The organism is Pseudomonas aphyarum, from assembly GCF_028657055.1.
GTDB lineage: Bacteria > Pseudomonadota > Gammaproteobacteria > Pseudomonadales > Pseudomonadaceae > Aquipseudomonas > Aquipseudomonas aphyarum.
Genome location: NZ_JAMDGS010000007.1, coordinates 57,672 through 115,342, shown reverse-complemented (window position 1 = coordinate 115,342; position 57,671 = coordinate 57,672). Strand labels below are relative to the sequence as shown.

Genomic DNA, 57,671 nt, shown 5'->3' with positions numbered 1-57,671 from the left:
CGTCGCGCAGTTGGCGCTGCGCTTCACCGTCGTACACGTCCAGTTGTGGAGCAACCACATAGGCCACCAGTTGCGCGCCACCCTCGGCCTCGACGGCCAGCACCGCCGCCTCGCTGATGCCCGGTTGCGCCAGCAGCCGCGCTTCGATTTCGCCGAGCTCGATACGGAAACCACGGATTTTCACCTGATGGTCGATCCGGCCCATGTACTCCAACTCGCCGTCCTCGCGCTGGCGAATCAGGTCGCCAGTGCGGTAGAGACGCTCACCGTTGCGGGCGAACGGATTGGGCACGAACTTCTCGGCGGTCATCGCCGCTTTGCCCAGGTAGCCACGCGTGACGCCGGCACCCGACAGGTACAACTCGGCTGACACGCCGTGCGGCACCGCTTGCAGATCGGCATCGAGCAGGTGGCTGGCGGAGTGATCCAGCGCGCGGCCGATCCGTGCCTGACCACCGGCGATGCGGCGGGTCCAGGTCGAGTAAGTGGTGTCTTCCGACGGGCCGTACAGGTCGTAGACATGCTCGACCGTCGACTGCTGATAAAGCGCGTCCACCAGCCCTTGCTTGAGCGGTTCGCCCGCCAGGTTGATGATCCGCACACCCGGCGGAATCTGCCCGGCGCGCTGCAACGCGTTGATCGCCGACGGCACGGTGTTGATCAGGCGCACCTGATCCCGGGCCGGCAGTTGCGGCAGTTCCAGCGCGTTGCGGGCGATGATCAGCGAGCCGCCGTTGGCCAGGGTCACAAACAACTCCCACACCGACAGGTCGAAGCACACCGAGGTCGAGGCCAGCACGCCTAGAATGTCTTCACGGCGGTAGACCTTCGCCGACCAGTCGATCAGCGCCATGACGTTGCGATGGGCAATCGCCACGCCTTTCGGCTTGCCGGTGGAACCGGAGGTGTAGATCACGTAGGCGAGGTTGTCCGGAGTCACGGCGGTTTGCGGTGCCTGAGCCGAATAGCCATCCAGCGCGATCTGATCCAGCAACAACACTTGAGTCTCGGACGGCACGGTCAACGTGGCAGCCAGTTCCTGCTCAGTCAGCAACACTCGCGCACGGCTGTCTTCGAGCATGTAGGCCACGCGGTCGGCCGGGTAATCCGGGTCCAGCGGCACGTAGGCGCCGCCAGCCTTGAGCACCGCCAGCAGTGCAATCAGCAACTGCTCGGAACGCGGCAACGCCACGCCCACCCGCACTTCCGGGCCGACGCCGAGCTCGATCAACTTGTGCGCCAGACGGTTGGCCCGGGCGTCCAGTTCGGCATAGGTCAGCTGCGTGTCGGCGAAGGTCACGGCCCGTGCATCCGGGGTCGCGGCGACCTGACGGGCGATGCGCTGGTGGATGCACAGTTCGGTGACGAAATCGGTGTGAACCGGGGCCGTCTCGATCAGGTGCAATTGGCTGAGCGAACGCTCGCCCGCCTCGGTCATCTGCTCAAGCAAACGCTGCAAATGCGCGCCCAGTTGCGCCACACCGACGTCGGCAAAACGGTCGCGCTGATAGCTGAAGTGCACCGACAGCTCGGCGCCCAGATGCACCAGCAGGGTCAATGGGTAGTTGGTCTGCTCGTGATTCTCCACCGGACCGAATCGCAGGCCCTGCGGCGCGCCTTGCTCCAGCGCTTCGGCAATCGGGTAGTTCTCGAACACCATCAGGCTGTCGAACAGCGCGTCACCGCCCTGCCCGGCCCAGCGCTGAATCTGCGCCAGCGGCGTGTGCTCGAACTCGCGCAGCGCCAGGTTCTGCGCCTGCACGCCTTGCAACCAGCTGGCCAGGCTCTGCTGCGCTTGTGGCGCGGCGATCACCGGCAAGGTGTTGATGAACAGACCGACCTGCTGCTCGGCCCCCGGCAGATCCGCCGGACGTCCGGCGACGGTGGCGCCGAACGCCACGCAATCCTTGCCGGTATAGCGCTGCAACAGCAGCAGCCACGCGGCTTGCACCAGGGTGTTGACGGTGACTTTCGAGGCCCGGGCAAACTCGCCCAGACGCTGGGTCAGACCGGCATCGAGCACCTGGAAATGATCGCCGTAACCGACGCTCGGCAGACCGGCACTCGGCCGCGCGATGGCATCCGCCAGACGCGTCGGCTCCTGCAGATTGCCCAGCGCCGCCAGCCAGTAGGCTTCGGCGGTCGCGGCGTCCTGACGCTGCAGCCAGGCGATGTAATCGCGGTAGCGCCCGGTCGGACGCGGCACCGCTTCGCCGCTGTAATGCTGCAACACTTCGCCGAGCAACTGCGCGCTGCTCCAGCCGTCCATCAGGATGTGATGGTTGGTGTAGATCAGGTGATGACGATCCGCAGCCGTGCGCACCAACACCAGACGCAGCAAGGGTGCACGGGTCAGATCCAGGCCTTGGGCACGTTCTTCGTCGGCAAGTTTTTTCAGCGCGGCATCGAGGTCGGTCTGACCGTTCCAGTCGAGTACCCGGAACGGCACCTCAAGCTGACGCTGCACCACTTGCACCGGTTGCTCCAGATCGCCCTGCCAGACGAAACCGGTGCGCAGGATGTCATGGGCATCCACCACCGCTTGCCACGCGGCGCGGAAACGCTGCGGGTCGACGCCATCGACGTCCAGACGCATCTGGTTGATGTAGTCGCCGTTGCCGTGTTCGAGCAGGGTGTGGAACAACATGCCCTGCTGCATCGGCGAAAGCGGGTAGATGTCATCGATGGTCTGCGGCTGCGGCGCCAGTACGTCGAGCTGGGCCTGGGTCAGGCTCGCCAGCGGGAAGTCCGACGGGGTCACGCCACGGTTGGCGCTGTCGCAGCAATGGGCGATCAGCGCGGTCAGTTCTTGCAGATAATCGTCGGCCAGACGCTGGATGGTCGCCGGTTCGAACATCTCGCGGCTGAAGGTCCAGCTCAGGTCCAGCTCACCGTTGAACACCTTGCCGTCGAGGGCCAGCGGGCTGCCCAGCGGGCCTTGCATGTTGACCTCTTCGCCACCGGATTCGCTGGTCGGCACGAACAGCGCTTCATCGCCGGCATCGAAACTGCCGTCGAACTGGCCCAGATAGTTGAAGGTCAGGCGCGGTGTCGGCAGCGCTTGCAGGGTGGCCCGGGCGTGGTCGTCGCCCAGGTGCGCGAGGGCACCGAAGCCGATGCCTTTGTTCGGGATCGCCCGCAGCTGTTCCTTGATCTGTTTCAGCGAGGCGCCGAGGTCGGCGGTCGGGGTCAGTTTTGCCGGGAACAGGCTGGTGAACCAGCCCACGGTGCGGGTCAGGTCGACGTGATCGAACAGGTCTTCACGACCGTGCCCTTCCAGTTGCACCAGCACATTGTCGTCGCCGGTCCAGCGCACCATCACCCGCGCCAGCGCGGTCAGCAGCAGGTCGTTGACCTGGGTGCGGTAGGCCGCCGGGGCCTCTTGCAGCAGTTGGCGGGTCAGGGTCTTGTCCAGCGGCGTGCGGATCGCCAGTGCCTGGCAATGTTGCTGACCACCCTGCGGGTTGTCGCACGGCAACGCGTTCGACGCGCCTTGCAGCTGTTGCTGCCAGAAGCCCAGTTCGGCTTGCAGCGGCGCGCTGCCGGCGTAGTCCTGCAACGCTTCGGTCCAGGCTTTCACGGCGCTGGTCTTGGCCGGCAGCTGCACGGCCGCTCCCGACTGGATCTGCCGGTAAGCGCTTTGCAGGTCTTCGAACAGAATCCGCCACGACACGCCATCCACCACCAGGTGGTGAACCACCAGCAGCAGGCGCTGGCTGCCATCGGCCAGATTCGCCAGCACCGCGCGGATCAGCGAACCGCCGCTCAGTTGCAGGCTGCGCTGGGCCTGATTGCCCAGCACTTCGAGTGCCGCCAGATCGGCGACCTCGACTTGCCACAGCACGGTTTCACCGGCCTGGGTTTCAACGTCGCGGTACTGCGCCGCCCAGCCCTGCGTTTGCTCGGCAAAGTCCAGGCGCAGGCTGTCGTGATGCACGACCAGCGCGTCCAGTGCCTGCTCCAGAACAGAAGCATCCAGCGGCTGAGCGGTCTTGAGCATCACCGACTGGTTCCAGTGATGACGGTCGGGAATCGGCTGGGCGAAGAACCACTGATGAATCGGCAGCAGCGCGGTTTCACCGGTCACCGGTTGCTGATCGATCTGCTGCACCGGCTCGCCGGTCTGCACCACATTGGCCAGCGCCTGAATGGTCTGGTGCTGGAACAAGTCTTTCGGCGTAAATCGCAGCCCGGCCTGACGGGCACGGCTGACCACCTGGATCGAGATGATCGAATCGCCGCCCAGTTCGAAGAAGTTGTCGGTCAGGCCGACGCGTTCCAGCTTCAGCACGTCCTGCCAGATCGTTGCCAGTTGCTGCTCCAGCGCGCTTTGTGGCGCCACGTAAGACTGCTGCAATTGACTGACATCAGGCTTGGGCAGGTTCTTGCGATCGAGTTTGCCGTTCGGCGTCAGCGGCATGCGCTCAAGGGTCAGCACGTAGGCCGGGACCATGTGCGCCGGCAAGCTGGCCTTGAGTTGCGCCCGCAGTTGCTCGGCGAAATCCGCCTGTTGCGAATCACCGACCACGTACGCCACCAGCCGTTTGCTGCCGGCGCTTTCCTGGGCCACGACCACCGCTTCGCGCACGCCGTCGAGGGCCTGCAGGCTGGCTTCGATTTCACCCAGCTCGATTCGGAACCCACGGATCTTCACCTGATTGTCGATGCGCTCCAGGTAGTCGAAAGTGCCGTCGGCACGCTGGCGCACCAGGTCGCCGGTGCGGTACAGCACGCCACCGGTTGTGCTGAACGGATCCGCGACAAAACGCTCGGCGGTCATCGCCGGACGATTCAGGTAACCACGGGCCACGCCGCTGCCACCGAGGTACAGCTCGCCGACCATGCCTTGCGGCAGCAGGTTCAGATCGGCGTCGAGCACGTAGGCGCTGCGGTCGCCGATGCGGCTGCCGATCGGCGCATAGGCGGCGCCGCACGGCACATCGCGACCGGCCTTCCAGATCAGCGGCGTGACCACGGTTTCGGTCGGGCCGTAGCCGTTGATGATGTATTCCGGGTTCAGCGCGCGTTTGACCCGTTCGAAACTCGCATTCGGCACCGCATCACCGCCGAAGCAGTAGATGCGCACCTTCGGCGGATTGCCCACGCGTTCGGCGTGTTCGGCCAGTTGTTGCAGGTACACCGGCGGGAACGCGACCACGGTTACGCCGTGCTCGATCATCGCGTTGTAGGTCTGCTCCGGCGTCCACAGGCTGTCGTCGCGGATCAGCAGCGAGCCGCCGTGAGTCAGGCTGGTCAGCCAGCGTTCATGGGCGCCGTCGAAGGCGAACGACATGAAGTGGAATTCGCAATCGCTGTCGCGCATTTCATAGCGTTCACCGATGGCCAGGCAGTGCATCGCCAGCGGCCCATGGGTAACGCTGACGCCTTTCGGATTGCCGGTGGAACCGGAGGTGTAGATCACGTAGGCCAGATTGTCCGGATCGATCGTCACCACCGGCGACTGCGCCGAATGGCCGCTGAGGTCGAGGCGATCCAGTTCCAGCACACTCATGGCGTCGTCGATCGGCAATTGTGCCGACACGCGGGAATCGGTCAGCAACAGCGCCAGCCCGGAATCCTGCATCAGGTACGCCAGGCGCTCGCGCGGGTAGCTGGTGTCGAGCGGCACATAGGCGCCGCCGGCCTTGAGCACCGCCAGCAAGGCAACGATCAGGCCTTCGCCGCGCGGCATCGCCACGCCGACCCGCACTTCGGCGCGCACGCCACGGGCCACCAGTTCATGGGCCAGACGGTTGGCCCGGGCATCCAGTTCGCCGTAGCTGTAATGCTTGCCATCGAAAATGACCGCGGTGCGATCCGGTTGCTGCGCGGCCAAGCGGGCATAGCGCTGGTGCACGGCGATATCGGTCGGGTACGCCTGCGGATGGTTCTGCGCCTGTTGCCGCGCATGTTCGTCGGCTGTGGCCAGGGCTATTTCACCGAGACGACGTTCGGCGGATTCAGCGAACTGTTCCAAAAGATGCAGCAACTGCGCGCTCAGACGCTCGACGGTGGCGACGCTGAAATGCGCCTGGTCGAAGCTCATGTGCAGCGCCAGGGTTTCGCCCAGCGTCACGCCGAGGGTCAGCGGATAGTGGGTCTGATCCTGGTTGGCGACTTCGCCGAACACCACGCCCTGGGCGGTGCCGTGTTGCAGCGCTTCGGAAATCGGGAAGTTCTCGAACACCAGCAGCGTGTCGAACAGCGACTCGCCGCCCTGCCCGGCCCAGCGCTGAATGCTCGCCAGCGGCGTGTGTTCGAACTCGCGCAGCGACAGGTTCTGCGCCTGCACCGCCGCCAGCCACGCGGCCACGGTCTGGTCGGGACGACTGCCGGCGATCACCGGCAAGGTGTTGATGAACAGACCGACCTGCTGCTCGATGCCCACCAGTTCCGCCGGACGCCCGGCCACGGTGGTGCCGAACGCCACGCAGGCGCTGCCGGTGTAGCGCTGCAACAGCAACAGCCACGCGGCTTGCACCAGTGTGTTGACGGTGACTTTCTGCTCACGGGCAAACGCATTCAAGCGACGGGTGCGCGAAGCATCGAGGTCGTAATGCTTGAGCAGATGACCGACTTCACTGCGCACCTCGCCACCGCCGGCAGCGGCTTGCGCCAGCACGGTCGGCTCATGGAAATCTGCCAGTTGTTGCAGCCAGAACGCTTCGCTGACCGCCGCGTCCTGACGTTGCAGCCACTGGATGTAATCCGAGTAACGGCTGACCGGACGCGGCGGTTGCTGGCCGGCATAACGCTGCAGGACTTCGCCGAGCATCTGTGCGCTGCTCCAGCCGTCCATCAGGATGTGGTGATTGGTGAAGATCAGGTGATGACGCTTGTCGCTGAGGCGGATCAGGGTCACGCGCAGCAGCCCAGCCTGGGTCAGGTCGAAACCTTCGGCCAGATCGGCGGCGGTGAAATCCTTGAGGGCCTGGGCGATGTCGCTGCGCTCGCGCCAGTCGAGCAGCGTGTACGGCAGCGCCAGTTGGCGATGGATGATTTGCAGTTGTTCCTGCAATTCGCCCTGCCAGATAAAGCCGCTGCGCAGGATGTCGTGGGCATCCATGGTCGCCTGCCACGCCGCGCGGAAACGCTCGGGATCGAGGCCGTCGACATCGACGCACAACTGGTTGATGTAAGTGCCGGTGCCCTGTTCGTACAAGGTGTGGAACAGCATGCCCTGCTGCATCGGCGACAGCGGATAGATGTCTTCGATGCCGGCGGCCGGCACCGGGATCGCGTCCAGTTGTGCCTGATCGATGTGCGCCAGCGGGAAGTCCGACGGGGTCACGCCCATCGAGTTCGCGTCGCAGCAATGGCTGATCAGCCCTTGCAGTTCACGCTCGTAATCTTCGGCCAGACGGGCGATGGTCGCCTCGTTGAACTGCTCGCGGCTGAAGGTCCAGCGCAGGTCGAGTTCGCCGTCGTAGACCTGGCCTTCGACGCCCAGCCAGTTGTCCAGCGGCGCGTCGAGGCTTTGCTCCAGCCCGGCGCTTTCACCGGCCGGACTGAACAGCGCACCGTCCTCGGCATCGAAGCTGCCGTCGAACTGGCCGAGGTAGTTGAAGGTGATGCGCGGCATCGCCAACGCCTTGAGGCTGGCCTGGATGGACGCGTCGCTCAGATGGCGCAGCACGCCGAAACCGATGCCCTTGTTCGGGATCGCCCGCAGTTGTTCCTTGATCTGCTTGATCGCCGCCGCGACGGAATCCGCCGGGGTCAGGCGCACCGGGAACAGACTGGTGAACCAGCCGACGGTGCGGGTCAGGTCGACGTCGTCGAACAGGTCTTCGCGGCCGTGGCCTTCCAGCTGAATCAGGGTGTCGGCGTGGCCGGTCCAGCGGCTGATGACTCGCGCCAGTGCTGTCAGCAGCAGATCGTTCACCTGGGTGCGATACGCCGCTGGCGCCTGTTGCAGCAATTGCTGAGTGAAGGTCTTGTCGAGGCGGCTGTGCAGCACCAACGCGTGACGGCTTTGCAGACTGCCTTGTGGGTTGTCGCACGGCAGATCCAGTGCCGCGCCGTCGAGTTGTTGCTTCCAGAATCCGAGTTCAGCCTGCAGCGCTTCGGTCGCGGCATAGGCTTGCAGATGCTCACCCCAGGCCTTGTAGGCGCTGGTTTTCGCCGGCAGCTTGATGGCGGTTTTTTGCGCAGCCTGTTGATAAGCCAGTTGCAGGTCTTCCAGCAGAATCCGCCACGAAACTCCGTCCACCACCAGGTGATGCACCGCCAGCAACAGACGCTGACTGCCATCGGCGACGGTCGCCAGCACCGCGCGCAGCAGCGGGCCGTTTTGCAGGCTCAGGCTTTGCTGGGCCTTGGCGTACAGCGCTTGCAGTTCGCTGTCGGCCAACTTGTCGGCGGTCCACAACAGTTCCGGATCGTGAACAATCGGCGCGACTTCGGCACGCCAGCTTTCGGCGCTTTCGACGAAGCGCGAACGCAGGCCGTCGTGATGCGCGATCAACGCGTTCAGCGCTTGCAGCAGTGCTTCGGCGTTCAGGGTTTGATGGCTGCGCAGCAGCACCGCCTGGTTCCAGTGGTGACGCTGGGGAATCGGCTCTTCGAAGAACACTTGCTGGATCGGCAGCAACGGCAGCTCGCCGGTGACCGGGCCCTGATCGATGCTCACGCCCCCGCTGCCCTGCTGCGCCACGCTGGCCAGACCTTGCACGGTCTGGTGCTGGAACAGGTCGCGGGGGCTGAAATGAATCCCGGCCTGACGCGAGCGGCTGACCACCTGAATCGAGATGATCGAGTCGCCGCCCAGCTCGAAGAAGTTATCGGTGAGGCCGACCTGTTCGAGCTTGAGCACATCCTGCCAGATGCCGGCGATTTTCTGCTCCAGCTCGCTGCGCGGCGCGACGAACGCCTGCTGCATCTGGCTGGCGTCCGGCGCCGGCAAGGCCTTGCGGTCCAGTTTGCCGTTCGGGCTCAGGGGCAGTTCGGCGAGGAACAACAACTGCGTCGGCACCATGTAGTCCGGCAGGCTGTCCTTGAGCTGCGCCTTGATCGCTTCCCGCGCCGCGCCTTGTTCGTCGGCGGACGCCGCGACCACGGACGCATCCTTCGGCACCACGTAAGCCACCAGTTGCAGGCTGCTGCCGCCCTGCACCGCCAGCACCACGGCTTCGCTGACGTCGTTCAGTTCCAGCAGGCGCGCTTCGACTTCGCCCAGCTCGATACGGAAACCACGGATCTTCACTTGATGGTCAACGCGGCCGACGTATTCGATCTGGCCGAGGGCGTTGTAACGCGCCAGGTCGCCGGTGCGGTACAGACGCGCCCCGCTGGTGGAAAACGGATCGGGAATGAAACGTTCGGCAGTCAGATCGGCACGCTGGAAGTAACCGCGCGCCAGCAATTCACCACCGATCAGCAGTTCACCGACCACACCGACCGGTGTCGGCTGGCCGTCGGCATCCAGCAGATAAGTGTGACGGCCCGGCAACGGCTGACCGATCGGCAGGGTCAGCGGCAACGGCTGACGACCGAACACGTAGTCGCTGCAATCGAGGGTGGTGGCGGTGACGGTGGCTTCGGTCGGGCCGTAGGTGTTGAGCAATTTGACGTGTTCGAGCCCGGCCTGACGCCAGGCCTGCACGCCTTCCGGCGGCATCGCTTCACCGCCGCTGTGCACCTGACGCAGCGCCGCGTAATCACGCGGGCCGGCGGCGGCGAATTCCTTGGCGATCATGTTCCAGTAAGCGGTGGTCAGGTCCATGACCGTGATGCCTTGCTCGACGATCTGACGGTACAGGGTTTCGCTGTCCCACACTTCGTTGCCGCGCAGCACCACCGAAGCGCCGCAGGTCAGCGGGCCGAACAGCTGCTCGCCGAAGGCATCGAAGTTGAACGTCGCGAATTGCAGCGCGCAGTCGGCAGCGCTCAGGCCGTAGTAATGCTGCGAGGCGAATGCGTGTTTGCTCAGCGCACCGTGGCTGATGCCGACGCCTTTCGGGCGCCCGGTGGAGCCCGAGGTGAACATCACGTAGGCCAAGTTATCGGCCCACACGGCACGTTGCGGGTTGCTTTCATCGGTGCAGGCCCAGACATCGGCCTGATCCAGACACAGACTCCGGACGTTCTGCGGCACCGGCAATCGGTCGAGCAAATGGCTTTGGGTCAGCAGCAAACGGCTGCCGCTGTCTTCGATCATGCACAGCAGGCGATCACGAGGATATTGCGGGTCCAGCGGCACATAAGCGCCGCCGGCCTTGAGCACGGCGAGAATCGCGACGATCAGTTCCAGTCCACGATCCACCGCCACGCCCACCAACACGTCCGAGCCGACGCCTTGCGCCAGCAGCGTGCGCGCCAGGCGATTGGCCCGGGCGTTGAGCTGGGCATAGGTCAGGCGCTGGCCGTCGAAAATCAGCGCGACGGCATCCGGTGTCAGCTCGGCCTGGGCTTCGAACAGTTGATGCACCGGGCGCTCGCTCGGCCACTGGGTGTCGTGGCGACCCCACTTCTGAGTCAGTTGTTCCAGCTCGGCCGTTTCCAGCAGCGCGATGTCACCGACGCGCTGCTGCGGATCGCTGACGAGGCTGCGCAGCAAGTTCGTCCAGTGGCGCGCCATGCGTTCGATGGTTTCGGGCTCGAACAGATCCGTGGCGTAGGTGAACGCCGCGTGCAGTTGCCCGCCCTTCTCGTAGGTATCCAGACTCAGGTCGAATTGGGTGCTGCGGCTTTCCCACTCGATGACGCCCAGCTCCAGACCGCTGCCGACCTTGAGCGTGGTGACATCAGCGACTTCCGGCTGGTGGTTGTACATCACCTGGAACAGCGGGTTGTAGCTGAGGCTGCGTTCCAGCTTCAGCGCCTCTACCAGACGCTCGAATGGCAAGTCCTGATGGGCCTGGGCGCCGAGGGCGGTTTCCTTGAGGTCACGCAGCAGATCGGCGATCGAGGTCTGGCCGTCCAGTTCGACACGCAGCACTTGAGTGTTGACGAAGAAGCCGATGAGCCCTTCGATTTCCCGGCGGTTGCGGTTGGCGATCGGCACACCGACGCGCAGGTCGGTCTGCCCGGTGTAGCGGTGCAGCAGAATATTGAAGGTGCCGAGCAACAGCATGAACAGCGTCACCCCGTGCTGACGGGCGATACCGCGCAATTGCTCGACCAGCGCCGCGTCCACTACGCTTTCCAGACGCTGGCCCTGATTGCTCGGCAGCACCGGGCGCGGGCGATCCACCGGCAACTCCAGCACCGGGTGTTCGTCGCCCATCTGCGCCAGCCAGTAGTCGAGTTGACGTTGTTGCTCGCCGGCCTCCAGCCAGCGGCGCTGCCACAGGGCGTAGTCGCTGTATTGCACCGCCAGCGGCGGCAGTTCGGCAGCGCGGCCCTGATCGTGGGCGTCATAGAAGCGGCAGAACTCGTCGATCAGCACGTTCATCGACCAGCCATCGGAGACGATATGGTGCAGGGTCAGCAGCAGCACATGTTCCTGCTCGGCCAGTTGCAACAGGCGCACCCGCAGCAGCGGGCCGTTGGCCAGGTCGAACGGCAGCAGCGATTGCTCCTGCGCGGCGGCGGCCACACGGGTTTCACGTTCGGCGGCGGGCAAATCGCTGAGGTCGATGCGCTGGATGTCCAGCGGTTGTTGCAGCGGCACTTGCAGCAGGCTGTCGTCGGGCTGCTGCTGGAACACCGTGCGCAGGGTTTCGTGACGTTCGATCAGGCTGGCGAAGGCTTGCTCCAGCGCGGCCTGATTCAGGCGACCGGTCAGGCGCACCGCCGCCGGCAGGTTGTAGGCGCCGCTCTGCGGGTCCAGATGCCAGAGGAACCACATGCGTTGCTGGGCATAAGACAGCGCCTGCCGATCCTCGGCCTCGACGCCTGCGGGAATCGGGAACCGGGAAAAATCCACCCCTTCTTTCGCCAGGGCAGCCAGGAACATCTGGCGCTTTTCCAGGGGCAACCCGATAAACCGGCGAGCGAGTTTCAAGGAGTCTTCTGCATTCATTTCTTGGCATCCGGATCAGTAGGCAGGCAGCACAAAGGCACGTCGTCCCTATAAAACGAATGCAGACCGGAAAAATTAGCGATTGAGAAGAAGTGTCAGAGGTGCAGCTGCAAGCTCGAAGCGGCAAGCCACAAGAGGAAGCGACTGCGGGCAGAGAGCCTGCAGCCGCCAATTGAAACTCAGGCGCTGACGGCCAGCGAATGCCGACGGTGATGCACCTCAAGTTGATCCTTGATCACCTTGAGCACCCGGGCTTCGTGTTCATGAATGAAGAAGTGCCCGCCGGCCAGCATGTCCACCGAGAAACTGCCCGAGGTTTCCTTGCTCCAGCCGATCAATTGCTCGGTGGTGGCCTTGTCGGCCTTGCCGCCGAGCACATGCACCGGGCATTTGAGCAGCGGGCGCTGCAACGGCTGGAACTTGCCACAGAGCAGGAAATCCGCGCGCAGGATCGGCAGGGTCAGGCTCATCAACTCTTCGTTGGCCAGCACTTCCTCGCTGGTGCCGTTGAGCGTGCGCAGCTGATCGATCAGCTCGGCGTCGGTCTTCGGGTCGGCAAAACCGCGGTCGTAATCGGCGCGCATGGTCGGCGCAGCGGTGCCCGAGGCGAACAGCGCCACCGGTTCCGGGCAGCCCAGCGCCCGCAGTGCATGGGCGATTTCGCAAGCCACCAGCGCGCCCAGGCTGTGGCCGAACAACGCATAAGGGGTCTTGAGTGTCGGGCGCAATTCCCTGGCCAGTTGCATCGCCAGTACCCGCATGTCGGTGTGCAACGGTTCGTCGAACCGGGCGCCGCGCCCCGGCAGCTCCACCGGTTGCAGTTGCAGCCATTGCGGCAGCTTTGGCCGCCAGCGGCTGTAGACCATGGCACTGGCGCCGGAGTACGGCAGGCACAGCAGGGTCAACTTGGTCACCACGCTTCCCTCGAAAAAATGTCTCTTCAAGAGGGTACGGATCAACGACCCGGAGAATTAGTCGGCGGTGGCTAAATTTCCCCTACAAACCCTCGTTAACCGTTCAGGCCAAAACAACAACGAGGATTCACCGTGGACCTGCAGACCATTCTGGGCAAGCTGTTCGCCAATGCCGGTGCCGTCGGCATCGAAGGCGTTTTCCAATTCGTGCTGGGTCCACAGCTGGCGTGCTGGTCCGAGGTCAAGGCCAGCACCCGTACCGAGGCCGGTCGACACCCGAACCCGGATGTGACCATTGAAGTGGCGCCGAACGATTTCGCCGGGATCATGGGCGGCACCGCCAACGTCGAAGAACTGTTCGCCAGCGGTCGGCTGAAGATCGGCGGCAACATGGGCCTGGCGACGATGCTGCCGCAGATCATCGACCACGCGCGCTACGGTGGTGCGCCGGCGCAAAAGGTCGACATGAACAAGCGCTACCCGACGCCGCCGCGCCCCAGTGAAGCCATCACCGCCGCACGACCGGCGCAGACCGTCGTCGAGCGGCGGCCGCGCAGTGAGCTATCACTTCAGGAGTTCAAGGAACGCTACCTGCCCTTCGGCACGCCGGTGGTCATCAGCAATGCCTTGCACGACTGGCCGCTGTTCAAGCTCAGCCGCGAAGAGTCGCTGGTGCATTTCGCCGAACTGCAAGGCATCACCCGCCACGGCGACTACGTGAAAAAAACCTTCTCCACCGAACGGGATTTCCGCTCCACCTCGATGGCCGATTTCATCGCCTCGCTGGAGAGCCCGGCGGTCAAGGGTGCGGACGGCGAGCCACCGGCGTACATGGGCAACAACATCCTGCCGGCCGCGCTGATGCAGCAGATCAAATACCCGCCCTACTTCGATGGCTCGCTGTTCATCCCGCCACGGATCTGGATCGGCCCCAAGGGCACGCTGACGCCGCTGCACCGCGACGACTCCGACAACCTGTTCGCCCAGGTCTGGGGCCAGAAGAAATTCACCCTCGCGGCTCCCCACCACCGCGAAGCGCTGGGCACCTGGTCCACCGCGCCCGAGGGTGGCCTGGATGGCTGCGATTTCAACCCGGATGCGCCGGACTATGAGCGCTTCCCCGCCGCGCGCGACGTGACCTTCCTGCGCGTGACCCTGGAGGCCGGCGATCTGCTGTTCCTGCCCGAAGGCTGGTTCCATCAGGTGGAGTCGGTGTCGACTTCGCTGTCGGTCAACTTCTGGGTGAACTCGGGCCGGGGCTGGTAACCGGCATTATTTGAGGTGACGAAAGCTCTGCACCGCAGAGCCCAGCACCACCGCCCCGGCGGCAATCGCCAGCCAGAAGCCGCTGCGCGCGCCGAACGCATCCACCAGTGCGCCGGAACCGGCGGCGCCGATGGCCACGCCGATGCTCAAACCCGTCACCAGCCAGGTCAGGCCTTCGGTGAGCTTGGCCGGCGGCACGATGCGCTCGATCAACGCCATCGCCACGATCAGGGTCGGCGAGAAGAACAGCCCGGCAATGAACACCGCGACGGCCAACCCGAAGATGTTGCTCGCCAGCAACAACGGCAGCGTAGTCACCGCCGTCGCCAGACCGCCGTAGAGAAACAGCCGCGGCAACGGCAGCTTCGAGCGCATCGCGCCGAAGGCAATGCCGGCCAGACAGGAACCGATGGCATACACCGACAACACGATGCTCGCCGCCGCCGGCTGGCCCTGCTGCTGGGCGAACGCGACGCTGACCACATCCACCACGCCGACAATCACGCCCATGGCGAGCATCAACGCCAGCAGCCATTGGACGTCGGTCGAACGAATGATCGAACCCTGATGCTGCGATTCGTGCGGATGCACCGGCGGCTCGGTGCTGCGCTGGGCGACGAACGCCGTGACGCCGATCGCCAGCATCAACAACGCCGCCAGTGGCCCGGCCTCGGGAAATACGCCGACGCACAAGCCCACCGACAGCGGCGGGCCGACGATGAAGCAGACTTCGTCGAGCACCGACTCCAGCGCATAAGCGGTCTGCAACTGCGGCTGGCCGCGATAGATTTCGGTCCAGCGCGCCCGCGCCATCGCCGACATGCTCGGCATGCAACCGGCCAGTGCGGCGCAGACAAACAGGGTCCAGGTCGGCGCCTGCAAACGGGTGCACAGCAGCAACATCAGCAGCGCGCCCCCGCCAATCAGCGCCGCCACCGGCAGCACTCGCCCCTGGCCGAAACGGTCCACCAGCCGTGACACCTGCGGCGCGCAAAACGCCGTAGCCAGCGCGAACGTCGCCGCCACCCCGCCCGCCAACGCGTAGCCGCCGGTCAATTGCGAGAGCATGGTGATCACGCCGATGCCGGTCATGGAAATCGGCATGCGCGCGATCATCGCGGCAATCACAAAAGCCCGGGCGCCGGGGGCGTTGAACAGTTCGCGGTAAGGGTTTGCCATCGGATGCAGCCTCATCAGGGGCGGCCAAGTTGCCACAAAGCCTGACGGCCGGGGAAGCGCGCAATTGTTGGTGGAATGTGAAGTCCCCAATGCGCGCAGGGCCAATCGCTGCCGAATAAAGCTGTCGATGATTTCATGTACGCAGATGAACTCTCGCCGCCGCCCATCAGTCAGCTAAATAAGTCCTCAACCCAAGGCGCGACCCTGCATGCAGATTTCCCTCGCCCGCCAAGTGGCACTGGTCACCGGCGCCAGTTCCGGCATCGGCCACGGCGCTGCCAAAGCCCTGGCCGCCGCCGGTGCCTCCGTTGTCATCAACTACAACCGCCAGGCCGAGCCCGCCGAAGCGCTGGCCCGGCAAATCATTGCCGACGGTGGTCAGGCCATCGCCATCGGCGCCGACGTTTCGAAGGAGGAAGACGTGGAGAGACTGTTCCAGCAAACCCTCGACACCTTCGGCACGCTGGACATTCTGGTAGCCAACTCCGGCCTGCAAAAAGACGCGGCGGCTGTGGATATGTCGCTGGCCGACTGGAACGCGGTGATCGGCGTCAACCTCACCGGTCAGTTCCTCTGCGCCCGCGCCGCGCTGCGGATCTTCAACCGCCAGGGCGTGCGCGAAGGCGTGTCCCGGGCCGCCGGCAAAATCATCCACATGAGTTCGGTGCACCAGCGCATTCCCTGGGCCGGGCACGTCAATTACGCAGCGTCCAAGGGCGGCGTCGATCAGTTGATGCAGACCCTGGCCCAGGAAGTCAGCCACCAGCGCATCCGCATCAACGGCATCGCACCGGGGGCGATCCGCACGGCGATCAATAAAGACGCCACCGAAGGCGACGCGGGCCAAGCCCTGCTCAAACTCATCCCTTACGGGCGCATCGGCGATGTCGAGGACGTGGCCAACGCGGTGGTGTTTCTCGCCTCCGACGCCTCGGACTACATCGTCGGCACCACCCTGTTCATCGACGGCGGCATGAGCCTCTATCCGGAGTTCCGTGGCAATGGCTGAGCATCATCCCGAACGACAAAGCCCCATCGACGCCCACGGCATCATCGGCGACATGCGCAGCGCCGCGCTGGTCAATGACAAGGGCAGCGTGGATTTCTTCTGCTGGCCGGAGTTCGACAGCCCGTCGATCTTCTGTTCGCTGCTTGATACCCCCGACGCGGGGATTTTCCAGCTCGCGCCGGATCTGCCCGATGCCCGGCGCGAACAGATTTACCTGCCAGACACCAACGTCCTGCAAACCCGCTGGCTCAGTGACCACGCCGTGGTGGAAATCACCGACCTGCTGCCGATTGGCGACAACGACGATGCCCTGCCGCTGTTGATGCGCCGGGTGCGGGTGGTCAGCGGGCAGGCGACGTTTCACCTGCGCTGCGCGGTTCGGCATGACTATGCCCGCGCTGAAACCCGTGCCGCAATCGACAAGAACGATGTACTGTTCAACGCCAGCGGGCAGCCGACGCTTCGACTGGCCTCGGATCAAAGCTTGAGCGTCGATCAGGATGCAGCGGTCGGGCAATTCACCCTCAAACAGGATCAGACGGCGGCATTCATGCTCGGCGCCAGCGACGATCCGCGCTTCGCCGAAGGCGCCGCGCAACTGTGCATCGAGCGCACGCTGAAGTTCTGGCGCGACTGGATCGGCCAGTCCAACTATCGCGGTCGCTGGCGCGAAATGGTCAACCGCTCGGCCCTGGCCCTGAAGCTCCTGACCTCGCGCCAGCACGGCGCAATCCTCGCCGCCGCCACGTTCGGCCTGCCAGAAACACCCGGCGGCGAACGCAACTGGGACTATCGCTACACCTGGATCCGCGACGCCTCGTTCACCGTCTACGCCTTCATGCGCCTGGGCTTTGTCGACGAAGCCAACGGCTACATGCGCTGGCTGCGCGGGCGGGTCAGCGATTGCAGCGGCCAGTCGATGAAACTGAACATCCTCTACGCCATCGACGGCCGCCAGGAACTGCCGGAAACCGAACTCACGCATTTGTCCGGGCATGGCGGCGCAAAACCGGTGCGCATCGGCAATGGTGCTTACGACCAGATTCAACTGGATATCTTCGGCGAACTGATGGACGCCGTTTATCTGGTCAACAAGTACGGCGACGCGATTTCCCACGAAGGCTGGAAACATGTGATGGAAGTGGTCGATCAGGTCTGTGAGACCTGGCAGACCAAGGACGTAGGCATCTGGGAAATGCGCGGTGAGCAACATCACTTTCTGCATTCGCGCTTGATGTGCTGGGTAGCGCTGGACCGGGCAATCCGCCTGGCCTCGAAACGCTCGCTGCCGGCACCCTTCGCCCGCTGGGACCAGACCCGTCAGGCAATCCACGCCGACATCTGGGACAACTTCTGGAATGAAGAACGCGGACATTTTGTGCAGTACCAAGGCGGCACGGCGCTGGATGGCTCGATGTTGCTGATGCCGTTGGTGCGTTTCGTCAGCGCCAAGGATCCGAAATGGCTGGCGACGCTGGAAGCCATCGAGAAGCACCTGGTCCGCGACGGGATGGTTTACCGCTATCGCAACGATGACAGCGGCATCGACGGACTGTCCGGCACCGAAGGCGCCTTTGCCGCGTGCTCGTTCTGGTATGTGGAATGTCTCGCACGCGCCGGGCAAGTCGAAAAGGCTCATTTGGAATTCGAGCAACTGCTGCGTTATGCCAATCCGTTGGGGCTGTACGCGGAGGAATTCGACAACCGTGGCCGGCATCTGGGCAACACGCCACAGGCGTTGACGCATCTGGCGCTGATCAGTGCTGCGAGTTTTCTCGATCGCAAGTTGAGTGGGGAGAAGAATTACTGGCAGCCGTAGTCATCCTTCTTCGCCAGAGCCTGTAAGAAAGATCTCAACTTCAATCGCCGCTTGTAGGAAGGCTACCTACGAGCGGCAAACACCCCCGAGCCTTGCGGTTGAAGGGCTGGCCCACACAATCGATTCCTTTCGATACAACTTGTTGATGGCAGGCCCTACAAAAACCTGCCAACCCCATGTAACGCTTGGGCCGCGACTCGCACTTACACCCCGAAATACCTTGTTGCCAGCTGTTACATCCCCCCCTACCATCCACCGCAACGGGCACAGCGGAGCTGTCCAATAAAAACCCGATTCAAGGAACCAGAATGAGCCAACGCATCCACCGCCAGATCGACACCCCACTGCGCACGGGCCTCAAGCGCGACGAACTGTGGGAGGCCGCCGACAAGGGCCTGATCAAATGCTGGGAAATCGGCCGCCAGCGCGCCACCCGCTTCCCCGACCTCGCCCAACGCTGCAGCGCCGATGAACTGCCGGTGCTGGGCTGGAAAGGTGGGGTCAGTCGCAGCCTGAAGAAGAATGAAAAGTACGGATCGCTGAAATACCTCGCCCAGTGGCAGGGGTTGCGGGGGGAAGACCTGGATATTGATCTGGGTGCCGAACGGGTCATGACCTGCTCGCGGACGAAAATGGTGGTGACGTTTACGCCGGATCGCAGCAAGTATTTCAATCAGGTGGCGGAAGCTGAAGCGACATAAGCTGACATCCAACCAAAAAAATAAACCTTTTAACGAAGTCATGAATACAATGAACGCAGAAACAATTGGATGGATTATCGGCAGCACGGGGCTTGCCACTATTGGCATAGCATTCATGATTAAAACACTAATAACCTCAGGCATAAAAAAAGCCGTAGAACTAAATTTCAACAAACATCTTGAGAACTACAGAGCAACCCTCAGTCAAGAACTGGAAAGCCTAAAATCCACACTCAAGAATTCCGAAGTATTTTTTGTTCGCCAACTTGAAGCACTGAGCCAACTAAGAAGTCTGTACCGCAAGATCCTCCCTGAGAGAGATTACCCGGATATGGAATGGCCAGAGGCACTTGAAAAAATAGCCGACTCGTACAAACAACATTCAACTCATATCAATGACTATATGAGCGCCTACGATGCCCTTCTCCCCGTAGACGTGCGAGAACAGCTTGAACGCGCAGCATATGCGATCAGCGAAATACGATTTCAGTTTGATTACAACTCGAAAACCCTCGACGCTACCGCAAATAGCGAAGCACTGGAAAATGCTGAGCTATATTTCGAACTCATTAAGAAAAGTATTGATTCATTTCAAGAATGCATCGAGCTTCAACTGGGAAATCGAAAAGTTTCCACATCACCTGCAAAGACCAAAAAGGAAATTGCATGACAATTTTTTTAGCTTCAAACACTGGCGGCCACAACGAAAGGATTACCCTTTTTGGAAGAACGGAGAAAGAAACCGACCTATCACATCCGATGCTATTAAAAATAAAAGAATCGATCAGTCCAATCGACAATATCGAGTTGCGTTCCATAACCAACGTCTCGGGAGACTCCCTTCCTTTCTCCCTTTATGAAGAGCTAAAATCCAACACACTCTGGGGCTATCCTTGGAGATTGTTCGATATCAACGGTGAGAAAATTTGCGAAAAATTTCCTACAGCTGACATTCGATATTTCAAAAACCTCAATAACGACAATCAATGGATACAGGCAGCCATCAATAAAGCTCTTGAAATTTCCGACCTCCATACCAAAATAACTCCACCCAGCAGTAGCTAGAAAAAACATCATCAATTCCAGGAATTTTCTAGCTTGCCTCACCCGTATAGTTTCAGGGTTCATTCCAATTAAAATCACTAACCTTAATTCGCCAAGATAGCTCTACATCTGGAGCCCCTCGTGAGCAATTTTAAGACCATTGAAACCAAAACTCTTTCTATCGCCTTCGAGCAATATGGTCCGGACAATGGTGTGGCCGTGATTTTGCTCCACGGCTTCCCCTACTCCCCCCGCGCCTACGACGAAATCGCCCCGCCCCTCGCTGCCAAGGGTTATCGGGTAATCGTGCCGTACCTGCGCGGTTACGGGCCGACCCGTTTCAACAGCCCGGAAACACTGCGTTCCGGCCAGCAAGCGGCGCTGGCGCAGGATCTGCTGGAGCTGATGGATGCGCTGGGTTTCGAACAAGCGACGTTGTGCGGTTACGACTGGGGCGGTCGGGCGGCGTGCATTGTGGCGGCGCTGTTTCCCGAGCGCGTGCGCGGGTTGGTGACGGGCGATGGCTACAACCTGCAAGACATTCCGAATTCGATTCAGCCGCTGGATCCGCAGAGCGAGCATCGCTACTGGTATCAGTACTACTTCCACACGCCCCGTGGCGTTGAGGGGCTGACGCAAAACCGGCGGGCGCTGTGCGAGTTGCTGTGGCAGTTGTGGTCACCGACCTGGGCGCGGAACGCCGAGCGTTATCCGCTGAGTGCATCGGCGTTCGATAACCCGGATTTCGTCGATGTGGTGATTCACTCTTATCGCCATCGCTTCATGTATGCGCCGGGCGATCCGGCGCTGGAGTGGATGGAGCAGGCGCTGGAGAAACAACCGGCGATCGGCGTTCCGACGATATCGCTATGCGGTGCGGACGATGGCGTCGGCCCGGCGCCGGCAGAGGATGAAGATGCCCATCACTTCACCGGGTTTTACGAGCGGCGGGTGCTATCCGGCGTTGGGCATAACATTCCGGAAGAAGCGCCGGGCGTGACGCTCAAGGCATTACTGGATCTGCTCCAGCGCTGACCGAAAACCGCTCCCGATAAGCCTGCGGCGTCACCCCCATGGCCCGCAGGAAACTACGTCTCAAGGTTTCTTCACTGCCGAATCCACAATTGGCCGCAACCCGTTTGATCGGCAGTCCGGTATCGCTCAGCAGCCGGCGCGCCGTTTCAACGCGGATCAGTTCGATGGCCCGGGCCGGGGTCTGGCCGGTATCGGCGCGGTAGTGGCGCACGAAGCTGCGTTCGCTCATGCCGGCCTGTTCGGCGAGGGTCGGGATGCCCAGATCGCAGGTCAGATGCTCGGCGATCCACGCGTGCAAATCGTCGAAGCGGTTACCCTGTTTTTGCAGCGACAGCGTCACGCTGAATTGCGACTGCCCGCCCGGTCGTTTGAGGAACACCACCAGTTGCCGGGCGACGTCCAGGGCCATGTCGCGACCGAGGTCGTCTTCGACCATGGCCAGCGCCAGGTCGATGCCGGCGGTGACGCCCGCCGAGGTCCAGACCGGGCCGTCGTTGATGAAGATCGGATTGGGCTCGACCTGCAAACGCGGGTGTTGCTGCGCCAGTTGTTCGCAGCGGGTCCAGTGGGTGACGACCCGGCGACCGTCGAGCCAGCCGCTGGCGGCCAGCAGAAAGGCGCCGGTGCAGACCGAGGCCACGCGCCGGCAGCCGTTCGCGTGCTCACGCACCCAACTCACCAACCCGGCGTCCTCGGCAGCGGCGTAAACACCCCAACCGCCGGCGATGATCAGGGTGTCGCTGGGCTGTTTCGGGAGCGGTTCGGCCAGCATCGCCAACCCGGCGGACGAGTTGACCGCCCCGCCGCCGCTGGCGATGACCGTTGGCGCGTACGGCGCAGGCAAACCCTGCTGGCGGGCGATGTCGTTGGCCGAGGCGAAGACTTGCAACGGCCCGGTGACATCGAGCAACTGCACATTGGCGAACGCGAGGACGTGGATGGTTTTCGGCATTTGGCGTAATTCGTGGGCTGATTGGCGTATGCGCCAAAACCTACGCGCCTACAGTGAAGCCGTCTACCCCCCCTTTTCACGGAGAAGAACCATGGCGTTGCAGATCGGTTTTCTGTTGTTTCCCCAGGTGCAGCAACTCGACCTGACCGGCCCGTATGACGTGCTGGCCTCGTTGCCGGACGTGCAGGTGCATCTGGTCTGGAAGGATCTGGTACCGGTCACCGCCAGCACCGGGTTGGTGCTGAAACCGACCACCACCTTCGAGGACTGCCCGGATCTGGACGTGATCTGCGTACCCGGCGGCGCCGGGGTCGGGCCGCTGATGGAAGACGAGCAGACGCTGGCGTTCATCAAGGCGCAAGCCGCGCAGGCGCGTTACGTGACGTCGGTGTGCACCGGTTCGCTGGTGCTTGGGGCGGCAGGTCTGTTGCAGGGTAAACGGGCGACCACGCACTGGGCTTATCACGATCTGCTGCCGACGCTGGGCGCAATTGCGGTGAAGGATCGGGTGGTGCGTGACGGCAATCTCTTTACAGGGGGCGGCATTACTGCGGGGATCGATTTCGCGCTGACGCTGGCGCAAGAACTGGTCGGTGTCGATACGGCGCAACTGGTGCAGTTGCAACTGGAATATGCGCCGGCGCCGCCGTTTGATTCGGGTAGTCCGGAGACGGCGCCGATTGCTGTTGTTGAAGAAGCCCGCAAGCGTGCAGCGCCTTCGCTGAAGTTGCGCACTGAAATTACCGAGCGTGCGGCGGCGAAACTCAACCTGCGCTGACATTTCAGCCTTACGCAAATCCCTGTGGGAGCTGGCTTGCCAGCGATAGCGGTGAGTCAGTCAATGAAGATGTCGACTGTGCAGACGCCATCGCTGGCAAGCCAGCTCCCACAGTTTTTGTATTAGCCACAGCTTTTTGTGTCAGCCACAGGTTTGCTTGTTGTCCCGGTTTCTCGCCTCACCTTCACTTGTCCCCTCGCCCCCACCCGTGTAGAAAGCCTGTCCACAAATCGTGCACAAGGACTTTCCATGACAGCTCTGCCATGGCTCTATCTCGGGCTTCTCAGCCTTGGTTACGGATTGGCGCTGAGTTTCGGCCAGCTCGGCTGGCTGGCGCTGATCTCCATTGCACTGCTGGTTTTCGCCGGTTACGCCGTGCGCCAGCAAACCGTGCCGGTCGGGCGTTATCTCGGCCATGGCCTGTTTATCGTGCTGGCTCTGGCGCTGGCCCTGCACTGGCTGCCGGGCTTCTATAACGGCCGGGTCATCGAGCCGCAGCGTTTCACCGACAACGCCGTGCCGTTCTCGATGTACCTGAATCTCGACAAACCGCTGATTGGTTTCTGGCTGCTACTGGTCTGCCCGTGGATCGTCGCGCGGCGTTCGTTGCGCCTGACGGTGTACGCCACAGCGCTGGCACTGACGCTGAGCGTGATTCTGGCGTTGGGCGGCGCGGTGTTGCTAGGCATGATCACCTGGGCGCCGAAATGGCCGGATCAGGCGTGGCTGTGGGTGCTGAACAATCTGCTGCTGGTGACGCTGGTCGAAGAAGCGCTGTTTCGCGGCTATATCCAGGGCGGCCTGAGCCGGCGTTTCAAACACCTGCCCTACGGCGAAAACCTCGCGCTGCTGCTGGCGTCCCTGCTGTTCGGCCTGGTGCATGTGGGCGCCGGCTGGCAATGGGTGTTGCTGGCGAGCCTGGCGGGTGTCGGCTATGGTCTGGCCTACCGTTTTGGCGGGCTCGGTGCGGCGATCGCCACGCACTTTGGCCTGAACCTGCTGCATTTCGGTCTGCTCACCTATCCGATGCTCGCGGGTTGAAGCAAGGGCCGTTTTGCGACGCCGTACATATAAATGAAAAAAAATTTCAATAAATGGCCGACCCCGCCGACAACCTTTCAAAGCCTTGCGGATTGAAAAACCATGCGTAATAACCAGCCCATTACACAACGCGAACGGACTTTCCCGGCTCAGCAACGGTTGATTTCCACAACCGACGCCAAGGGCGTGATCACCTACTGCAACGACGCTTTCGTCGAAATCAGCGGGTTTTCGCGTGAGGAACTGATCCGTGCGCCGCACAACCTGGTTCGTCACCCCGACGTCCCGGCTGCGGTGTTTTCGCACATGTGGGGCACACTGAAACAAGGCTTGCCATGGATGGGCATTGTCAAGAATCGCTGCAAGACCGGTGATCATTACTGGGTGAACGCCTATGTAACGCCGGTGTTCGATGGCAGTCAGGTGGTCGGTTACGAGTCGGTACGGGTCAAGCCGTCCGCCGAACAGATCCGCCGTGCCGAAGCGCTCTACCAACGCATCAACCAGGGCAAGTCGGCGATTCCTTCGAGCGACAAATGGCTGCCGATCGTGCAGGACTGGCTGCCGTTCATTCTGGTCAGCCAGTTGAGCTTCATGATCGGCGCCACCCTCAACTCGCAGTGGGGCTTCGCCCTCGCCGCCGGTCTCTCGGTGCCGCTGGGCCTGTTGGGTCTGCAATGGCAACAACGCGGGCTCAAGCGCCTGCTGCGTCTGGCCGAGCAGACCACGTCCGACCCGTTGATCGCGCAGATGTACACCGACAGCCGTGGCCCACAGGCCCGTCTGGAGATGTCGATCCTCAGCCAGGAAGCCCGCCTGAAAACCTGCCTGACCCGTCTGCAGGACACCGCCGAGCACCTGACCGATCAGGCCAAACAGTCCGACGCCCTGGCGCACAACAGCTCCAGCGGTCTGGAACGTCAGCGCGTGGAAACCGAACAGGTCGCCACCGCCGTCAACCAGATGGCCGCCACCACGCAAGAAGTGGCGAGCCATGTCCAGCGCACCGCCGACGCCACCCAGGAAGCCAACCGCCTGACCGGCCGCGGCCGCGACATCGCTGGCGAAACCCGCGAAGCCATCCAGCGTCTGTCCGTAGTCGTGGGTGAAACCGGCCTGACCGTCACCCAACTGGCCAAGGACAGCGACGAAATCGGCGGCGTGGTCGACGTGATCAAAGGCATCGCCGACCAGACCAATCTGCTCGCCCTCAACGCCGCGATCGAAGCAGCCCGCGCCGGCGAGATGGGCCGTGGTTTTGCCGTAGTCGCCGACGAAGTCCGCCAACTGGCGCAACGCACCAGCGAATCCACAGGCCAGATCCACGCCCTGATCGCCAAGTTGCAACAGACCGCATCCAGCGCCGTACAAACCATGGAAGCCGGCCATCGCCAGGCGGAAGAAGGTGTAGCGCGGGTTCTGGAAGCGGATCAGGCCTTGGTCGGCATCAGCGAAGCAGTGGCCAACATCACCGACATGACCACCCAGATCGCCGCCGCGACCGAAGAGCAAAGTGCCGTGGCTGAAGAAATCAGCCGCAACATCAGCAACATCTCGGAACTGGCGGACCAGACCTCGGAACAGGCGCATAACTCGGCGTTGCTGAGTGAAGAGCTGACCAAGACTGCCAACACGCAGTATTCGTTGGTGGAGCGGTTTAACCGCTGATTGTTCTGGCAATAAAGAAACCCCGGACAGCGAAAGCTTCCGGGGTTTTTATTGCCAGTCTGAAATGGACGTAGCCAGCACCGCCCTCTTCGTGGGCAAGCCCACTCCCACAGGGTTTCGCATTGGCCACAAGATCTCGCAACACCACCATCCTTGTGGGAGCGGGCTTGCCCGCGAAGAGGCCCGGTCTGCTGGCGAAAATCTCATGCGAAAAGCGCGGACAGTGCCTACAACTGAATCGGAACCAACTGACTGGCAGGCGATGAAGCCCGGCTCTACTTTGTCGTCCAAACCTACTCACACGGGCTAGCCAGCATGAATACATTCCCTACGCAGAATCCGATGATCAGGACTGACAAACCTGTGAGAAAGGAAGTCCGAGAAGAACTGACATTCCTTGATGTGCGGCGAGCGGCACGTGATGGGCAGAAAGCGTTCGATAAATTTGTGATCACTGGCAGGCTGTGACCTTTTGATATCGATGAAAAAACCGGAAGCCAAACGCTTCCGGTTTTTTGTTCCGCTTACTCCTTCGGCACGAGGTTATCGAGCGCCTGATTCACCGCCAACTCACCCAACATCACCACTTGCGCAATGCCCAACAGGGTCTTGCGGTTCGGCCCTTCCAGCAGGCCGGCAAAGTCACCGAGCATGACCGTGGCTGACGCGAGGGATTCGCAGGCATTGGCCAGCAAGGACTCCGTGTCGGTTTGCGGGTTGGCCATGAACATGTCGTTTGGGGTGTAGGGCGTGGCCATGATCCGGGCTGCCGGGGTCAGGTAATAGTCAAGGGCGCGTTCGGCCGCGTCGTGGAGTTTTCTTGAATCGGGAAATTCGTACGGGGAAACCGGATCTTCTAACGGTGGAATGACGGTCGTGGACATCAGCTAAAACTCCGGACAAGAGTCGCTTGAGGATTTGTGTAGACGGCTGCCAAACAGTGAGGGGGACAAGCCCCTCACCGAGGCGGCAACTACCGCGAGACGTGATGGTTATCCAGCACACGATTGACCAGCAGCTCACTCAGCATGATGACCTGCTGCAATATCTGCATCGCCTTGCGCTGCGATGGGTCGACGGTGTTGCCGATATCCCGGGCCACGTCACTGGCCGACGACAGCGTTTCGCACGCTTCGACCAGCAGCGTTTCGTCATCCACCGTTGGATTGACCAGATAGATCTTGCCTGGCTTGCGCGATGGCTTGGATGTCTTCTGTGCGCCAGGATCGAGGTAATGATTGATCGCCCGCTCGGTGGCCGTTTTTATGTTTTCGGCTTCGAGTGCGGCGTCGTAGGGGATTGAATCGGTTTCTGGTGGGTTTGGCGTAATTTTGAACATACGGACTCTCTATCTTGAAAGAATTGAAGAGCCGTCACTTTCGCTACCAAACGAAGGGTGGCGGCCATACGTGGGTTGGTAGACCGGTCAAGACAGAGAAACCCCCGGCGCCCCCGAAGGAGCCCCACGCATGGCCACCATATAAAACGCAGCCCAAAAAATGAGACTGCATAAGGTGACGCCACACAGCTGTCAAGAAACGGGCTACCAAACCCGATCACTGTTTTGCAGTGACAGGGAAACGATATAGCCCTCTCCAAGCCGCGTAAGCCGGCGGATTCTGGCGTACGCGTAGGCAACGACGCAAGGTGTTGTAGCCCTTATGGCGTAACGGTTCGTGTACTTTAAACGTGGTTACGTGATCGTGTTTATTCGCTGGAAATGCCGGGCTGTGGGAGCTTTCAGTTTTGGTGGCGTGTCAGTGAAACCTTCCCCCTCACCCTAGCCCTCTCCCCGAGGGAGAGGGGACTGACCGAGGTGTTTGGACGAGGTACGCCGACGTGGGATACCGAGGTGAACTCAGGTTTTTGAAAGCACCTCAATCTGCCTCTCACCTAAGGGAGAGGGACTGACCGAGGTGCGTGGGCGAGGGACGCCGACGTGGGATTCCGAGTTGAACTCAAGCTTGAAAGCACCCCATTCGGCTCCCTCTCCTTGGGGAGAGGGCTGGGGTGAGGGGTAGGCTCGACACTGAAACCAAACCGTTCGCCAAACCATTCAAAACGATGAGCGTTAGCTCGAGTACCGCTTCTGATCTTCGGGCGACGTCGGAAGGCTGAGTGGAGGGATTTATCCGGGGGTGGGAGCGCAGCGACCGTTTGGCGAAGCCAAACACATCGAGAGGAGGTGCAGCGAAGCAAACCGTAGGCGATGCCCCCCGGATGAATCCCGGAGCGAAGGAACCCCGAGCCTTAGCGAGTGGGCCGGACGTAGGAGCAAGCGTTTTTTTGCTTACTTTTTTGAGGCGTTTGTCAAAAAAGTGAGTCGCCGTAAGGGCGAAACCCTAGGTGGGCTTGACCGCAGCAACGGATATTCACATAGATCGAAAAGTGTGTCGCGTTCAAGATCGATCCCCCTCACCCCAGCCCTCTCCCCCAAGGGGGCGAGGGGGAAAGGGAGCCGATCTTCATGAGCTTCAAAATTTCGACTCGGCTCAATCGATACGAAGAAACGAGGCCACCTTCTGCGCGGCGGCAGCCAAATGCTGCTCATGCGTAAACCCGGAAACCTTGAGCGGCTTCAAATCATGATCCCCCGCCGCCAGCCAAAACACTTCAATACTCGGCGATAAGGAATACCCTTCGACAGCGTCCCGATTCCCCAGAGCATCCCGCTCCCCCTGAACAATCAACGTCCGAGTCCGCAAAGAAGCCAAATGCTCAACCCGAGGCTTCTCCGGTTTCCCAACCGCATAAAACGGATAACCAAGGCAAACCAACGCATCAGCCCCCAACTCATCAACCAAGAGACTCGCCATCCGCCCCCCCATGGACTTCCCGCCAATCGCGAGCGGCCCAGCGACATGAAGTCGCACCAAGCCATAAACCTCACGCCAACATTCGAGCAACTTCGGCGCCGGATTCGGCGGGCGTTTACTGCCATCAACCCGCCGCTGCGCCATATAAGGAAACTCAAACCGCAACACATTCACCCCAAGCCCAGCAAGGCGCCCAGCCATATCGTTCATCCAGTCGCTATCCATCGGCGCCCCCGCCCCATGCGCCAGGATCAGCGTCGCCGAAGCCTCCCCAACAGCGGCATCCCAAAGCCACCCGTGATCCCGCAGGCACTGCGCCCATTGATCCCCGTCAATACTGGCCTTGTGCTGTTTGTCCATGCTTGCCTCGCTTTTAGTCTGCCTATAACTCCAGGCGAAGGATTCGCGGCGTTTTCTGCGCGCGCTCACTTCGGCTGAACCGTGGATGGGGAACCATGAACACTTCTATCAGTACCGCCTACAACTACAAGGTGGTCCGCCAATTCGCCATTATGACGGTGGTGTGGGGCATCGTCGGCATGGGGCTCGGGGTTTTTCTCGCGGCTCAATTGGTCTGGCCCGAACTCAACTTCAACCTGCCGTGGACCAGCTTCGGACGCCTGCGCCCGCTGCACACCAACGCGGTGATCTTCGCGTTCGGCGGCTGTGCCTTGTTCGCCAGTTCGTTCTACTCGGTGCAGCGCACCTGCCAGACCCAACTGTTTGCGCCAAAAATCGCCGCCTTCTGCTTCTGGGGCTGGCAACTGGTGATCCTGCTGGCGGCCATCAGCCTGCCGCTGGGTTACACCAGCTCCAAGGAATACGCCGAACTGGAATGGCCGATCGACATCCTGATCACCATCGTCTGGGTCGCCTACGCCATCGTGTTCTTCGGCACGATCATGCAGCGCAAGACCAAGCACATTTATGTGGGCAACTGGTTCTTCGGCGCGTTCATCATCACCGTGGCGATTCTGCACATCGTCAACAACCTTGAGTTGCCGGTGAGTTTCACCAAGTCCTACTCGGTGTACGCCGGTGCAACCGATGCGATGGTGCAATGGTGGTACGGCCACAACGCCGTAGGCTTTTTCCTCACCGCCGGTTTCCTCGGGATGATGTACTACTTCGTGCCGAAACAGGCCGAACGTCCGGTGTATTCGTATCGTCTGTCGATCGTGCACTTCTGGGCGCTGATCACCCTGTACATCTGGGCAGGCCCGCACCACCTGCACTACACCGCGCTGCCGGACTGGGCGCAGTCGCTGGGCATGGTGATGTCGCTGGTACTGCTGGCGCCGAGCTGGGGCGGCATGATCAACGGCATGATGACCCTGTCGGGCGCCTGGCATAAGTTGCGCAGCGACCCGATCCTGCGCTTCCTCGTGGTATCGCTGGCGTTCTACGGCATGTCGACCTTCGAAGGGCCGATGATGGCGATCAAGACAGTGAACGCCCTCTCCCACTACACCGACTGGACCATCGGCCACGTTCACGCCGGCGCGCTCGGCTGGGTGGCGATGATTTCCATCGGCGCGCTGTACCACATGATCCCGAAAATCTTCGGCAAAGAGCAGATGCACAGCATCGGCCTGATCAACGCGCACTTCTGGCTCGCGACCATCGGCACCGTGTTGTACATCGCCTCGATGTGGGTCAACGGCATCGCCCAGGGCCTGATGTGGCGCGCAGTGAACGAGGACGGCACGCTGACCTACTCCTTCGTCGAAACCCTGGTGGCCAGCCACCCAGGCTTCGTCGTGCGGCTGATTGGCGGGGCGATCTTCCTCAGCGGCATGTTCCTGATGGCTTACAACACCTGGCGCACCGTGCGGGCCTCGCAGCCTGCTGACGTCGTTGCTGCCGCGCAGATGGCCTGAGGAGTCCGCCATGAAACACGAAACGATTGAAAAGAACGTCGGCCTGCTGATGCTGCTGATGGTGTTTGCCGTGAGCATCGGCGGCCTGACCCAGATCGTCCCGCTGTTCTTCCAGGACGTGACCAACAAACCGGTGGAAGGCATGAAGCCCTACACCGCGCTGCAACTGGAAGGCCGCGACATCTACATCCGCGAAGGTTGCGTCGGTTGCCACTCGCAGATGATCCGTCCGTTCCGCGCCGAAACCGAACGCTACGGGCACTACTCGGTGGCCGGTGAAAGCGTGTGGGATCACCCGTTCCTGTGGGGTTCCAAGCGTACCGGCCCGGACCTGGCCCGGGTTGGCGCGCGTTACTCGGATGACTGGCACCGTGCGCACTTGTACAACCCGCGCAACGTTGTACCGGAATCGAAAATGCCGGCTTACCCATGGCTGGTCACCCAACCGGTCGACAGCAGCCACACCGAAACCAAGCTCAAAGTCATGCGCACCCTCGGCGTGCCATACACCGACGACGACATCAGCGGCGCGGTGGCCAGCCTCAAGGGCAAGACCGAAATGGACGCCCTCGTCTCCTACCTGCAAGTGCTTGGCACTGCGATCAAGAGCAAGAGGTGAGAAATGGTCTTTGAAATGAGCGCGGGGCTGATTCGCGGCCTCGGCACGGTCGTGGTGTTCGTGGCCTTCGTCGGCCTGACCCTCTGGGTGTTCAACCGCAAGCGCACGCCGGAATTCGCCGAAGCGCGCCTGCTGCCGTTTGCCGACGAGCCGCAACCCGACACTACCCAAGCTAATGAGACAAGGAGTACCCGGCCATGACCACCTTCTGGAGTACGTGGATCTGCGTACTGACCATCGGCAGCCTGATCGGCCTGACCTGGCTGCTGGTCGGCACCCGTCGGGGCGAAACCAAGGGCAGCGTCGACCAGACCATGGGCCACAGCTTCGACGGCATCGAGGAGTACGACAACCCGCTGCCGCAGTGGTGGTTCATGCTGTTCGCCGGCACGCTGGTGTTTTCCGTGGGCTATCTGATCCTTTACCCGGGCCTGGGCAACTGGAAAGGGATCCTGCCGGGCTACGAGGACGGCTGGACCGGCGTCCACGAATGGGAAAAGGAAATGAGCAAGGCTGACGCCAAATTCGGGCCGATCTTCGCCAAGTTCGCCGCCATGCCGGTGGAAGAAGTGGCGAAGGATCCGCAGGCGCTGAAAATGGGTGGCCGTCTGTTCGCCTCCAACTGTTCGGTGTGCCACGGCTCGGACGCCAAAGGCGCGTTCGGTTTCCCTAACCTCGCCGACAAGGACTGGCGTTGGGGCGGCAGCGCCGAAACCATCAAGACCACCATCATGGGTGGCCGGATGGCGGCGATGCCGGCGTGGGGCGAAGCACTGGGCGAGGCCGGGGTGAAAAACGTGGCGGCGTATGTACGCCATGAACTGGCCGGGCTGCCGTTGGCAGCGGACAACAAGGCCGATCTGCAAGCCGGGCAGCAAGCGTTCAGCACCATGTGCGTGGCTTGTCACGGGGCAAACGGCCAGGGCACCGAAGCCATGGGCGCACCGAACCTGACGCACCCGGCCGGTTTCATCTACGGCACCAGCCTGACCCAACTTGAGCAGACCATCCGCCATGGCCGTCAAGGCCACATGCCCGCTCAGAACGAGCTGCTGGGCAACGATAAAGTGCAATTGCTGGCCGCTTATGTGTACAGCCTTAGCAATGGATTGAATACAGAAAAACTGATTACTGATGACAATAAAAAGTAATCATTGCGTACAAGACTGCCGCACGTTTCCAGTGCGGCAGTTTCCAGCCCCTTTGCGACGCATTGTCGCACCCCTTCACCCCCTCTCCTTTCGGTTACCCGGATTCGGGTCTACGCTTGCTCGATGCGGACTGGCCCGTGCCGGTTCCAGGTCGACCCCGAGCGAGGCGTTGAACGAATCGGCTGACTGACATGGCCGCAAAGGCCGGTAGATACCGGCTGTCGTGCCAATTACCGTCCGTCACCCGAACCGAGCGTTCGAACACACCCCGTTACATCCGACCGGGACCCCTCGCTTTTTTCGTCCGCTGCGACATTTTGCCCGAGGGCAATTTTGTCCTTACGCGGCGCATGGAAAGGCCGCAGAATCAGCGTTGGAAAGCATTGACCCAGGTCATGGCGCGTTGCATTGACCCCCTGCTTTCTACATACTTGCGGCCGATTTTAATCCTAATAAAACACCCAAACCGTGGAACCTTAGAATGAGCACAGCAATCAGTCCGACTGCTTATAACTATAAGGTAGTCCGCCAGTTCGCCATCATGACGGTGGTCTGGGGGATCCTTGGCATGGGGCTCGGTGTCTTCATCGCCTCGCAACTGGTCTGGCCGGAGTTGAATTTCGGTCTGCCGTGGACGAGCTTTGGACGCCTGCGCCCGTTGCACACAAACCTGGTGATTTTCGCCTTCGGTGGTTGTGCACTGTTTGCCACTTCCTACTATGTCGTGCAGCGAACCTGCCAGACGCGACTGATTTCCGACAGCCTCGCGGCCTTCACCTTCTGGGGATGGCAAGCGGTGATCGTCGGCGCGATCATTACCTTGCCGCTGGGTTACACCACCACCAAGGAATACGCGGAACTGGAATGGCCCCTCGCCATTCTGCTGGCCATTGTCTGGGTCACCTACGGTCTGGTGTTCTTCGGCACCATCACCAAGCGCAAGACCAAGCACATCTATGTCGGTAACTGGTTCTACGGTGCGTTCATCGTGGTGACCGCGATGCTGCACATCGTCAACCACATGTCGCTGCCGGTCAGCCTGTTCAAGTCCTACTCGGCTTACTCGGGCGCCACCGACGCGATGATCCAGTGGTGGTACGGCCACAACGCCGTGGGCTTCTTCCTGACCACCGGTTTCCTGGGGATGATGTACTACTTCGTGCCGAAACAGGCCGAACGTCCGATCTACTCGTATCGTCTGTCGATCGTGCACTTCTGGGCGCTGATCACCCTGTACATCTGGGCCGGCCCGCACCACCTGCACTACACCGCGCTGCCGGATTGGGCACAATCGCTGGGCATGGCGATGTCGATCATCCTGCTGGCTCCGAGCTGGGGCGGCATGATCAACGGCATGATGACCCTGTCGGGCGCCTGGCATAAGCTGCGCACCGACCCGATCCTGCGCTTCCTCGTGGTATCGCTGGCGTTCTACGGCATGTCGACCTTCGAAGGTCCGATGATGGCGATCAAGACCGTCAACTCGCTTTCGCACTACACCGACTGGACCATCGGCCACGTACACGCCGGCGCACTCGGCTGGGTAGCGATGATTTCGATCGGCGCGATCTACCACATGATCCCGAAACTGTTCGGCCGTGCGCAGATGCACAGCACCGGCCTGATCAACGCGCACTTCTGGCTCGCGACCATCGGTACCGTTCTGTACATCGCTTCGATGTGGGTCAACGGCATCACTCAGGGCCTGATGTGGCGTGCAATCAACGATGACGGCACCCTCACCTACTCGTTCGTCGAAGCGCTGCAGGCCAGCCACCCTGGTTTCATCGTCCGCGCCCTGGGCGGTGCGTTCTTCGCCAGCGGCATGCTGCTGATGGCTTACAACGTATGGCGCACCGTTCGCGCCTCGAACCCGGCTGAAGCCGAAGCCGCCGCCAAGATTGCCGTAGTTGGAGCTCACTGATGAAGCATGAAGCCGTCGAGAAGAACATTGGCCTGCTGGCTTTCTTCATGGTCATCGCCGTCAGCGTCGGTGGTCTGACCCAAATCGTTCCGCTGTTTTTCCAGGACGTCACCAACAAGCCGGTCGAAGGCATGAAGCCGCGCACCGCCCTTGAACTGGAAGGCCGCGACGTTTACATCGCCAACGGATGTGTCGGCTGCCACTCGCAGATGATCCGTCCGTTCCGTGCCGAAACCGAACGCTATGGCCACTACTCGGTCGCCGGTGAAAGCGTCTGGGACCACCCGTTCCTGTGGGGTTCCAAGCGTACCGGTCCGGACCTGGCCCGCGTCGGCGGTCGTTACTCCGATGACTGGCAGCGTGCGCACTTGTACAACCCGCGCAACGTCGTCCCCGAGTCGAAAATGCCGGCCTACCCGTTCCTCGTAGAAAACAAGCTCGATGGCAAAGACACGGCCAAGAAAATGGAAGTGTTGCGCACGCTCGGCGTCCCTTACACCGACGAAGACATCGCCGGTGCCAAGGATGCCGTGAAGGGCAAAACCGAAATGGACGCGCTGGTGGCCTATCTGCAAGGCCTGGGCACCATCATCAAAAGCAAACGGTGATTCTTAATGGATATCGGGATGATTCGAGGCCTGGGCACCGTTGTCGTGATGGTTGCCTTCATCGGCCTGGCGTTGTGGGTGTTCAGCCCCAAGCGCAAGTCGGAGTTTGAAGACGCGACCTTGCTGCCCTTCGCGGATGATCCCGAAGCCATCAAGCACGTCGAGCAAGCTTCTAGGAGTAACAAAGAATGACTACATTCTGGAGTCTGTACGTCACAGTCCTCAGTCTCGGTACGATCTTTTCCCTGACCTGGCTGTTGCTGTCGACCCGCAAGGGCCAGCGCACCGAGCAGACCGACGAGACGGTCGGCCACTCCTTCGACGGGATCGAGGAGTACGACAACCCGCTGCCGAAATGGTGGTTCATGCTGTTCGTGGGCACCATCGTCTTCGCGCTGGGTTATCTGGTGCTGTACCCGGGCCTGGGCAACTGGAAAGGCCTGCTGCCGGGCTACAACTACCTCGATACCGAGAAGCAGACCGCGTTCGCCAACGGCCAGACCGGCTGGACCGGCGTTCACGAGTGGGAAAAGGAAATGGCTCGCTCGGACGCCAAGTTCGGTCCGATCTTCGCCAAGTTCGCCGCCATGCCGATCGAAGAAGTGGCCAAGGATCCGCAAGCCCTGAAGATGGGTGGCCGTCTGTTCGCCTCCAACTGCTCGGTCTGCCACGGTTCCGACGCCAAGGGCGCTTATGGTTTCCCTAACCTGACCGACGCCGACTGGCGCTGGGGCGGCGAGCCGGAAACCATCAAGACCACCATCATGGGCGGTCGTCACGCGGTGATGCCGGCCTGGGCTGAAGTGATCGGTGAGCAAGGCGTGGCCGACGTGGCCGCGTTCGTGGTGAGCAACCTGGATGGCCGCAAGCTGCCGGAAGGCACCAAGGCAGACGTCGCCAATGGCCAGAAACTGTTCGCCGCCAACTGCGTGGCGTGCCACGGCCCGGCGGGCAAAGGTACGCCAGCGATGGGCGCACCTGACCTGACCCACCCTGCCGCGTTCATCTACGGTTCGAGCTTCGCGCAGCTGCAGCAGACCATCCGTTACGGCCGTCAGGGCCAGATGCCTGCCCAGGAACAACTGCAAGGCAACGACAAGGTTCACCTGCTGGCGGCGTACGTTTACAGCCTGTCCCACGGTGAAAAACCCGCGGAAGCCGAGGCCCAGTAAGGCCAACGCTCGAAGCAAAAAAACGGCCCCGCCAATGAGAATTGGCGGGGCCGTTTTGTTTTCCATCCCTACTGATTCAAAGAATGGTGCCTCCACCGAGACTGTCCAGGCCGGAAGGTTTGTGCTGCTTGCCAGCGTCGGCCGGCGGGTTGCTCTTCTGTGTGGCGAGTTCCTTCGACTCCTCTGCCGCTTCGGCCGACTCAAGTGCTGCCAGTGCCGCTTGCAGGTGCGCAACGGCCACGGAAGTTCCCGGAATGGCGCTATTGAGGATGACGTTCAGTGCATCAATTTCTTTTTGAGTAACGCCGAGTGCCTTGAGAGTGTTGCTGTTCATACATTTTCATCCTTGAAAGCCCGGTGCTCCGGATAAAGCCAATGAAAGGGGTGCCCTTAACGTTACTCAGGGACGACTGGCCCAGATGGACTTCACCGGAACCGCGTGTACGAAATGCGGTTTGCGCCAGTCATTGTTCTCGACCAGGTTGACGTGCAGTTGCTTGCGATCATCCGAGAAGCTGGCCGTCAGGTACGTCTGCTGGGACGTAGCGCCGCTGAGAAACATCGGCACCTTGCCCATCCAGCGCTTGCCTCCCCCGCGCGTATGGTAATGACCGGCAAAGATGGCGGTGACTTCATACTTCTCGATCATGTCCAGAAAGCGCTGCTCCTGCTGCCAGTCCCCCTGCCAGTCATCCCATTTGTGCATGTTGATGATGATGGCGTAACCCTGGGTCCTCGCCACCCGCAGATCGTTTTCCAGCCAGTCCAGTGCGCTGGTGATATTGAAAGTTGTCGGGTTCAACGCATGAGCAATCTTCGTGGCATAGGTAGGCTCGTTATTGAGTTGGACCAGATGAACTTCTCCGACATTTTTCGAGTAGGCGAGACTGCCCGAATAAAGGATATCCAGAAAAGCGCCAGTGACCTTCAGATCAAAGCTGTTCACCTTGTTCTTATGATGTTCGTTGAACTCGACAATACTGCCCGCCGCACAACTATTACTGAAACAGTCATCGACGTTATTTTCGTAGTCATGATTACCCAAGCCATACAGATAATCACCCTTGAAGTACTTTTCCAGGGCCGACTTCATATACGAGCGCTGCCAACCATGGCCGAAAGCAGTGATGTCACCATTGATCATCAACGGGATTGCGGCCTGCCCACCGTGGGCATTTCGAAATTCGGCGATACTGCCCAACTGGCTGTCCACCAGCCACTTGGCACGTTTTTCGAATTCCGCATCGGATTCCGGCTCCCTGCTGTCGGTCTTGTCAGTCCAGGGATATTGCGTATCTGACGCGAACACCATATGCCGTGGTGTGCCCTCGACGGCATGAACCAAAGTGACAGAAGATAATAAACAGATGCCCAGCAGAAACTTTACAACTCCATTTAAAGCCATAACATTGAAACTCCATTTAACTTGAATAATGACTGGCAACTGAATTTCGCCAGACGCAAACATATTCGATCAAACGGAAACTTTCAAAGCCGACAACATGAGCAATTAAATAAACTTGTTTCGAATACAAGAACAGCAGAAAGCAGAGTTCCTTACTTCAACAAGGCCTCGTTCTAAGTTCAATTACGGAAACCGGACGACCAAGCGCCGGTTTTCGGCCATGCGGGCCACCCGGCAGCGCAACGGCGGCGAATCGCCTAGACTGATTTATCGGCCGGGCAAAAAAGGGTGATCCCTCACAAGTCAATTGATTCAAGTCATTACACCATCAATTGATTTTGCCCAACGCGACCAAAGGTCGCACCCGTTCGTCGGCATGACAGGCGTATCATTGCGCCACCGCAACACCCCTTTTTGACCCCGGCCGGCACGTATCGACCGAGGCATTTTTCCACTGCCGTGGGATGCAATGATGAGCAACCAGATTCCGGTACACGACGTCACGCCACCCAGCAAGAACGCGAACAACAGCGTCGACCTTTACGCCTCTCGAGAAAAAATCTACACCCGTGCTTTCACCGGTCTGTTCCGCAATCTGCGGATGATGGGCGGCGCGGCGCTGTTCCTGCTGTATTTCGGTACGGTGTGGTTGAACTGGGGCGGCCATCAGGCTGTGTGGTGGAACCTGCCGGAGCGCAAGTTCTTCATCTTCGGCGCCACGTTCTGGCCGCAGGATTTCATTCTGCTTTCCGGGCTGCTGATCATTGCGGCGTTCGGCCTGTTCTTCATCACCGTGTATGCCGGCCGGGTCTGGTGCGGGTACACCTGCCCGCAAAGCGTGTGGACGTGGATTTTCATGTGGTGCGAGAAGGTCACCGAAGGCGACCGCAACCAGCGCATCAAGCTCGACAAGGCGCCGATGAGCGCCAACAAGTTCCTGCGCAAATTCGCCAAGCACGCGCTGTGGCTGCTGATCGGTTTCGTCACCGGCATGACCTTCGTCGGCTACTTCTCGCCGATCCGCGAACTGGTCTTCGAGTTCTTCACCGGGCAAGCTGATGGCTGGTCGTATTTCTGGGTCGGTTTCTTCACCCTCGCCACCTACGGCAACGCCGGCTGGCTGCGTGAGCAGGTGTGCATCTACATGTGTCCGTATGCGCGCTTCCAGAGCGTGATGTTCGACAAGGACACCCTGATCGTTTCCTACGACCCGCGTCGCGGTGAAAGCCGTGGCCCGCGCAAGAAAGGCGTCGACTACAAGGCTCAGGGCCTGGGCGACTGCATCGATTGCACCATGTGCGTCCAGGTCTGCCCGACCGGCATCGACATCCGCGACGGCCTGCAGATCGAGTGCATCGGTTGCGCCGCGTGCATCGACGCCTGCGACAGCATCATGGACAAGATGGATTACCCGCGCGGGCTGATCAGCTACACCACCGAACACAACTTGTCCGGGCAGAAAACCCATAAACTGCGTCCACGCCTGATCGGTTATGCCGTGGTGCTGCTGGCGATGATCAGCCTGTTGGTCACCGCGTTTTTCATGCGTTCGCTGGTGGGTTTCGACGTCAGCAAGGACCGCGTGCTGTACCGTGAAAACGCCGAAGGCCGGATCGAAAACGTCTACAGCCTGAAAATCATGAACAAGGATCAGCGCGACCACACTTACGTGCTGGAAGCCGCCGGTTTGCCGGATCTGCGCCTGCAAGGCAAGCGCGAGATCAAGGTGCCGGCCGGGGAAATCTTCAGCATGCCGGTCGAGTTGTCGAGCGCGCCGGAACAATTGCCATCGAGCACCAACGAGGTGAAATTCATCCTCAAGGATGCCGATGACGACAGCGTCCACGTAGAAGCCAAGAGCCGGTTCATCGGCCCACAAAATCGTTGAGAGAACTGAACATGCCCGCAGCAAACGCCGCAAGTCCCTGGTACAAGCACCTTTGGCCATGGATCATCATCGGGATTCTGGCCTGTTCGGTGACCCTGACGCTGTCCATGGTGACCATCGCGGTGAACAACCCGGACAACCTGGTCAACGACAACTACTACGAGGCCGGCAAAGGCATCAACCGTTCGCTGGACCGTGAGCTGCTGGCCCAGACCCTGAAGATGCGCGCTGCCGTGCACCTGGATGACGTCACCGGCGAAGTCGACCTGCGCCTGAGCGGCGACAGCCAGCCGAAAACCCTGGAACTGAACCTGATCTCGCCGACCCAGCCGGAGAAGGATCGCAAGATCGTCCTGGCCCGCAGCGAGACTGAAACGGGCCGCTACATTGGCCAGTTGAGCGACAAGATTGAAGGCCGGCGTTTTGTTGAATTGCTGGGCACTCAGGACGATCACGTGTGGCGGATGTTCGAGGAAGAGCTGGTCAGCCATGACAAGGATTTGTTGCTGGGCGACGAGCCGCTTCAAGGCGCTGAGGATTTGAAGAAGTAAGCAGCCTGCAAGTGCCCCCTCACCCTAGCCCTCTCCCCCTGGAGAGGGAACTGATCTCGGGTGTTTGCAGACTTGATATTCGCCAGTGACGATTGCGCTGACTGAACCCATTTTTCCGGCTCACATCAATCAGCTCCCTCTCCCGCTGGAGAGTTGACTGATCTTGGGTGTTTGCATAATCGATATACGCCAGTGACGATAGCGCTGACTGAACCCATTTTTCCGGCTCACATCAATCGGCTCCCTCTCCCTCCGGGAGAGGGCTGGGGTGAGGGCAAGCGGACCACTCGATTCCAAGGGTTTATCCCCTCGACAATGCCATGACCACCCCCATCCCCTGCTACCACTGCGCCCTGCCCGTCCCGTCCGGCAGCCGCTTCACCGCCGTCGTACTCGGGGAGTCCCGCGAGTTCTGCTGCCCCGGCTGTCAGGCCGTGGCCGAAGCCATCGTCGCCGGCGGGCTGGAAAGCTATTACCAGCATCGCAGCGAAGCCTCGGCCAACCCCGAAGCGCTGCCGGTGCAACTGGTCGATGAACTTGAGCTGTACGATCGCGCCGACGTGCAGCAACCGTTCGTGCGTCACGAAGGTGAACTGGCCGAGACCACGCTGCTGATGGAAGGCATCAGTTGCGCCGCGTGCGGCTGGCTGATCGAGAAACACCTGCGCACGCTGCCCGCCGTGGCCGAGGCGCGGCTCAATCTGTCCAACCATCGCCTGCATGTGCGCTGGGCTGACACTCAGTTGCCGCTGAGCCAGATCCTCGGCGAGCTGCGTCACATCGGCTACGCCGCGCACCCGTATCAGGCCGACCGCGCCAGCGAACAACTGGCCAGCGAAAACCGCCTCGCCTTGCGTCAGCTCGGGGTCGCCGGGCTGCTGTGGTTTCAGGCAATGATGGCAACCATGGCGACCTGGCCGGAATTCAACATCGACCTCAGTCCCGAGTTGCACACCATCTTGCGCTGGGTCGCGCTGTTCCTCACCACGCCAATCGTGTTCTACAGCTGCGCACCGTTTTTCAAAGGGGCCATGCGCGACCTGCGCACCCGTCACCTGACGATGGATGTCTCGGTATCGCTGGCAATCGGCGCAGCGTACGTCGCCGGGATCTGGACCTCGATCACCGGGGTCGGCGAGCTGTACTTCGACGCGGTGGGCATGTTCGCGCTGTTCCTGCTCGCCGGGCGCTACCTAGAACGCCGCGCCCGCGAGCGCACCGCCGCTGCCACCGCGCAACTGGTCAATCTGCTGCCCGCCTCGTGCCTGCGCCTCGATGACGCTGGCCAAAGTGAACGTATCCTGCTCAGCGAACTGCACCTCGGTGACCGAGTGCTGGTGCAGCCCGGTTCGGTACTTCCGGCGGACGGCAAGATTCTCGATGGCCAGTCGAGTATCGATGAGTCGGTGCTGACCGGCGAATACCTGCCGCAACCGCGCACCAAGGGCGATGCGGTCACCGCCGGCACGCTGAACGTCGAAGGTGCGCTGACCGTCGAGGTGCAGGCGCTCGGCCAGGACACGCGACTCTCGGCGATCGTCCGCCTGCTGGATCGCGCCCAGGCAGAAAAACCACGGCTGGCGGAAATCGCCGACCGCGCCGCGCAATGGTTCCTGTTGCTGTCGTTGATCGCCGCGGCCGCCATCGGCCTGTTGTGGTGGGAGCTGGACTCGTCACGGGCATTCTGGATCGTCCTTGCGATGCTGGTCGCCACTTGCCCGTGCGCGCTGTCACTGGCGACGCCGACCGCGCTCACCGCCGCCACCGGCACCCTGCACAAACTCGGTCTGCTGCTGACGCGCGGCCATGTGCTGGAAGGTCTGAACCAGATCGACACGGTGATCTTCGACAAGACCGGCACCCTCACTGAAGGCCGATTGGTGCTGCGCTCGATCCGCCCGCTCGGCGCCATCGACAGCGATCAGTGCCTGAGCCTTGCCGCCGCTCTGGAAAACCGTTCCGAACACCCGATTGCCCGCGCCTTCGGTCGCGCGCCGCTGGCTGCCGAAGATGTCCACAGCACTCCGGGCCTGGGGCTTGAAGGGTTGGTCGGCGAACAGCGTTTGCGCATCGGTCAGGCGGAGTTTGTCTGTGACCTCAGCGGCACGCCGGTGCCATCGATGCCGAAAGAACCGGGTCAATGGCTGCTGCTCGGTGACAGTCAGGGGCCGCTGGGCTGGTTCGCCCTCGATGACCGTCTGCGCGACGACGCCCCGGCCCTGCTCGCGGCGTGCAAGGCGCGCGGCTGGCGCACGTTGTTGCTGTCGGGCGACAGTTCGCCGATGGTCGCCAGCGTCGCCGCCGAACTGGGTATCGATGAGGCCCGGGGCGGTCTGCGTCCGGACGACAAGCTGCAAGTGCTGCAACAACTGCACAAGGACGGCCGCAAGGTGTTGATGCTCGGTGACGGCGTCAATGACGTGCCGGTGCTGGCCGCTGCGGACATCAGCGTGGCCATGGGCTCGGCCACTGATCTGGCGAAAACCAGTGCCGATGCGGTGTTGCTGTCCAACCGCCTCGACGCCTTGGTACAAGCCTTCACGCTGGCCCGCCGCACCCGTCGGGTGATCATCGAGAACCTGTTGTGGGCCGCGCTGTACAATGGCCTCATGTTGCCGTTCGCCGCCCTCGGCTGGATCACTCCGGTGTGGGCCGCCGTCGGCATGTCGATCAGTTCGCTGACCGTGGTGCTCAACGCCCTGCGCCTGACTCGCCTGCCGAGCGCGCCGGCCGTCAGTGCCACGTCAGAAACCCGCCCGCTGCCGGCCTGAGCCGCGCGGGCATGGAGTACAGATGCCAGCTCTTTACGTGATGATTCCGGCCGCGCTGCTGATCGTGGCCATCGCCGTCTACATCTTCTTTTGGGCGGTGGACAGCGGCCAGTACGACGACCTCGACGGCCCGGCCCACAGCATCCTGTTTGACGATCAGGATCCGAACCACACCGCCGCCGTGGACGAAGCCAACCCGGCCAAACCGGACGACAAGGCGCCACCCCATGCTTGAACTGGCGCCACTGCTGGTGTCTGCGTTGATTCTTGGCCTGCTCGGCGGCGGGCATTGCCTGGGCATGTGCGGCGGCTTGATGGGCGCGCTGACCCTGGCGATTCCCAATGAACAACGCAGCCGACGCTTTCGATTATTGCTGGCCTATAACCTCGGGCGGATTCTCAGCTATGCCACGGCCGGATTGCTGACCGGTCTTGCTGGATGGGCCGTAGCCAACAGCCCTGCTGCGCTGTTCATGCGCGTACTCGCCGGGTTGCTGCTGATCGCCATGGGCCTTTATCTGGCGGGCTGGTGGAGCGGCCTGACCCGCATCGAAAGCCTCGGTCGCGGACTCTGGCGTTACATCCAGCCAGTCGCCAATCGTCTGCTGCCGGTGTCGAGCCTGCCTCGCGCTTTACTGCTCGGCGCACTGTGGGGCTGGCTGCCGTGCGGGCTGGTTTACAGCACGCTGTTGTGGTCGGCCAGCCAGGGCAATGCACTCGACAGCGCCTTGCTGATGCTCGCCTTCGGGCTCGGCACCTGGCCGGTGTTGCTGGCGACGGGCCTCGCCGCCGAACGGGTGACAGCGCTGTTGCGCAAACGCAGCGTGCGCATGGCCGGCGGTCTGCTGGTGATCCTGTTCGGCATCTGGACCCTGCCGGGTCCGCACCAGCACTGGCTGATGGGCCACTGATCCCGTTGATGCAAATCAAGACGCCTTTTTGTGCCCTCCCCTAGACTCGGCACACTGCCAGCCTATCCGGGGGAATGCCCGCATGCTCGACGCCATTCGTTGGGACACCGATTTGATCCGCCGCTACGACCTGGCGGGGCCGCGCTACACCTCGTACCCGACGGCCGTGCAATTTCACAGTCAGGTCGGCACCTTCGACCTGTTCCACGCCCTGCGCGACAGCCGCAAGGCCCTGCGCCCGTTGTCGCTGTACGTGCACGTGCCGTTCTGCGCGAACATTTGCTACTACTGCGCCTGCAACAAGGTCATCACCAAGGATCGTGGCCGCGCCCTGCCTTATCTGCAACGGCTCGAGCAGGAAATCCAGCTGATCGCCTGCCACCTCGACCCGGCGCAGAAAGTCGAGCAACTGCATTTTGGCGGTGGCACCCCGACCTTTCTCAGCCACGATGAATTGCGGCAACTGATGGCGCACCTGCGCAAACATTTCAATCTGCTGGACGATGACTCCGGCGACTACGGCATCGAGATCGACCCGCGCGAAGCCGACTGGTCGACCATGGGCCTGCTGCGCGAACTTGGTTTCAACCGGGTCAGCATCGGCCTGCAGGATCTCGACCCGGCGGTGCAACGGGCAGTCAATCGCCTGCAAAGCCTGGAAGAAACCCGCGCGGTGATCGACGCGGCACGCACCCTGCAATTTCGCTCGATCAACATCGACTTGATCTACGGCCTGCCAAAGCAGACTCCGGACAATTTCGCCCGTACCGTCGAGGAAGTCATCAGCCTGCAACCGGACCGGCTCTCGGTGTTCAACTACGCGCACCTGCCGGAACGCTTCATGCCGCAGCGGCGGATCAACGGCAACGAACTGCCGAGCCCGGCGCAGAAGCTGGAAATGCTGCAACGCACCATCGAACAACTGACCGCCGCCGGCTACCGTTACATCGGCATGGACCACTTCGCCCTGCCCGACGATGAACTGGCGATTGCCCAGGAAGAATCGACCCTGCAACGCAATTTCCAGGGCTACACCACCCACGGTCATTGCGACCTGATCGGTCTGGGCGTGTCGGCCATCAGCCAGATCGGCGATCTGTACTGCCAGAACAGCAGCGATCTCAATCACTACCAGAACACCCTCGCCGGCGCGCAACTCGCCACCAGCCGGGGCCTGGTGTGCAACGCTGACGATCGCTTGCGCCGCGCGGTGATTCAGCAACTGATCTGCAATTTCAGCCTGGACTTCGCCGAGATCGAGCGCAGTTTCAACATCGATTTTCAGGGTTACTTCGGCGCGCTCTGGCCACAATTGCAGGGCATGGCGCAGGACGGGCTGATCGAACTGGATCGCGAGCGCATCACCGTGCTACCGGCCGGGCGCCTGCTGGTGCGCTCGGTGTGCATGGTGTTCGACGCGTATCTGGAACAGCAGAACCGCCAGCGTTTTTCGCGGGTGATTTAGCTCTTCATCAGCAGCGAGTTGGTTTTCAGGTTCTGGTCAGCGGTCAGGCCCGATTGGTCGATGACCTTGGCCAGAGACAGGTTGGCGGTGATAAGACCGTTGTTGAGGGCGGAGATGGCGCCTTTGAGGGCAGCGATCTTGGCGAACCGCTCTTCGTTGGAAAGGGTCTTGTTGGCCATCAGCGCGTTGATCTGGGCGTTCTTTTCGGCGATCTGCTGGCGCAACTTGCGAATCATCTTCAGCAATTGCTGGACGTTTTCAGGCAAACCGCTTTCTTCGATATCGCGGTTTTTCCCGCCGGCACCGGCGGATTTAGCAATGGCGGCACCGGACAGCGACACTTTGACGCCCTCGACCAAGGTCGGGCTTCCCAATGATGCCGCATCTGTGCCGGACTCATCGTCAACGGAGGTTTCAGCACTTTCCAGCAACGACGCAACGCCACTGTTACCGGGGGTCAGCGTACCTATAGCAGTCATCGAAGCGGTTCCTTGCATGCCGTCAGATACCTGGTTATCGGCCGTCATCCCTGCGGCTTTATGCCGTGGGGGCAATCTCGCCACAGGCTGGCCTGAATGTCCTCCGCTGGGTTACCCTTACGCCTTATGTGTGTTTTCCCACAAGGATTTAAGAAATGTCCGAGCCAGTTAAACTGCGCGCTCACAACCAGGCTAATTGCAAGGATTGCAGCCTGGCCCCTCTCTGCCTGCCACTTTCGCTGAATCTGGAAGACATGGATGCGCTGGACGAAATCGTTAAACGTGGTCGCCCGCTGAAAAAGGGTGAGTTCCTGTTCCGCCAGGGCGACACCTTCGATTCCGTTTATGCAGTACGCTCCGGCGCCCTCAAGACCTTCAGCCTGAGCGACACCGGCGAAGAACAACTGACCGGCTTCCACCTGCCGAGCGAACTGGTCGGCCTTTCCGGCATGGACACCGAGAAACACCCGGTTTCCGCCCAGGCGCTGGAAACCACTTCGGTCTGCGAGATTCCGTTCGAACGCCTCGACGAACTGGCCCTGCAATTGCCGCAGCTGCGCCGTCAGTTGATGCGCGTGATGAGCCGCGAAATCCGCGACGACCAGCAAATGATGTTGCTGCTGTCGAAGAAAACCGCCGACGAGCGCATCGCCACGTTCCTGGTCAACCTGTCGGCACGTTTCCGCGCTCGCGGGTTCTCGGCCAACCAGTTCCGCCTGAGCATGTCGCGCAATGAAATCGGCAACTATCTGGGGCTGGCGGTGGAAACCGTGTCCCGGGTCTTCACCCGCTTCCAGCAGAACGAACTGATCGCAGCCGAGGGCAAGGAAATCCATATCCTCGACCCGATCCAGCTCTGCGCCCTGGCCGGCGGCTCGCTCGAAGTCTGATCTCGACCCGCGGCCGAGCGTATCGTTTCAGCCGCGGGTATACTGCGCCGTTTGCAGCCCTGCCAGGACACCTCGACGATGGTCTTCGACTCCTTCGACATCAAATCCCTGATCCGCCCCGTGATCGACTTCCCGAAACCGGGCGTGATCTTTCGCGACATCACCCCGCTGTTCCAGTCGCCCAAGGCCCTGCGCCTGGTGATGGACAGCTTCGCCCACCGCTATGTGGAAGCCGACTTCACCCACATCGGCGCGATGGATGCGCGTGGTTTCCTGATCGGTTCGGTACTGGCCTATCAGTTGAACAAGCCGCTGGTGCTGTTCCGCAAGCAAGGCAAACTGCCGGCGGACGTGCTGGCCGAAGGTTACGCAACCGAGTACGGCGAAGCGTTCCTCGAAGTGCACGCCGACAGCCTGTGCGAAGGCGACTCGGTGGTGATGTTCGATGACCTGATCGCCACCGGTGGCACGCTGATCGCAGCGGCCAACCTGATCCGCCGCATGGGCGCCCGCGTTCATGAAGCCGCGGCGATCATCGATCTGCCGGAGCTGGGTGGTTCGCAGCGTCTTGAGGACATGGGGATTCCGACGTTCTGCCTGACGCAGTTTGCGTTGACTGACAAGTAAGCAGCCCCGCGCTTCCGATCGCTCCCACGCTCTGCGTGGGAGCGATCAAATCTAAAGCCCCATCTGCTTGCTGATGATCTCGTTCATCACTTCCCGCGTCCCGCCGCCGATCGACAAGATGCGGTTATCCCGGTACAGCCGCTCCACCAGGCTTTCGCGCATATAACCCAACCCGCCAAGAATCTGCACCGCTTCATTGGTGATGCGGTCCGAAGTGTCCGTGGCAAAGTTCTTGGCCATGGAAATCTCCTTGATCACGCTCTGCCCCGCCGCCATCTTCGCCGCCTGCCGGTAGGTGAACTCCCGCGAGACTTCCAGCGCCGTGGCCATTTCCGCGAGGCGATGCTTGATCACCTGGAACTTGCCAATGGGTTTGCCGAACGCTTCACGTTCCTTCGCCCATTTCAGGCTTTCCTCCAGCGCCAGTTGCGCGGTCATGTTGGCCATCAACGCCAAGGCCAGACGTTCGCTCTGGAAGTTGCCCATGATGCAGGCAAAACCCATGTTTTCAGCGCCGATCAGGTTTCCTACAGGCACCCGGCAATCGTCGAAGAACAATTCAGCCGTGTCCGACGCCCACCAACCCATTTTCTTCAGTTGCCGGCCGACGGTGAAACCGGGCGTACTCTTCTCGATCAACAACAGGCTGATGCCGCCAAAACCGGGCGCACCGGTGCGCACCACGACAGTGTAGTAGTCGGCGCGTACGCCACTGGTGATGAAGGTTTTGCTGCCGCTGACCCGGTAATAATCGCCGTCGCGTATGGCGCGGGTCTGCAGGTTGGCGACGTCGGAGCCGCCGCCCGGTTCGGTGACGGCCAAGGCGCTGATCTTCTCGCCGCTGAGCACTTGGGGGACGACACGGTCACGCACTTCGGGCCGGGCCCATTTGACGATCGGCGGCAAACCGATGTCGAGCGAGCCGAGCCCGGCCACCAGCCCACCGGAGCCGCAACGCATCAGCTCTTCACTGGCGGCGATCTTGGCGAACAGGTCACCTTCATGACTGCCGCCCAGCGCTTCGGGGTAACCGATGCCGAGGATGCCGGCCGCACCGGCCTTGAGGTACAGCTCACGGGGGAAGCTTTCGGCTTCTTCCCACGCATCGATGTCCGGCAGGATCTCGCGTTCGACGAAACGTCTGACGCTGTCGCGGACCATTTGGTGGCTGGGGTCGAAGTATTCCTGGAAGGCGGGCATCGGCGAACTCCATGGAAGGGTTCGCCGAACTTAACCGAGCGCTTGCTTGGTTTTCAACAGGATTGTGTGGCTCAGAGGGAAATCGGCTTGCGCCCGGCAAACGAGTGAGCCAGCGTGCCGCCGTCCACCAACTCCAGTTCGCCACCCAACGGCACGCCGTGAGCGATGCGCGAGGCGATCAGGCCTTTGTTTTGCAGCAACTGGGCGATGTAGTGGGCCGTCGCTTCACCTTCCACGGTCGGGTTGGTGGCGAGGATGACTTCGGTGAAGGTGCCCGCCTCTTCGATCCGCGCCATCAATTGCGGAATGCCGATGGCTTCCGGGCCGAGACCGTCCAGCGGTGACAGGTGGCCCTTGAGCACGAAATAGCGACCACGGAAGCCGGTCTGCTCGACCGCGTAGACATCCATTGGCCCTTCCACCACGCACAGCAACGTGTCGTCGCGACGGGTGTCGGCGCATTGCGGGCACAGATCGTCTTCGGTCAGCGTGCGGCACTGGCGGCAGTGTCCGACCCCTTCCATGGCCTGGCTCAAGGCCTGGGCCAGGCGCGTGCCGCCGCTGCGGTCACGTTCGAGCAACTGCAACGCCATACGCTGGGCAGTTTTCTGACCCACACCCGGCAAAGTTCGCAGGGCGTCGATCAGTTGGCGAATCAAAGGGCTGAAGCTCATGGGGAAAAAGTCCGACAAAACAACGAGACGCGGTTTATACCCGCGCCTCCGGCCAGCGTCAAATCCTCAGTCCTGGGCGACCTTCACCACCAGTTTGCCGAAGTTGCGCCCCTCCAGCAGCCCGATAAACGCTTGCGGCGCCTGCTCCAGGCCATCCACCACGTCCTCGCGGAATTTCACCTTGCCATCGCGCACCCACGGCACCATGGCGCTAATGAATTCCGGCTGACGGTCGCCGTAGTCGTCGAACACGATGAAGCCCTGAATCCGTACGCGCTTGGTCAGCAAGGTGCGCTGTAGTGCAGGCAGACGATCCGGGCCTTTCGGTGCTTCCGAGGCGTTGTAGCCGGCGATCAGGCCGCACAGCGGGATCCGCGCCTTGGGATTGAGCAGCGGCACGACCGCATCGAAAACATGGCCACCGACGTTTTCGTAATAGATGTCGATGCCATTGGGACAGGCCTTGGCCAGTTGCTCGGCTAAGTCCGGCGCCTTGTGATCGATACAGGCGTCGAAGCCCAGTTCTTCGACCACGTATTTGCACTTCTCGGCACCGCCGGCCACGCCAACGGCGCGCAGGCCTTTGATCTTCGCCACCTGGCCGACCACTGAACCCACTGCGCCGGAAGCAGCCGCAACCACCAGGGTTTCGCCCTCTTTCGGCTGGCCGATGTCCATCAGGCCCATGTACGCGGTCATGCCGGGCATGCCCAGCACGCCAAGCGCCATCGACGGGCTCGGCAGGCCGGACGGGATCGGGATGATGTTGCGGCCATCGCTGATGCTGTGGCTTTGCCAACCGGTGGCACCGACGACCAGATCGCCGGGGTGGAATTTCGGATGACGCGACTGTTCGATCCGGCTGACAGCCCCACCGGTCATGACCTCGCCGATTTGTACCGGCGCCGCGTAGGACGGCGCGTCACTCATGCGCCCGCGCATGTAGGGGTCGAGCGACAGGTACAGGGTCTTGAGCAACACCTGGCCGTCTTCAAGGTCCGGCAGCGCCTCGCGCTCCAGACGGAAGTTCTCGGGTGTTGGCGCGCCCACCGGCCGCGAGGCCAGCACGAAGCGTTGATTGAGGGTCAGAGGGTCGGACATGTCAGCGTCTCCTTTGAATGATGAATTCGGCGGTATAGGGAGCAGACCGTTGCAGCTATTGCGCGTTCGATGTTTCGTCAGCCGGAAACAAAAATGCCAGGCGCGATGCCTGGCATTTTTTGTAGCTCATCCAACCCGCAAAGGCGAATCAGAACGGCAGTTTCATACCGGCCGGCAGGTTCATGCCAGCGGTCATGCTGCCCATTTTTGCCTGGCTGTTGGCTTCGATCTGACGCACGGCGGCGTTGACGGCTGCAGCCACCAGATCCTCGACCACTTCACGGTCGTCTTCGTCCAGGCCCGGCAGTACGCTCGGGTCGATGCTGACTTTCTTCACGTCATGACGACCAGTCATCACCACGGTGACCAGATCGCCACCGGCTTTGCCGGTGACTTCGGCGTTGGCCAGTTCTTCCTGCATCTTGGCCATTTTTTCCTGCATCTGCTGCGCCTGCTTCATCAGGCCGGCCATGCCACCTTTCATCATGGGAATCACCTCAAAAGTACTTGGATCAAAACAGCGCCCGGCCATACAAGCCGGACGCCCTCAGTTATTAGCCCTGACTGACCAGGGCGTCGACAGGTTCAATAGTATCGTGTCGCACGACCGCACCGAACTGCTGGACCATCTGCTGGATGAACGGATCGCCGTGAATCGATTCCTCCGCCTCGCGCTGACGGTTGGCACGGCGCCGGGACGCGGCCTGGGCCGGGGTTTCCTGCTCGGGCTTGATCAGCTCGATGGTCAGGGTCAGCGTGCGCCCGTGGAACTGGTTCAGCGCATCGTTCAGACGACGCTGCTGGGTGGCGTTGAACAAGGCGCTGTGGGCCGGGTCCAGGTGCATCAGCCAGTTGTCGCCATCGACCGCGATCAGCGTGCAGTTGGCGGCGATGCTGCCGGTCATGCCGGAGATCGGCAGTTGCGGGAACAGCTCCAGCCATTGCAGGGCCAGACCGGTGGCCGGCGCGGCGGCAGGTTCCGGCTCGGGTTCGGGGGCCGGTTCTGCGGCGTGTTCGCTGGCCAGATCGTCGAGGTAACTGTAGGCCGAATCCATGTCCGGCTCGATGTAGTCCTCGTCGAGCGGCGGCTCGTCGTCCATGTCCATGCCCGGCGTGGCGGCATCGACGTCGGCTACTGACGGCTCGGGAATCGGCGCGGCGGCCCACTCCGGGGCGTCCGGCACGACGCTGTCCGGGGTCGGCAGCGGCATGGGCGGCAAATCCGGCTGCTCGGCGGTGGTTTCCAGCACCGGCTCGACCGCTGGCTGCTGCACAGGCGCCGGTTCTACCGGGTCATTCCACGGCAGATCGACGACTTCCTCGACAGCGACCGGTTCGGGCTCTGGCTCAGGAACGGGTTCAGGCGCAATCACCGGGGCAACCGGTGCAGGCTCGGGAGCCGGCGCAGGTGCAACCACCGGCGCTGGCGCGGGCGCAACAGCCGCAGCAACTACCGGCGCAGGTTTCGGCGCGGCAGCCACTGAGTTTGCGGAATCAACTGTGGCCTGGCTGATCCCCACTGGCTTTAGCGGTTGCCTCGGGGCGTCCGCCGTGTCTGCCGGCCGGAAGGCCAGCATCCGCAACAGCACCATTTCGAAACCGCCTCGCGGGTCCGGCGCCAGCGGCAAGTCGCGGCGACCGATCAGGCCCATCTGGTAGTAGAACTGCACGTCTTCGGCCGGCAACGCCTGGGCCAGCGCCAGCACCCGGTCACGGTCGCCGTGGCCGTTGTCGACACCTTCCGGCAAGGCCTGGGCGATGGCGACGCGGTGCAGCACGTTGAGAATTTCCGAGAGCACGCCGTTCCAGTCCGGGCCCTGTTCGGCCAGATGACGCACGGCTTCGAGCAACGCCTTGGCGTCGCCTTCGATCAGCGCATGCAGCACGTCGTAAACCTGGCCGTGATCCAGCGTACCGAGCATCGCCCGCACGTCGGCGGCCAACACCTTGCCTTCACCGAAGGCGATGGCCTGGTCGGTCAGGCTCATGGCGTCACGCATCGAACCGTCGGCCGCGCGGCCGAGCAGCCACAGTGCGTCGTCTTCGAACGGTACGTTTTCGGCGCCCAGAACGTGGGTCAAATGCTCGACCACCCGCTCAGGCGTCATGTTCTTCAGCGAGAACTGCAGGCATCGCGACAAAATCGTTGCCGGAAGTTTCTGCGGGTCGGTGGTCGCCAGGATGAACTTGACGTAGGGCGGCGGCTCTTCGAGGGTTTTCAGCAGCGCATTGAAGGAATGGCTGGAGAGCATGTGCACTTCGTCGATCAGGTAGACCTTGAAGCGCCCGCGGCTCGGGGCGTACTGCACGTTGTCGAGCAGCTCGCGGGTGTCCTCGACCTTGGTCCGGCTCGCGGCGTCGATCTCGATCAGGTCGACGAAACGGCCTTCATCGATCTCGCGGCACACCGAACACTCGCCGCACGGGCTTGAAGTGATACCTGTTTCACAGTTCAGGCATTTGGCGATGATCCGCGCAATCGTGGTCTTGCCGACGCCCCGCGTACCCGTGAACAGGTAGGCGTGGTGCAGGCGCTGGCTGTCCAAGGCATTGATCAGAGCCTTGAGCACATGGGTCTGGCCGACCATTTCGCGGAACGAGCGCGGACGCCATTTACGTGCAAGAACCTGATAACTCATCGAAAACCGTCGCGGCAAAGGAAGCAGAAGCGGCTAATGCTAGCGGAGCAAGGCCAAAATTGCATCCGGTGTGCTCGTCTATTCTGGCTAAGCTGCATGAGCGAGGGCTTTTGTCGGCTCGGGATCGGGAATTACCGGAGCGTTTATGCGGTGGGCCGTGGGGGCATTACTGGGATTGAGCCTGAGCGCAATGGCGTCGCAACCGCCGCTGCGCTTCGTCGTTGCCGACAGCTGGGCGATGCCGATGGTGCAGATCGAACGCGGCCGCCCGACCCAGGGCATCCTCTACGACATGATGCTCAGCCTGGCGACCCAGGTCGGCGTGCCAGCACAATTTCACGTCCTGCCCCGCGCCCGGGTGCAGAACGCCATGGAACACGGCGAAGTCGACGTGCGCTGCTATGCCGCACAATCCTGGCTGCCGAACCTCTCCGGGGATTACATCTGGAGCATCCCGCTGTTCTTCCAGCGCGACCTGCTGATCAGCCGTCAGGACCAACCACCCACCGCCGATCCGGCCCACCTGCCCCGCCAGTCGATCGGCACCGTGCTCGGCTACAGCTACCCCACACTGCAACCGATATTCGACGCCGACCGACTCTGGCGCGAAGACGCGCGCAATCAGGAGCAGGTTCTGGACAAACTGCTGGCCGGCCGCTATCGCTACGCCGTGAGCAATCAATGGACCCTGGACTGGTTCAACCAGCGCCTGCTGCCGGGGCAGCAACTGCAAGCGGTGGCAGTGTTGCAGGAGCAGAAGGTCGGCTGCTATGTGCGCAACGACCCGAATGTGCCGGTGCAGCGGATATTGAGGACGTTGCTGCGGATGAAAATATCGGGGGAGATTGATGACATTATCCGGTTGTATACCGGTGGGTCGGGCGACGAGCCGTAACCCAGCCCCTCAATGCCCCGCCGTATCACGAAACTGCTGGTACTCGTGATACTCGCCCCACGCAACCACATCGTACGGCACGTAAAGCTTCAGCCTGGCGCGGGAGATGGCGATATACACGGCGCAGATCCGCTGATCGAACGCGTAGGCATCCTTGAATTTCTCGTTGGTCAGCAGCCCTGGTGTCAGCAGGACCTTGTCGAACTCCATGCCCCCCGCCTCTTCCGCCAGCATCAGCAGGCAGCCGTTGCCGGCGTTGTCGATCATTCGGTTCAGGCGTGTCAGGTCGGCAATCATGAAGCCGTTTTCCAGCTTGGCCTTGACCCGCAGAAACGACTCGTCGAACTGATTGGCATCGCACACGGCCTGCCAGTCAAGCAGGTCGCTGAAGTACGGATGCACACCGTTTTCGCTGAATTCGGAACGGTAGAAGTCAGGTTTGAACAGTTCGATGGCGGTGGCCATGAAATGCTTGAGTTCATCCTGAGTGCGCTTGTCCGGGAATCTGAACTTGCAGTTGGAATCGTGCAGGTGGATGGCCCAGATCATGCTGTCCCACGGCGATGCCGTCAGCACCACGCAACCCTCGGACGGTACGAAACCTTCCGGGTATTCCTTAATAACAACATCGGCGTCACTGGCGCCTTCGAACGGAATCTTGCCCTTCTGCGAGTGCCGGGCGATCAGCGGGTTGACCAGCCGTTCGACGTTGCGACCCGAACGCACGGAATAGCTGATATCGCTTTGGCGAACCTCACGGTGCCGTTTGACCGGAACGCCGCTAGCCTGCTGGTACTCGTCGCCGAGGGTGATCAGCACCTGACGACCGCGCTCGATGATCTGCAACAGCGAGCCGGGAATGTCCTGGCTCTCGTCGATCAGTACGTGCGTGTAGCGCGCCGGCACCACGCAGCCAGCGATGCAGGCGCGCTTGATCATCAGCAGCGCTTCGAAGCCGGTCTGGCTGCCCCACGCCGGGTTGAGTTCGAGGTAGCCCCACACCCGGCTCGAATACTCCAGCAACACCTGAGCATCGACGCTGGAGAGCGGCTGGTTGAAATGTGGCAGATGCTTCGCCGAAAAAGTGTGATCGCGGAAGCGGCAGTAGCGCTCGATTACTTTGAGACAGAGTTCAAGGGTCGCCTGCCCGTCGTGGTGGCGAAAACCGAAGATATTCAGCTCCTGCGCCAGCGCCTGCCGGGTCGGGATTCGAGCCCCCTCCGCCTGGGGCCTGCGACCGAGCATCAGCGACTGGGCAAACGCCAGGAAAGTCTTGCCGGCCTTCTTCTCGCTCGGTCCCACCATGCGCTGGCGAAGGACTTCCAGCTTGGCCGGGGTGCGCGCCAGCAGCAGGGTCTTTTCCGGGCGCAGGTGCTCCAGCAAGGCGACCAGCAGATGGCTTTTGCCGATCCCCGCATAGCCTTGAACGTGCAGGTCTTCGTCCAGATTGGCGCGGAAGGTCCTGACCAGTTTGTCCTGCGCCGGGCTCAACCAGCGCTCGCGGTAACGGGGCGTCACTATCGGCTGGCTGAACGGGTCATGGCTGCGATGGCGCCGGACTTTGTATTCGAAGTCCCACTGGCCATCGGGCAATAGGTAGTCGCGTGCCGATATTTCTTCAGCCAGCAGAAAACGCAGGTTCAGAGGGTTCAGGACCTTCAGGCCGAAATACAGTTTGCGCGGGTCGAACAATCGCTGCGCTTCCGACAGCAGACCAGCAGTCGCTGACTGTCGTTTTTCGGCAGCCCATGACAAGAGTTTGGCCAGAATTTTCTCTGCCGCCACGGCGCCGAGATCCTGCTCTTTCGTTTGCACCAGATTCTGGATGACCAGCACCGCCGCCAATTCCGGATCGGTGAGGCTTTCGAGGGCTTTGGCGCCACCCGCCTGCAACAGGTTCGCGCAGGTTTCATCCGTGACGGGCAAGAACCCAGGGCTGGATAGATCGGAATGTTCCGGGAGCATAAAACCTCGCGGCCAGGGCGCAGACCTTGCAAGGTCGATCCTGGCCAAACTCTTCATTTATTTCGGTGGCTGCGAGTATGCGCGATTGCAGGGGAAATGATTACCCCGTGTCGGCGCACTCGAGAGCAGGAGGTTTGGGTACGAACCAACAAATCGCAGGCATAAAAAAACCGCAGTGGGCGAAACCCATGCAGTTCTGTTTGACATCGTTCGATGTTCGTTAAGGTGGTAACCCTACCAGCCACACCCCGGCACACAATGTTCCCGCTGTGGCTGCTGCCTTCCGGCTCTGACCAGGTTCACGGGTAATCGTTGCGGGGGGACCGATAGGGTCACCATAACGACACTCGCCTGTCGGCGAGCCGCGCCATTGTACCTATCTGAGACGAAGTTACAACCGCTGGTTGCAGATAAAAAATATGAAGGGCTTCAAGCACTTGCTATTGCGCCTGCAGCACCTCGTCGGCGCGGCCGCCCTCTTGCTGGATCACCAGATGAATGAAGTGCAGCTTGGCAATCGCCGCCGGCGGCAGCACGAACGGATAGAAATCCGGCTGGCCCATGCTGCGCGACAGTTCGTTGAGCATGCCCGCCAGTTCGATCCATGCGTTGACGAAGGACAGGAACGCTGCACCGCCGGGATGTTCGGGGTCGTACAGCGTGCTTGACGGAAACGGCTGATAGTCGAGGTCCATCTCCCGGGCGCTCATGCCGAAACCGAGCGCCGTGTCCACCGCGTCCATCATGTGCAGGTAATGCGCCCAGGTCTCCGCCCAATCTTCCCACGGGTGCATGGTGGCGTAGGCGCTGACGTAGTGCTGCGACCAATCCGCCGGTGCGCCCCGTTGATAATGCCGCTCCAGCGCCTCGGCATAACTGGCGCGCTCATCGCCGAACAGATTGCGGAATGAACCGAGCCACGGGCCGTTGTCGATCAGGCGATCCCAGTAGTAGTGCCCGACCTCATGGCGAAAATGCCCGAGCAGCGTGCGATAGGGTTCATGCATCTGCGCCCGGACCCGCTCGCGGTGGGCGTCGTCGGCCTCTTCAATGTCGAGGGTGATCAGGCCGTTGGCGTGGCCGGTCATGGGCGCGTTGCCCTCCAGATCGACGCCGATGAAATCGAAGGCCAGGCCGGTGGCTTCGTCCACGGTTTTCGGGACGACCGGCAGGCCGAGGCTGATCAGTTGCGCCACCAGTCGCCGCTTGGCGATCTCTACTTTGCGCCAGCGTTCGGGGTTTTCCGGGACGGACAGATCGGGAATGGTGCGATTCAGATCGCAGGCCGCGCACAGGGTGTCGTGATCGTTGGCGGGCAGCAGCCAGTTGCAGGCCGCCGGGGTGTCGAGGTTGGCGCAGCGTCGGAACAGCCCGGCCTCGGGATCGACGTCCAGCGTCCAGGTGCCCTCTTGCGGCCCCGGTTGCAGCGACGTCAGCCGACTGTGCTCCGGTTGATAACCCAGCGCCGCGTTGCAGGCCAGGCACTGGCTGTTGCGAAAGAACAGCGACTGGCCGCAGCGGCACGGCCAGACTTTGCTGTTGCGCGAGGATTCGCCCATGAACGGCGCGACGATGCGGGAACTGAGCTGCTCGAAAAAGCGGTACATGGCGATCTCTCCCTTGGGCTTGCCAAGACTAGATCATTCCTGAGCGCAGATCGTTCCCACGCTCCGCGTGGTAACGCATACCGTGACGCTCTGCGTCACAGCGGACGCGGAGCGTCCGGGGCAGCATTCCCACGCGGAGCGTGGGAACGATCATCAGGCGCTGATACCGTGCCCTTTCAGGAACGCGATAAACGCCTCCTCATCCATCACTTTCACGCCCAGTTCGTTGGCCTTGGTCAGTTTCGACCCCGCGCCCGGTCCGGCGACCACGCAATGGGTTTTGGCCGACACGGAACCGGCGACCTTGGCGCCGAGGCTTTCCAGGTGTTCCTTGGCGACATCCCGGCTCATCAACTCGACCTTGCCGGTCAGCACCCAGGTTTCGCCGGCCAGCGGCAGGCCTTCGACGACTTTCTTTTCGCTCTGCCAGTGCATGCCGAAATCGCGCAGTTGCTTCTCGGCGTCTTCAGCCAGTTGACGATGCTCGGGCAAGGCGAAAAACTCGCGAACCGAGTTGGCCTGTTTCTCGGGCAATGCCTGGCGCATGTCCAGCCAGTCCGCGCTCATCACCCCTTCCAGCGATTCGAACTTGTCCGCCAGCTTCTGCGCCCCGCCCGGCCCGACCGAAGGAATGTGCAGCTTGTCGAGGAAGCCGCCCAGCGTGGTGCTGGCGGCAAACTCGGCGCCCAGCTCGCCCTGATCCTGAATCTGCAAACCGTGGCCCAGCAGCTCGGTGATCACCTGCTGGTTGTGCGCATCTTCGAAGAAGCTGTGAATCTCGTGCGCCACTTCCAGGCCGATGTCCGGCAGGTACGTCAGCACTTGCGGCAAGGCTTGCTGAACACGCTCCAGCGACCCGAGCGAACGCGCCAGAACCTTGGCTGTCTCCTCGCCGACATCCGGAATGCCCAGCGCATAGATGAAGCGCGCCAGACCCGGCTTCTTGCTGTCCTCGATGGCGGCCAGCAACTTGTTGCTCGACACTTCGGCAAAACCTTCGAGGTCGACAATGTCCTCGAACTTCAGCGCATAAAGATCAGCCGGCGAATTGACCAGACCTTC

The 57,671-nt window shown here is 61.6% G+C and carries 45 protein-coding genes and 1 other RNA gene (2 of these 46 cut by a window edge); 27 read left to right on the top strand and 19 right to left on the bottom strand.

Annotated features, from left to right (window positions below; translation table 11 throughout):
* Both M5G18_RS10875 and M5G18_RS10870 read right to left on the bottom strand, forming a co-directional pair.
* On the bottom strand, window positions 1-11,965 hold the 5' portion of the coding sequence (locus M5G18_RS10875) for a non-ribosomal peptide synthetase (RefSeq protein ID WP_273900036.1). The gene continues 446 nt to the left of window position 1, outside the view; the window shows 11,965 of its 12,411 coding nt (coding positions 1-11,965); its start codon is at window positions 11,963-11,965; the stop codon falls past the left edge of the window.
* Window positions 11,966-12,144: 179 nt separating this feature from the next.
* Window positions 12,145-12,882 carry a thioesterase II family protein gene (locus tag M5G18_RS10870; RefSeq protein WP_273900037.1) on the bottom strand — a complete coding sequence of 246 codons (738 nt, stop codon included), beginning with the start codon at window positions 12,880-12,882 and terminating at the stop codon, window positions 12,145-12,147.
* A gap of 129 nt (window positions 12,883-13,011) precedes the next feature.
* Between M5G18_RS10870 and M5G18_RS10865 the strand changes: the two genes are divergently transcribed.
* A complete protein-coding gene (locus M5G18_RS10865; protein WP_273900038.1) occupies window positions 13,012-14,145 on the top strand; it encodes a cupin-like domain-containing protein in 1,134 nt (377 codons plus the stop codon).
* A gap of 6 nt (window positions 14,146-14,151) precedes the next feature.
* Here M5G18_RS10865 and M5G18_RS10860 read toward each other — a convergent pair whose 3' ends face one another.
* Entirely contained in the window at window positions 14,152-15,324 is a 1,173-nt protein-coding gene (locus tag M5G18_RS10860; RefSeq protein ID WP_007956351.1) for an MFS transporter, read from the bottom strand.
* Window positions 15,325-15,532: 208 nt separating this feature from the next.
* Here M5G18_RS10860 and M5G18_RS10855 point away from each other — a divergent pair, with 208 nt between their 5' ends.
* The 6 genes from M5G18_RS10855 (at window position 15,533) to M5G18_RS10830 (ending at window position 20,932) form a co-directional block, all read left to right on the top strand.
* On the top strand, window positions 15,533-16,333 hold the full coding sequence (locus tag M5G18_RS10855) for a glucose 1-dehydrogenase (protein WP_273900039.1): 801 nt from the start codon (window positions 15,533-15,535) through the stop codon (window positions 16,331-16,333).
* Window positions 16,326-18,152, top strand: a complete 1,827-nt coding sequence (locus M5G18_RS10850; protein WP_273900040.1) for a glycoside hydrolase family 15 protein — start codon at window positions 16,326-16,328, stop codon at window positions 18,150-18,152. Before M5G18_RS10855 ends, M5G18_RS10850 begins: the two co-directional genes overlap by 8 nt.
* Before the next feature lie 308 nt (window positions 18,153-18,460).
* The gene (locus M5G18_RS10845) at window positions 18,461-18,853 is read left to right on the top strand and encodes a hypothetical protein (protein WP_273900042.1); all 393 of its coding nucleotides are present in this window, start codon (window positions 18,461-18,463) and stop codon (window positions 18,851-18,853) included.
* Between the two features lie 40 nt (window positions 18,854-18,893).
* Window positions 18,894-19,523, top strand: coding sequence for a hypothetical protein (locus tag M5G18_RS10840; RefSeq protein ID WP_273900043.1), 630 nt, complete (start codon window positions 18,894-18,896; stop codon window positions 19,521-19,523).
* The gene (locus M5G18_RS10835; RefSeq protein WP_273900044.1) at window positions 19,520-19,918 is read left to right on the top strand and encodes a hypothetical protein; all 399 of its coding nucleotides are present in this window, start codon (window positions 19,520-19,522) and stop codon (window positions 19,916-19,918) included. Before M5G18_RS10840 ends, M5G18_RS10835 begins: the two co-directional genes overlap by 4 nt.
* A gap of 120 nt (window positions 19,919-20,038) precedes the next feature.
* Window positions 20,039-20,932, top strand: coding sequence for an alpha/beta fold hydrolase (locus M5G18_RS10830; protein WP_273900045.1), 894 nt, complete (start codon window positions 20,039-20,041; stop codon window positions 20,930-20,932).
* Here the strand turns inward: M5G18_RS10830 and M5G18_RS10825 are convergent.
* Window positions 20,901-21,884: a GlxA family transcriptional regulator gene (locus M5G18_RS10825; RefSeq protein ID WP_207985548.1), complete on the bottom strand. Its 984-nt coding sequence runs from the start codon at window positions 21,882-21,884 to the stop codon at window positions 20,901-20,903. The two genes, M5G18_RS10830 and M5G18_RS10825, sit on opposite strands and share 32 nt — an antisense overlap.
* 91 nt (window positions 21,885-21,975) lie before the next feature.
* Between M5G18_RS10825 and inhA the strand changes: the two genes are divergently transcribed.
* The 3 genes from inhA to M5G18_RS10810 all read left to right on the top strand — a co-directional run bounded on the left by inhA (window position 21,976) and on the right by M5G18_RS10810 (window position 25,371).
* Window positions 21,976-22,662: an isonitrile hydratase gene (gene inhA / locus M5G18_RS10820; RefSeq protein WP_273900047.1), complete on the top strand. Its 687-nt coding sequence runs from the start codon at window positions 21,976-21,978 to the stop codon at window positions 22,660-22,662.
* A 249-nt stretch (window positions 22,663-22,911) separates the two neighbouring features.
* Complete coding sequence (locus M5G18_RS10815; RefSeq protein ID WP_273900048.1) at window positions 22,912-23,703, top strand: CPBP family intramembrane glutamic endopeptidase; 792 nt, start codon at window positions 22,912-22,914, stop codon at window positions 23,701-23,703.
* Between the two features lie 102 nt (window positions 23,704-23,805).
* Window positions 23,806-25,371, top strand: coding sequence for a methyl-accepting chemotaxis protein (locus tag M5G18_RS10810; protein ID WP_273900049.1), 1,566 nt, complete (start codon window positions 23,806-23,808; stop codon window positions 25,369-25,371).
* A gap of 524 nt (window positions 25,372-25,895) precedes the next feature.
* Here the strand turns inward: M5G18_RS10810 and M5G18_RS10805 are convergent.
* The 3 genes from M5G18_RS10805 to M5G18_RS10795 form a co-directional block, all read right to left on the bottom strand.
* Window positions 25,896-26,255 carry a DUF6124 family protein gene (locus M5G18_RS10805; protein WP_273900050.1) on the bottom strand — a complete coding sequence of 120 codons (360 nt, stop codon included), beginning with the start codon at window positions 26,253-26,255 and terminating at the stop codon, window positions 25,896-25,898.
* 89 nt (window positions 26,256-26,344) lie between these two features.
* On the bottom strand, window positions 26,345-26,710 hold the full coding sequence (locus M5G18_RS10800) for a DUF6124 family protein (RefSeq protein WP_273900051.1): 366 nt from the start codon (window positions 26,708-26,710) through the stop codon (window positions 26,345-26,347).
* 1,153 nt (window positions 26,711-27,863) lie between these two features.
* A complete protein-coding gene (locus M5G18_RS10795) occupies window positions 27,864-28,547 on the bottom strand; it encodes an alpha/beta family hydrolase (RefSeq protein WP_273898397.1) in 684 nt (227 codons plus the stop codon).
* A gap of 95 nt (window positions 28,548-28,642) precedes the next feature.
* On the opposite strand from M5G18_RS10795, the gene ccoN (M5G18_RS10790) reads away from it, so the two are divergent.
* The 8 genes from ccoN (M5G18_RS10790) to ccoP (M5G18_RS10755) all read left to right on the top strand — a co-directional run bounded on the left by ccoN (M5G18_RS10790) (window position 28,643) and on the right by ccoP (M5G18_RS10755) (window position 35,541).
* Entirely contained in the window at window positions 28,643-30,067 is a 1,425-nt protein-coding gene (ccoN, locus tag M5G18_RS10790) for a cytochrome-c oxidase, cbb3-type subunit I (protein WP_007960356.1), read from the top strand.
* A 10-nt stretch (window positions 30,068-30,077) separates the two neighbouring features.
* On the top strand, window positions 30,078-30,686 hold the full coding sequence (ccoO, locus tag M5G18_RS10785) for a cytochrome-c oxidase, cbb3-type subunit II (RefSeq protein ID WP_007960355.1): 609 nt from the start codon (window positions 30,078-30,080) through the stop codon (window positions 30,684-30,686).
* A 3-nt stretch (window positions 30,687-30,689) separates the two neighbouring features.
* Window positions 30,690-30,887, top strand: coding sequence for a cbb3-type cytochrome oxidase subunit 3 (locus tag M5G18_RS10780; RefSeq protein ID WP_007960354.1), 198 nt, complete (start codon window positions 30,690-30,692; stop codon window positions 30,885-30,887).
* Window positions 30,884-31,837, top strand: a complete 954-nt coding sequence (gene ccoP / locus M5G18_RS10775) for a cytochrome-c oxidase, cbb3-type subunit III (RefSeq protein ID WP_273898396.1) — start codon at window positions 30,884-30,886, stop codon at window positions 31,835-31,837. The genes M5G18_RS10780 and ccoP (M5G18_RS10775) overlap by 4 nt, the downstream gene beginning before the upstream one ends.
* A gap of 481 nt (window positions 31,838-32,318) precedes the next feature.
* On the top strand, window positions 32,319-33,761 hold the full coding sequence (gene ccoN / locus M5G18_RS10770) for a cytochrome-c oxidase, cbb3-type subunit I (protein WP_007960352.1): 1,443 nt from the start codon (window positions 32,319-32,321) through the stop codon (window positions 33,759-33,761).
* Window positions 33,761-34,369: a cytochrome-c oxidase, cbb3-type subunit II gene (gene ccoO, locus M5G18_RS10765; protein ID WP_007905434.1), complete on the top strand. Its 609-nt coding sequence runs from the start codon at window positions 33,761-33,763 to the stop codon at window positions 34,367-34,369. The genes ccoN (M5G18_RS10770) and ccoO (M5G18_RS10765) overlap by 1 nt, the downstream gene beginning before the upstream one ends.
* A gap of 6 nt (window positions 34,370-34,375) precedes the next feature.
* A complete protein-coding gene (locus M5G18_RS10760; protein ID WP_003175465.1) occupies window positions 34,376-34,561 on the top strand; it encodes a CcoQ/FixQ family Cbb3-type cytochrome c oxidase assembly chaperone in 186 nt (61 codons plus the stop codon).
* Window positions 34,558-35,541, top strand: a complete 984-nt coding sequence (ccoP, locus tag M5G18_RS10755; protein WP_007951666.1) for a cytochrome-c oxidase, cbb3-type subunit III — start codon at window positions 34,558-34,560, stop codon at window positions 35,539-35,541. Before M5G18_RS10760 ends, ccoP (M5G18_RS10755) begins: the two co-directional genes overlap by 4 nt.
* A 76-nt stretch (window positions 35,542-35,617) precedes the next feature.
* On the opposite strand, the gene M5G18_RS10750 is transcribed toward ccoP (M5G18_RS10755), so the two are convergent.
* Together M5G18_RS10750 and M5G18_RS10745 are read right to left on the bottom strand one after the other, a co-directional pair.
* The gene (locus M5G18_RS10750) at window positions 35,618-35,875 is read right to left on the bottom strand and encodes a hypothetical protein (RefSeq protein ID WP_273898395.1); all 258 of its coding nucleotides are present in this window, start codon (window positions 35,873-35,875) and stop codon (window positions 35,618-35,620) included.
* 66 nt (window positions 35,876-35,941) lie between these two features.
* Window positions 35,942-36,946, bottom strand: coding sequence for a metallophosphoesterase family protein (locus M5G18_RS10745; protein ID WP_273898394.1), 1,005 nt, complete (start codon window positions 36,944-36,946; stop codon window positions 35,942-35,944).
* Between the two features lie 472 nt (window positions 36,947-37,418).
* Between M5G18_RS10745 and ccoG the strand changes: the two genes are divergently transcribed.
* From ccoG to hemN, 6 genes are all read left to right on the top strand, one after another.
* Window positions 37,419-38,834, top strand: a complete 1,416-nt coding sequence (gene ccoG / locus M5G18_RS10740) for a cytochrome c oxidase accessory protein CcoG (protein ID WP_007951662.1) — start codon at window positions 37,419-37,421, stop codon at window positions 38,832-38,834.
* Between the two features lie 11 nt (window positions 38,835-38,845).
* The gene (locus M5G18_RS10735) at window positions 38,846-39,385 is read left to right on the top strand and encodes a FixH family protein (RefSeq protein ID WP_007951661.1); all 540 of its coding nucleotides are present in this window, start codon (window positions 38,846-38,848) and stop codon (window positions 39,383-39,385) included.
* Window positions 39,386-39,705: 320 nt separating this feature from the next.
* Window positions 39,706-42,156 (top strand): heavy metal translocating P-type ATPase, encoded by a 2,451-nt coding sequence (locus M5G18_RS10730; RefSeq protein WP_273898393.1) that lies wholly within the window; start codon window positions 39,706-39,708, stop codon window positions 42,154-42,156.
* Between the two features lie 22 nt (window positions 42,157-42,178).
* Entirely contained in the window at window positions 42,179-42,391 is a 213-nt protein-coding gene (gene ccoS / locus M5G18_RS10725; protein WP_007951659.1) for a cbb3-type cytochrome oxidase assembly protein CcoS, read from the top strand.
* The gene (locus tag M5G18_RS10720) at window positions 42,384-43,067 is read left to right on the top strand and encodes a sulfite exporter TauE/SafE family protein (protein WP_273898392.1); all 684 of its coding nucleotides are present in this window, start codon (window positions 42,384-42,386) and stop codon (window positions 43,065-43,067) included. Before ccoS ends, M5G18_RS10720 begins: the two co-directional genes overlap by 8 nt.
* Window positions 43,068-43,149: 82 nt before the next feature.
* The gene (gene hemN / locus M5G18_RS10715; RefSeq protein ID WP_011333280.1) at window positions 43,150-44,532 is read left to right on the top strand and encodes an oxygen-independent coproporphyrinogen III oxidase; all 1,383 of its coding nucleotides are present in this window, start codon (window positions 43,150-43,152) and stop codon (window positions 44,530-44,532) included.
* Here hemN and M5G18_RS10710 read toward each other — a convergent pair.
* A complete protein-coding gene (locus M5G18_RS10710) occupies window positions 44,529-45,011 on the bottom strand; it encodes a hypothetical protein (RefSeq protein ID WP_273898391.1) in 483 nt (160 codons plus the stop codon). The genes hemN and M5G18_RS10710 overlap by 4 nt on opposite strands.
* 155 nt (window positions 45,012-45,166) lie before the next feature.
* On the opposite strand from M5G18_RS10710, the gene fnr reads away from it, so the two are divergent.
* Together fnr and M5G18_RS10700 are read left to right on the top strand one after the other, a co-directional pair.
* Complete coding sequence (gene fnr, locus M5G18_RS10705) at window positions 45,167-45,901, top strand: fumarate/nitrate reduction transcriptional regulator Fnr (RefSeq protein WP_007951654.1); 735 nt, start codon at window positions 45,167-45,169, stop codon at window positions 45,899-45,901.
* A 78-nt stretch (window positions 45,902-45,979) separates the two neighbouring features.
* Complete coding sequence (locus tag M5G18_RS10700; RefSeq protein ID WP_003223345.1) at window positions 45,980-46,528, top strand: adenine phosphoribosyltransferase; 549 nt, start codon at window positions 45,980-45,982, stop codon at window positions 46,526-46,528.
* 51 nt (window positions 46,529-46,579) lie between these two features.
* Here the strand turns inward: M5G18_RS10700 and M5G18_RS10695 are convergent, their stop codons facing one another.
* From M5G18_RS10695 to dnaX, 5 genes are all read right to left on the bottom strand, one after another.
* Window positions 46,580-47,728, bottom strand: coding sequence for an acyl-CoA dehydrogenase family protein (locus tag M5G18_RS10695; protein ID WP_273898390.1), 1,149 nt, complete (start codon window positions 47,726-47,728; stop codon window positions 46,580-46,582).
* Between the two features lie 71 nt (window positions 47,729-47,799).
* Window positions 47,800-48,402 carry a recombination mediator RecR gene (gene recR / locus M5G18_RS10690; RefSeq protein WP_007951652.1) on the bottom strand — a complete coding sequence of 201 codons (603 nt, stop codon included), beginning with the start codon at window positions 48,400-48,402 and terminating at the stop codon, window positions 47,800-47,802.
* A gap of 66 nt (window positions 48,403-48,468) precedes the next feature.
* The gene (locus tag M5G18_RS10685) at window positions 48,469-49,503 is read right to left on the bottom strand and encodes an NADP-dependent oxidoreductase (protein ID WP_273898389.1); all 1,035 of its coding nucleotides are present in this window, start codon (window positions 49,501-49,503) and stop codon (window positions 48,469-48,471) included.
* Between the two features lie 148 nt (window positions 49,504-49,651).
* Complete coding sequence (locus M5G18_RS10680; RefSeq protein ID WP_007951650.1) at window positions 49,652-49,990, bottom strand: YbaB/EbfC family nucleoid-associated protein; 339 nt, start codon at window positions 49,988-49,990, stop codon at window positions 49,652-49,654.
* 67 nt (window positions 49,991-50,057) lie between these two features.
* Window positions 50,058-52,142, bottom strand: coding sequence for a DNA polymerase III subunit gamma/tau (dnaX, locus tag M5G18_RS10675; RefSeq protein WP_127797422.1), 2,085 nt, complete (start codon window positions 52,140-52,142; stop codon window positions 50,058-50,060).
* 145 nt (window positions 52,143-52,287) lie between these two features.
* On the opposite strand from dnaX, the gene M5G18_RS10670 reads away from it, so the two are divergent.
* Window positions 52,288-53,037 (top strand): substrate-binding periplasmic protein, encoded by a 750-nt coding sequence (locus tag M5G18_RS10670; RefSeq protein WP_273898388.1) that lies wholly within the window; start codon window positions 52,288-52,290, stop codon window positions 53,035-53,037.
* Between the two features lie 9 nt (window positions 53,038-53,046).
* Here M5G18_RS10670 and M5G18_RS10665 read toward each other — a convergent pair whose 3' ends face one another.
* From M5G18_RS10665 to ligA, 4 genes are all read right to left on the bottom strand, one after another.
* Entirely contained in the window at window positions 53,047-55,002 is a 1,956-nt protein-coding gene (locus M5G18_RS10665) for a hypothetical protein (protein WP_273898387.1), read from the bottom strand.
* A 232-nt stretch (window positions 55,003-55,234) separates the two neighbouring features.
* Window positions 55,235-55,331, bottom strand: an RNA gene (ffs, locus tag M5G18_RS10660) — signal recognition particle sRNA small type.
* Between the two features lie 111 nt (window positions 55,332-55,442).
* Window positions 55,443-56,609 (bottom strand): zinc-binding metallopeptidase family protein, encoded by a 1,167-nt coding sequence (locus tag M5G18_RS10655; RefSeq protein ID WP_273898386.1) that lies wholly within the window; start codon window positions 56,607-56,609, stop codon window positions 55,443-55,445.
* Window positions 56,610-56,762: 153 nt separating this feature from the next.
* Window positions 56,763-57,671 carry the end of an NAD-dependent DNA ligase LigA gene (ligA, locus tag M5G18_RS10650; RefSeq protein ID WP_273898385.1) on the bottom strand. It continues 1,449 nt past the right edge of the window, so 909 of the gene's 2,358 nt are visible here — the last part of the coding sequence; the start codon falls outside the window, past its right edge — the gene reads right to left on this strand; its stop codon occupies window positions 56,763-56,765.

Bases quoted from the DNA above. Each gene is read 5' to 3' on its own strand.
- M5G18_RS10800 (WP_273900051.1), bottom strand. From the start codon at position 26,710: ATGTTCAAAATTACGCCAAACCCACCAGAAACCGATTCAATCCCCTAC.
- M5G18_RS10700 (WP_003223345.1), top strand. From the start codon at position 45,980: ATGGTCTTCGACTCCTTCGACATCAAATCCCTGATCCGCCCCGTGATC.
- M5G18_RS10810 (WP_273900049.1), top strand. From the start codon at position 23,806: ATGCGTAATAACCAGCCCATTACACAACGCGAACGGACTTTCCCGGCT.
- ccoP (WP_007951666.1), top strand. From the start codon at position 34,558: ATGACTACATTCTGGAGTCTGTACGTCACAGTCCTCAGTCTCGGTACG.
- M5G18_RS10825 (WP_207985548.1), bottom strand. From the start codon at position 21,884: ATGCCGAAAACCATCCACGTCCTCGCGTTCGCCAATGTGCAGTTGCTC.
- M5G18_RS10665 (WP_273898387.1), bottom strand. From the start codon at position 55,002: ATGCTCCCGGAACATTCCGATCTATCCAGCCCTGGGTTCTTGCCCGTC.
- fnr (WP_007951654.1), top strand. From the start codon at position 45,167: ATGTCCGAGCCAGTTAAACTGCGCGCTCACAACCAGGCTAATTGCAAG.
- ccoG (WP_007951662.1), top strand. From the start codon at position 37,419: ATGAGCAACCAGATTCCGGTACACGACGTCACGCCACCCAGCAAGAAC.
- M5G18_RS10805 (WP_273900050.1), bottom strand. From the start codon at position 26,255: ATGTCCACGACCGTCATTCCACCGTTAGAAGATCCGGTTTCCCCGTAC.
- M5G18_RS10730 (WP_273898393.1), top strand. From the start codon at position 39,706: ATGACCACCCCCATCCCCTGCTACCACTGCGCCCTGCCCGTCCCGTCC.
- ccoO (WP_007960355.1), top strand. From the start codon at position 30,078: ATGAAACACGAAACGATTGAAAAGAACGTCGGCCTGCTGATGCTGCTG.
- M5G18_RS10685 (WP_273898389.1), bottom strand. From the start codon at position 49,503: ATGTCCGACCCTCTGACCCTCAATCAACGCTTCGTGCTGGCCTCGCGG.
- ccoS (WP_007951659.1), top strand. From the start codon at position 42,179: ATGCCAGCTCTTTACGTGATGATTCCGGCCGCGCTGCTGATCGTGGCC.
- M5G18_RS10745 (WP_273898394.1), bottom strand. From the start codon at position 36,946: ATGGCTTTAAATGGAGTTGTAAAGTTTCTGCTGGGCATCTGTTTATTA.
- M5G18_RS10695 (WP_273898390.1), bottom strand. From the start codon at position 47,728: ATGCCCGCCTTCCAGGAATACTTCGACCCCAGCCACCAAATGGTCCGC.
- M5G18_RS10680 (WP_007951650.1), bottom strand. From the start codon at position 49,990: ATGATGAAAGGTGGCATGGCCGGCCTGATGAAGCAGGCGCAGCAGATG.
- M5G18_RS10720 (WP_273898392.1), top strand. From the start codon at position 42,384: ATGCTTGAACTGGCGCCACTGCTGGTGTCTGCGTTGATTCTTGGCCTG.
- M5G18_RS10840 (WP_273900043.1), top strand. From the start codon at position 18,894: ATGAATACAATGAACGCAGAAACAATTGGATGGATTATCGGCAGCACG.
- M5G18_RS10855 (WP_273900039.1), top strand. From the start codon at position 15,533: ATGCAGATTTCCCTCGCCCGCCAAGTGGCACTGGTCACCGGCGCCAGT.
- ccoP (WP_273898396.1), top strand. From the start codon at position 30,884: ATGACCACCTTCTGGAGTACGTGGATCTGCGTACTGACCATCGGCAGC.
- M5G18_RS10670 (WP_273898388.1), top strand. From the start codon at position 52,288: ATGCGGTGGGCCGTGGGGGCATTACTGGGATTGAGCCTGAGCGCAATG.
- M5G18_RS10845 (WP_273900042.1), top strand. From the start codon at position 18,461: ATGAGCCAACGCATCCACCGCCAGATCGACACCCCACTGCGCACGGGC.
- M5G18_RS10655 (WP_273898386.1), bottom strand. From the start codon at position 56,609: ATGTACCGCTTTTTCGAGCAGCTCAGTTCCCGCATCGTCGCGCCGTTC.
- M5G18_RS10860 (WP_007956351.1), bottom strand. From the start codon at position 15,324: ATGGCAAACCCTTACCGCGAACTGTTCAACGCCCCCGGCGCCCGGGCT.
- M5G18_RS10795 (WP_273898397.1), bottom strand. From the start codon at position 28,547: ATGGACAAACAGCACAAGGCCAGTATTGACGGGGATCAATGGGCGCAG.
- M5G18_RS10750 (WP_273898395.1), bottom strand. From the start codon at position 35,875: ATGAACAGCAACACTCTCAAGGCACTCGGCGTTACTCAAAAAGAAATT.
- M5G18_RS10735 (WP_007951661.1), top strand. From the start codon at position 38,846: ATGCCCGCAGCAAACGCCGCAAGTCCCTGGTACAAGCACCTTTGGCCA.
- M5G18_RS10760 (WP_003175465.1), top strand. From the start codon at position 34,376: ATGGATATCGGGATGATTCGAGGCCTGGGCACCGTTGTCGTGATGGTT.
- recR (WP_007951652.1), bottom strand. From the start codon at position 48,402: ATGAGCTTCAGCCCTTTGATTCGCCAACTGATCGACGCCCTGCGAACT.
- M5G18_RS10710 (WP_273898391.1), bottom strand. From the start codon at position 45,011: ATGACTGCTATAGGTACGCTGACCCCCGGTAACAGTGGCGTTGCGTCG.
- dnaX (WP_127797422.1), bottom strand. From the start codon at position 52,142: ATGAGTTATCAGGTTCTTGCACGTAAATGGCGTCCGCGCTCGTTCCGC.
- ccoO (WP_007905434.1), top strand. From the start codon at position 33,761: ATGAAGCATGAAGCCGTCGAGAAGAACATTGGCCTGCTGGCTTTCTTC.
- M5G18_RS10835 (WP_273900044.1), top strand. From the start codon at position 19,520: ATGACAATTTTTTTAGCTTCAAACACTGGCGGCCACAACGAAAGGATT.
- ccoN (WP_007960352.1), top strand. From the start codon at position 32,319: ATGAGCACAGCAATCAGTCCGACTGCTTATAACTATAAGGTAGTCCGC.
- ccoN (WP_007960356.1), top strand. From the start codon at position 28,643: ATGAACACTTCTATCAGTACCGCCTACAACTACAAGGTGGTCCGCCAA.
- M5G18_RS10780 (WP_007960354.1), top strand. From the start codon at position 30,690: ATGGTCTTTGAAATGAGCGCGGGGCTGATTCGCGGCCTCGGCACGGTC.
- M5G18_RS10815 (WP_273900048.1), top strand. From the start codon at position 22,912: ATGACAGCTCTGCCATGGCTCTATCTCGGGCTTCTCAGCCTTGGTTAC.
- hemN (WP_011333280.1), top strand. From the start codon at position 43,150: ATGCTCGACGCCATTCGTTGGGACACCGATTTGATCCGCCGCTACGAC.
- inhA (WP_273900047.1), top strand. From the start codon at position 21,976: ATGGCGTTGCAGATCGGTTTTCTGTTGTTTCCCCAGGTGCAGCAACTC.
- M5G18_RS10850 (WP_273900040.1), top strand. From the start codon at position 16,326: ATGGCTGAGCATCATCCCGAACGACAAAGCCCCATCGACGCCCACGGC.